This is a genomic window from Pseudomonas sp. BNK-7 (assembly GCF_048072025.1).
GTDB classification, from domain to species: Bacteria; Pseudomonadota; Gammaproteobacteria; order Pseudomonadales; family Pseudomonadaceae; genus Aquipseudomonas; species Aquipseudomonas danubii.
Genome location: NZ_CP182252.1, coordinates 2287641 through 2345311, shown reverse-complemented (window position 1 = coordinate 2345311; position 57671 = coordinate 2287641). Strand labels below are relative to the sequence as shown.

Sequence of the window (57671 nt, the reverse complement as noted above, 5' to 3'; positions counted from 1 at the left end):
CCTGGCCCTGCTGTCCACCAGCCGCCTGGCCCTGGACGACCGAGCCATGGCCCGAGTCCTGGACCTGTACCTGGCGCTGTTGCGCCGCGTGCCCTACTCGCCCCACACCACCTTGCCGGAAGGCGACGGCCAGGCGCTGATCCAGCACGTCAAGGATATGAACCTGCTGGCCGAGCAGAACGACGCCCTGGGCAAGATCCTCTACCTGGACGAGCAGAACGCCGTCCTCATGACCTACTACCGCAACAACGTGCTGCACATCTTCGCCCTGCCGGCACTGCTGGCGAGCTTCTTCCAGAGTTCGTCGCGCATGAGCCGCGAACAGATCCTGCGCTACACCCGCGCGCTGTATCCCTACCTGCAGTCGGAGCTGTTCATTCGCTGGTCCCTGGAAGAACTGGACGGCGTGGTGGATCAATGGCTGGAGGCCTTCGTCGAACAGGGCCTGCTGCGCTTCGAGAAAGACCTGTACCTGCGCCCGGCGCCCAGCTCGCGGCATTTTGTCCTGCTGACCCTGCTGTCCAAGAGCATCGCCCAGACCCTGCAGCGCTTCTACATGGCCATTTCCCTGTTGCTCAACAGCGGCCAGAACAATATCAGCGCCGAAGAACTGGAAGACCTGTGCACGGTCATGGCCCAGCGCCTGTCGATCCTGCATGGCCTCAATGCCCCGGAGTTCTTCGACAAGAGCCTGTTCCGCCACTTCATCCAGACCCTGCTGGATCAAGGCGTGCTGCGCCGCGACGAAGCCGGCAAGCTGAGCTACCACCCACTGCTGGGGGAACTGGCCGAGGGCGCAGCCAAACGGGTGCTGCCGGCGGAGATTCGCCTGTCGATCCGCCAGGTCGCCCTGCACCGCAGCGAAGATGCCGCCGACCAGCTCGCGGCACCGGCGCAAAGCGACTAGATTCTTATCGGCGCCGCAGAACCTGCGGCGCCCTCGATACGGAGATCCGTCATGAAAAAACTCACCCTGCTGGCAGCCACTGCGCTGCTTGGAGCCTGCCAGGCCATGCAACCCGCAGCCAAGGCCAGCCTCGACGGCGAAGTCTTCTATCTGCAACGCATCGCCCTGCCGCCTGCCGCCACCTTGAGCGTGAGCCTGCAGGACGTCTCCCTGGCGGACGCTCCGGCGGTGGTCCTGGCCGAGCAGAGTGGCCCGGTCAAAGGCCAGGTGCCGCTGCCCTTCCACCTCAGCTACGACCCGGCCCAGGTCAAGCCCGGCCACCGCTACGCGGTCAGTGCGCGGATCGAACTGGACGGCAAGCTGATGTTCATCACCACCGAACACAACGGGGTCAACCTCGACGGCAAAGATCCCCAGCCGTTGAAACTCCGTGTCGACGCTGTACGTTAATTTTCATTGCCCAAGGAAGCCGCCATGCTCCGTACCTCGCTCCGTTTCACCAGCCTGTGCGCTGGCCTGCTGATCTCCGCCAGTGCCCTGGCCCTGTCCCTGAGCGACCTGTCCCAGGGTGACGCCAGCGGTGGCCTCAAGGACGCCCTGACCCAAGGCGCACAGATCGCCGTCAAACAGCTGGGAACACCCGGCGGGTTCAGCAACAACCCTGATGTGCGTATCGAACTGCCGGGCAACCTCGGCAAAGTCGCGAAGAAAATGAAACAGTTCGGCATGGGTGATCAGGTCGATCAGCTGGAAACCAGCATGAACAAGGCCGCTGAGGCCGCCGTGCCGCAAGCGCAGGCACTGCTGGTGGACGCGGTGAAGAAGATGACCGTGGCCGACGCCAAGGGCATTCTCGCCGGTGGCAAGGACTCCGCCACCCAGTATCTGGACAAGAGCAGCCGCGAACAGATCCGCGCCAAGTTCCTGCCTATCGTCAAGCAAGCCACCGATCAGGTCGGCCTGGCCAAGCAGTACAACTCCTTCGCCGGCCAGGCCGCGACCCTGGGTGTGCTGGATGCCAAGAGCGCCAACATCGAAAGCTACGTGACCGAGCAAGCCCTCAATGGCCTGTTCGAAATGATCGGCAAGCAGGAAGAAACCATTCGCCAGAACCCGGCCGCTGCGGCCACCAGCCTGGCCAAGAAGGTCTTCGGCACCCTCTGATCCGCCCTACGGCCTTGCCCACTGCTTAGCGGGCAAGGCCGCGAGTGCCGGCAAAAATACAGCAGGTTGCCCTGACGGTGCAGCTCCCATTGACTCTTGGGCAAGCCCCGCAGCTCCTACTGAAGGCAGACTCCCTGGCTAGGGGGCAGCCCCCGGATGAAATGCCAGAGCTGGCGGTCCGGTCATGGCGCCCCCTGCGGCCTGCTGTCCATTGACGACCTTGCGCTCCAGGCCTGCTCCCCCTAAGTCCCAGGCAACAGATGTTCGAAGAGCACGCTGCCCAATTGCTGGAAAACCTGCACTGCTGAAAAACCAGGCCGGGTAATCTCTACCCGGCCCAGGTTGATGCCTTGCGAGTTGCCCGGATCAGTCCTTCCTGACCCGGAACCAGGCCGCATACAGCGCTGGCAGAAACAGCAGGGTCAAGACCGTGGCGATAATCAGGCCGCCCATGATGGCCACCGCCATCGGCCCGAAGAACACACTGCGCGACAGCGGAATCATCGCCAGTACCGCCGCCAGGGCAGTCAGCACGATGGGACGGAAACGCCGCACAGTGGCTTCGATGATCGCATCCCAGGGACGCAGGCCAGCCTTGATGTCCTGTTCGATCTGGTCCACCAGGATCACCGAGTTGCGCATGATCATCCCGGACAGGGCAATGGTGCCGAGCATGGCCACAAAGCCGAAGGGCTGGCGGAACACCAGGAGGAACAGGGTGACCCCGATCAGCCCCAGGGGCGCGGTGAGGAACACCATGGCGGTGCGCGAAAAACTGCGCAGCTGAATCATCAGCAAGGTCAGCACTACCACGATGAACAGCGGCACGCCGGCCTTCACCGAGTTCTGGCCACGGGCCGAATCCTCGACAGTGCCGCCCACCTCCAGCAAGAAGCCGTCCGGCAGTTCGGCACGGATCGGCTCCAGGGTCGGCAGAATCTGCTGCACCAACGTCGCCGGTTGTTCCTTGCCGTAGATATCGGCACGCACGGTGACGTTGGGCAGGCGATTGCGGTGCCAGATCACCCCTTCCTCGAAGCCGTACTCCAGGGTCGCGACCTGGGACAGCGACACGCTCTGGCCGTTGTCGGTGGGCACTGCCAGGCTTGGTAACAAGGCCAGCTCAGTGCGCTCCTGCTGAGTTCCGCGCAGGAGAATCTCGATCAGTTCGTTGTCCTCACGGTACTGGCTGACGGTGGAACCGATCAGCGAGCTCTGCAGGAACTTCGACAGGTTGGCGGTGCTGACACCCAGCGCCCGAGCCCGGTCCTGATCGATATTCAGGTAGACCACCTTGCTCGGCTCCTCCCAGTCCAGGTGAACGTTGACCACATGGGGGTTCTCCCGCACCTTGGCCGCCACCTTGCGCGCCAGGGCGCGAACCTCCTCGATGTGCTCGCCTGTGACCCGGAACTGCACCGGGTAACCCACTGGCGGACCGTTCTCCAGGCGCGTGACCCGAGAGCGCAAGGCCGGGAACTGTTCATTGAGGGTCGCGATCAGCCAACTGCGCAGGCTCTCCCGCTCCTCGATGGTCTTGGCCAGCACCACGAACTGGGCAAAGCTGGTGGCCGGTAGTTGCTGGTCCAGCGGCAGATAGAAACGCGGCGAACCGGTCCCCACGTAAGCCACGTAGTTGTCGATGCCTGGGTGGTCCTTGAGCATCGCCTCCAGGCGCTTGACCTCATCGGCGGTGTTGCTCAGGGAAGCACCTTCGGCCAGTTTCAGGTCGACCATCAATTCCAGGCGGCCCGAGGCCGGGAAGAACTGCTGCGGGACAAAACGGAACAGCATCACCGAACCGACGAACGCCAGGATGGTCAGGACGATCACGGTCTTGCGCCGCTCCACGCACCAGCCCACCACCCGGCGCACGCGCTGGTAGAAAGGCGTGCCGTGGGGATTGGACTCGGCGCCGTGCTTGGCGGCGTGGATCTTGGCCAGGTCCGGCAGGAGCTTTTCCCCCAGGTAGGGAACGAAGACCACGGCGGCAATCCACGACGCCACCAGGGCAATGGTCACCACCTGGAAGATCGAGCGGGTGTACTCGCCGGTGCCGGACTGGGCCGTGGCAATCGGCAAAAAGCCCGCTGCGGTAATCAGGGTGCCGGTGAGCATGGGAAAGGCGGTACTGGTCCAGGCAAAGCTGGCGGCCTTGATCCGGTCGAACCCCTGCTCCATCTTGATCGCCATCATCTCCACCGCAATGATCGCGTCATCCACCAACAGCCCCAACGCCAGCACCAGCGCGCCCAGGGAAATCTTGTGCAGGCCTATCCCCAGGTAGTACATGGTGGCGAACGTGATCGCCAGCACCAAGGGAATCGCCAGGGCCACCACCATGCCGGTGCGCACACCCAGGGAGAAGAAGCTCACCAGCAGGACAATGATCAGGGCCTCGGCCAGCACCCGGACAAACTCGCCGACCCCGGTTTTCACCGCCGCCGGCTGATCGGACACCTTGCGCAACTCCATCCCCGCCGGCAGGCTTTTCTGCAGGCGGGAGAACTCGCCTTCCAGGGCCTTGCCCAACACCAGGATATCGCCGCCGTCCTTCATCGCCACGGCCAGGCCGATGGCGTCTTCCCCCATGAAACGCATGCGCGGTGCCGGTGGATCATTGAAGCCGCGACGCACATCCGCCACATCACCGATGCGGAAGGTGCGATCGGCGACCCGGATCGGGAAATTGCGGATCTGCTCCACCGTCTGGAAGTTGCCGGATACCCGCAATTGCACCCGCTCGCTGGGGGTCTCGAAGAACCCCGCAGTGGACACCGCGTTCTGCTCCTCCAGCGCCTTTTGCACCGCTGCCAGGGGCAGGCCCAGGGTTGCCAGCTTGACGTTGGATAGCTCGATCCAGATCTTTTCGTCCTGCAGGCCCAGCAGATCGACCTTGCCCACGTCCTTGACCCGCTGCAGCTGGATCTGAATACGGTCGGCATAGTCCTTGAGCACGGCGTAGTCGAAGCCCTGCCCTGTCAGCGCATAGATATTGCCGAAGGTCGTACCGAATTCATCGTTGAAGAAGGGTCCCTGGATGCCCGGCGGCAGGGACTGGCGAATGTCACTGATCTTCTTGCGAACCTGATACCAGAGTTCGGGAATCTCGTTGGAGTGCATCGAATCCCGGGCAATGAAGGTCACCTGGGATTCCCCGGGGCGGGAGAAGGAAACGATGCGATCGTACTCGCCGGTTTCCATGAGTTTCTTTTCAATGCGCTCGGTGACCTGGCGCGACACTTCCTGGGCCGTGGCCCCCGGCCAGTTGGTGCGGATCACCATGGCCTTGAAGGTGAAAGGCGGGTCTTCGCTCTGGCCCAGCTTGGTGTAGGACAGCGCACCGACAATGGCCAGCAACAGCATCAGGAACAGGACGATCTGGCGATTGCGCAACGCCCATGCAGAAAGGTTGAAACCCATCGGGGACTACTCCTTGACCGCCAGATTGACCACACGGTTGGAGCGATCCACCGGGCGCACCTGCAAGCCCTCATGGAGCACATGCACCCCGGCTGCCACCACCCAATCGCTGGCGCTCAAACCTTCGAGCACCGGCACTGTCTTCTCACCGAAGGCACCGACCCGTACCGGCGTCTTGTGCAAGGTGTTGTTGGCATCGACTCGCCAAACGTAGGTCGCGCCCCCTTCGGCAGTCAGCGCCGACAACGGCACCGACAGCGACAGCGCATCAGCGCTCTGGATGAACACCCTGGCGCTCTGGCCCAACTCCGCCGGAACCTCGCCGGCACTGAAGGCAATGCGTGCGGCAAAGGTCCGGGACTTGGGATCGGCAGCCGGGGACAGCTCGCGGATGCGCCCGTCGAAACGTTGGCCCGGCTGGGTCCAGAGTTCCACCGAGACTGGCTGGCCGACCTTGAAGCGACCGTAGTTCTGCTCGGGGAAGCTGATCAGCACCTCACGCTCACCGTCAGTGGCCAGGGTAAAGACCGTCTGCCCGGCCGCCACCACTTGCCCCACTTCCACTGCGCGCTTGGCTACCACGCCATCCTGCGGGGCACGCAGCACGGCATAACCGGCCTGGTTGTTGGCCACGTCGAACTCGGCCTTGATCTGCTTCAGGCGTGCTTCACCAGCACGGTAGAGGTTTTCGGCGTTGTCGTATTGGGAATGGCTGACCATCTGCCGCTCCAGCAGGGTCTTGTAGCGATCACGCTCGGCGCGCACCAGATTGAGGTTGGCAGTGGCCGCCGTGACCTGGGCCCGAGTGGCCTCCAGTTGCAGGCGAACATCCTGGGGATCGAGTTCGGCCAGGGGCTGATTGGCCTTGACCCGCTCGCCCTCTTCCACCAGTCGTCGACTGACCTTGCCACCGATACGAAACGCCAGGTCGGGTTCGTAGCGGGCTCGCACCTCGCCCGGATAACTGTCCGAAACCCGCGCCGAAGGCTCTGGCTGGACCACCATGGCCGGTCGGACGCCAATTTGAACGGGCTCTTCGTGCCCACAAGCAGACAGAAAAAAAGCCAGGCTGACTGGCAAGGCATAGCGGAACATGGCGGCGACCTTTCGCTAATGGTGCTTGGAATAATTATACTGGCCGGTATGTTATTAATAGCAAACTCACCAGTCCAGTATTAACAGCGAAAAAATGTCCGACAATCACTCCGCAAACGTTGGGCCAGGCAGGCCCAAGGATCTGGCCAAGCGCCAGGCCATTCTCGAAGCAGCGAAAAACCTGTTTCTGAGCAATGGCTACGCCAGTACCAGCATGGATGCGGTCGCCGCCGAAGCCGGCGTTTCAAAACTCACGGTCTATAGCCATTTCAACGACAAAGAGACCCTGTTCACCGCCGCCGTGGTGGCCAAGTGCGAAGAGCAGCTGCCCACGCTGATCTACGAACTGACGCCCGACACACCGGTGCGAGGCGTCCTGTTGAACATCGCACGAGGCTTTCATCAGCTGATCAACAGCGACGAGTCGGTGAACCTGCATCGCTTGATCATGGCCCTTGGCAATCAGGATCCCAAGCTCTCGCAAATGTTCATTGAGGCCGGCCCCGAACGCGTACTGCAGGGTATGGAACGGCTGCTGGGGCGAATCAATCAGTTGGGCACCTTGCACATCGACAAGCCGCGCAATGCCGCCGAGCATTTCTTCTGCATGCTCAAGGGCGGGGCGAACTTTCGCCTGCTCTATGGTTGCGGCGAGCCCTTGAGAGGCCCCGCTGCGGAAGAGCACGTGCAAGAAGTGGTGGATCTGTTCATGCGCGCCTACCGGCCATAGAAACCGGCATGTGCGGGAGCAGGCTGGTGTAGGAGCTGGCTTGCCAGCGAAGAGGCCTGAGATCGCCTTCGCCGGCAAGCCGGCTCCTCCAACCAGGAGCCCGCCCCTGAAACCGCTTTTGCCAGCAAGCCGGCGCCTACATCGGGTTCAGGCCTTGAGGGCCTTCTTCGGGTAGATATCGTAGCGACTGGATTTGCCTTCCAGTCCATGGCTTGGCTTCGGCCCTTCAATGCACGGTGCCTTGCGCGGGCGCTTGACCACCACTCGATGGCTGGCCAGGGCCAGGGCTGCGGCCAGCAGTGCCGGAGCGTCATTGTCGTCCCCCACCAACGGCCGGAACAGACGCATTTCCTTTTTCACCAAGGCGCTTTTCTCCCGATGGGGAAACATCGGATCGAGGTAGATCACCTGAGGCGGCTCGCCCTCCCAGTTGCGCATCAGCTCGATAGAGTTGCCCTTGAGCAAGTGCATGCGGGCAACGATAGGTGCCACCTCGGCGTCCAGCGCCCCCCGGGCCAACCCGTCCTCCAGCAGCGCACCAATCAATGGCTGGCGCTCGATCAGACTCATCTCACAGCCGAGGGTAGCCAGGACAAACCCGTCCTTGCCCAAGCCTGCCGTGGCATCCAGCACCCGTGGCCGCACGCCCTGAGCAACGCCCACCGCCTTGGCAATCATCTGCCCGCTGCCACCACCGTACAGCCGCCGGTGGGCCGCTCCACCTTCAACAAAGTCCACCCGCACCGGTCCTGGTGCATCGGCGCCCAGCTGCTGCAATTGCAGCCCCTGCTCACCCACCTGCAGGGCAAACTCGGCCTCGTCGATCTGCAACGGCAGTCCCAGGCGTTGTGCCCATTGCTGAGCCTGCGGCGCGAATCCAGCGTCCAGGGCCTCGACTTTGATGCGGCAGGCCGCGGGTTGCTCATTCATCTGAAAACACACTCAAAAAATTAATGATCGGCAAAAACTGCCGATAACAGAACTATCGGCTATTTTGCCAGAGCTCAGCGTCAACCGAGAGCAATGTCAGACATTCAACGCACATCGATAGGTTATATCTCTCGCCACGGCGACTATGGCCTACGCAACTCCCAGGCACTGAGCGGCGTCAGCCATCTGTGGCAGGACTTCTTTGCCCAGGCCCTGGCCGAGCAACAGGGAGAAGGCACGAGCGTTGAAGGGCTGCCCGCCGTGGCCATCGATGGTCCCGTGGAACCGGTTGGCGGCACCGATGTACTGACGCAGATCGTCAACCAGCGCCATTGCGATATTCAGGACACCGAGATTCGTCCACCTGAACCGCTGTTCCTGCCGATCGCCGAATTCGAAATGGAACTGCTGGACAAGCCGGCTCCGCCCTTCCCGCCGGAAGAAATCGTTGCCCAGCAACGTCAGCAGGACTTTGAGAGTGGCTGGGTCCGCCCGATCGTGCTCAATGCCGGTCAGCCGCTGCCGGCCCCCGGCCCGGCGCCGGAACCACGTCCGCTGCACCTGCCCATCGCCGAATTCGAACTGGACCTGCTGGATAAACCGGCCGAACCGTTCCCGCCGCAGGAGCTTATCGAGCAACAGCGGCAGATGGACTTCGACATCGGCTGGGCACGTCCACTGATTCTGCAGAACCTGCGCATCGCCGCCTGAGCCGGCTCCTCAGCGACATATCCACCAAGGCCCTACATCCAGATGAAAATGGTTGCGATGGGCGCTGTTGTAATCCGGCCCCAGTACCACATTGAATGCATCGCAGGCACCGTCCCGGGCCAGCCGCAAAAAACGTCCCGCATCGCTGTCCTTCGGCCAATCCTTGAGCACACTGATGCTGCGCCCGTCCGCCAGTCGAAAACCGGCAATGTCCAGGGCGTTGGCACTGGCGTGCTGACTGCGAGCACCATTCTCACGACTGTACATGTTGCGGCAGGCAAAACTGCCCAGATGATCGACCCGCGCCACGCGCTGCCCATACACCGCCTGTGCCGCGGGCTGCAGCCCGTGGCGCTCATAAAGGGCAAAGGCCACCGCCAGTGGGCAACTGGCAAGGAAGCTGCTGCTCAAGGCGACATCACCACCTTGCACGCGCAAGGTATTGCTCAATGGGCAGGCCACATCACCACGACTGTCGGGCTGGCGACTGGTGCGCAGGCCAGAGCGGCCAAGCACCTCGTCGCACAGCTGCGGATCATCCCGCAGCCGCGCCAGCTTGAAGCGGGTCAACAGATTCGGCTTGGCCCTTACATCCAGCGGCGCCCAAGGGTTCCAGGCATCCGCCAGCGGCACCCAGCCCAGGCGTATACCGATCAACAACAAGGCGCCCAGCAACAACAAGGCGCCCAGAATTCTCACCACCCGCACAGAATGTCCCGCTTTATGGCTGTTTGAACAATTGATTGATCTGCCGAAACGGCATCGCACGATCGGCAAAATCAAAGCGACCATGCTCGCGGATATCCTCCGCAGCCCGGTAGAAAGCACCGTAGGCGGCCCGGGCCAGGGCCGAACCGACACTGATGCGCTTGACCCCCAGCTCCGCCAGTTGCGCCACGCTCAGGTTGAGGCCACCAGACATCAGCACGTTCACCGGCTTGGGCGCCACAGCCCGTACCACCTGCACAATCTCCTCGGCGCTGCGCAGGGCCGGAGCATAGAGTACATCGGCACCGGCTTCGGCAAAGGCCTGCAAGCGGCGAATGGTGTCCGGCAGATCATCACGACCGTGGAGCAGGTTCTCCGCCCGGGCAGTCAGGATGAAGGGGAATGGCAAGCTGCGCACGGCGGCAGCACAAGCCTCGATACGCTCCACCGCCAGGTTGAAGTCATAGATAGGGTCGTCGGCGCGACCGCTGGCGTCCTCGATCGAGCCTCCAACCACCCCACTGGCTGCCGCCAACAACAGGGCTTGGGCGCAACCTTCAGGACTGTCGGAAAAACCGTTTTCCAAGTCCACCGCCACCGGCAGGCTGCTGGCACCGACTATGACCCGCACATTGTCCAGGGTGTCTTCCAGGCTGACGGCGCCCTCGGCATCCGGGCGCCCCAGGGAGAAGGCATAACCGGCGCTGGTGGTGGCCAGGGCCTCGAACCCGAGACCGGCCAGCATCTTCGCGGAACCGGCATCCCAGGGGTTGGGTATGACAAAGGCACCGGCACGTTCATGCAGGGCCTTGAAGGCATTGGCTCGAAGGGTTTGCGCGTCCATTTGCTCGCTCCAGAAGAAGGCAATGAAGACGCCTCAGAGCAAGCCGAGCTGCTCCGCGGCGGGCTCTCTGTATAACTCAGGCAACGCGGGCAAGCCAGGCAAACGTTGCATCAGCTGGCCATGAAAACGGCGAGCCAGTTCAGCGGCCAGTCGGTTGTCCGAGGTATGCAGGAAGACATAAGGGGTACGCCCCTCTTCGATCCAGCCGGCGACCTTGTCGATCCAGGGCACGAGAAATGGATCGTTGGCCTCAAGCTCCGGATGACCGATGAAGCGCACTTGCGGAAACTGGGTGAACGCCGCAGGTCGCGGCGGCACCTTGGGCTTTTTCGACTGGGCGTGCAGCACCGCGGGAGCCGTGGACGTGCAACTGAACAAGGCCCGTGGATCAAGGCAGATACGCTCGACGCCACGCTCACGCAACAGTCGGTTGAGCATGCGCTCCGCATCGCCTTTGGCAAAGAACTCCGGATGCCGGACCTCCACCGCCAGCGGCCGCTCCAGGCCCTCGATAAAGCCCGCCAATTCCCCCAGACGCTGCGGGGCGAAGCTGGCCGGCAATTGCAGCCACAGGGGCGACACACGTTCTCCCAGGGGGCTGAGCAACTGGATAAAGGTCTGGGCAGCGCTCAGTTGTTCGCGCAGGTCACCGCCGTGGCTGATGTCACCGGGAAACTTGGCGGTGAAACGAAAGTGCTCGGGCATGATCTGGGCCCAGCGCTGCACAGTGCCGGGCGCGGGCCGTGCATAGAAGGTGGTGTTGCCTTCAACGGCATTGAAGACCTGGGAGTACAGGCCAAGGAAATCAGTGGGTCGCGCATCCTCCGGGTACAGGTACTCACGCCAGGCGTTTTCGCTCCAGGAAGGACAACCCAGGAAATAAGGCAGCATCAGATGTACAGGTCGAGCCCCACCACTTCCAGATCCCAATCGACAAAGCCGGCGGTGGTCAGGTAGCTGGCCAGGGCATTGGCCACGCTCTTTTTCATCGCGCGCTGAAAGATCATGTCCTGAGGACGGGCGGGGAGATTACCAGTGCGGGGGGCAGATGCCTGGGAACGGCTTTGAGTCGAAGGTTCGGACTGGACTTCAATGGCGTCGTCATCGTCCAGAGACTCGTCTACCAGCGCCGGGCCTTTACGAGGCTTGCGCTTGATGGGGTAGGACTGAGAGGAGATGCCGTCTATGCGCATACTGAAAAGCCCGGGGTCAATGATGGCAATTTAGCGGCACCGCTTCGACTTAGCAAATGCCCAAGTGATAACTAGAACACAGAAAAGCCAAAAGGTTTAAACCCGAGCAGAATCGACTCCGAAAACCAGACGATTGGCTGGTTTACACCGAAAAAATCTGAACCCCCGCAAACACTTGGACAACCCTCAACGGGCTTTGGGCGTGGCCACCTTGTCGCGCAGATAGACCGGTTGTGCGTCGTCGGCAACTATCGCTTCGCCCCGCTCCCAGGCAAATTTCGCCAGGGTCAGCAGGTCTTCGGCGTGGGGCAGCATGCCCGCGTCCTGACCACTGAGAGGGACCGCGATGCGCTCGCCATACCCCCAGCCGGTGCCCGCGCCGAACCAGTCGCCGCTGGCCCCTTCCGGCAAGGTCGCGACTTCCGGCGGCAGCACCGCTTCGGCGCCCACCAGACGCATCTCGCCAGCCGTTTCCCGGTAGCATCCCCAATAGACTTCATCCATGCGCGCATCGATGGCCGAGGCCACCTGGGTCGCACCGTGCTCACGCAAGGCGCGCTGGGCCAGCACCGCCAGGTTGGACACCGGCAGCACCGGACGCTCCAGGGCGAAGGCCAGCCCCTGCACCACGCCAATGGCGATCCGCACGCCGGTGAAAGCGCCGGGGCCACGGCCAAAGGCAATCGCATCCACCGCCTGCAAGGTAGTGCCGGCATTGGCCAGCAGCTCCTGGATCATCGGCAACAGCTTCTGCGCATGCAGGCGGGGAATCACCTCGTAATGGCTCGTAACCTTGCCGTCATGCAGCAAAGCAACGGAGCAAGCTTCAGTCGCGGTGTCCAGGGCCAGCAAGGTGCTCATCGGGGGTTCCATCGGCATTGAAAAAAGTGACGCATTATAAACAGCAACGGCCCGCAAGCGGGCCGTTGAACGATCAAACGATCAGGCAACTCAGCTCAGGGCTTCGAGCACCTTGGCGGTGATCACTTCCACCGAACCCACGCCAGGGATATGGCTGTACTTCGGTTTGCCTTGAGCCGCGGCCAGTTGCTGGTAGAACTCCACCAGCGGCTTGGTCTGGGAGTGATAGACCGACAGGCGATGACGCACGGTTTCTTCGGTGTCGTCCTTGCGCTGCACCAGGTCTTCACCGGTGATGTCGTCCTTGCCGGCAATCTTCGGCGGGTTGTAAACGGTGTGGTAGACCCGGCCCGAAGCTTCGTGCACCCGGCGGCCGGCAATACGCTGGACGATCTCTTCGTCGTCAACAGCGATTTCTACTACGTTGTCCAGCTCAACACCGGCTTTGACCAACGCTTCGGCCTGAGGAATGGTGCGCGGGAAGCCGTCGAACAGGAAGCCATTAACGCAGTCGGCCTGGCTGATGCGTTCCTTGACCAGGTTGATGATCAGGTCATCGGACACCAGGCCACCGCTGTCCATCACGCTCTTGGCCTTCAGGCCCAGCTCGGTGCCGGCCTTGACCGCAGCACGCAGCATGTCGCCGGTGGAGATCTGTGGAATGCCGAACTTTTCGGTGATGAACTTTGCCTGAGTACCTTTACCGGCCCCGGGAGCTCCCAGCAGAATTACGCGCATCGATGTGCTCCTCAATTTTTTATTTAGAAACGCTCGGATTCGCCTCGTGGGGCCAATCTCAAAAATAGGATAGTGGCCGCCCAAACGGCCAAAGGCTGATCAAGATACACAGCCGACACAGCGCACACAAGCAGTCGAAAGTCGGAGGAACCCGGCCCTTTTGTGCCCCATCGGCACGGTAGAACAAGTCGCAACCCCATAACAAAGTGTCGCCAGATGAATCTGAGCGACACCTTGGGATTGTCCCGATCAGGGCCGTGCCAAAGCAGGCCGACAGCCCTCTGCAACCTCAGCCGGTATTGCGCAAACCGGCGGCGATACCCGCTACGGAGACCAGCAGCGCCTGTTCCAGGGGGCTTCCTTGCGGCGCCTCCTGTTTGCGCGAGCGCGCCAGCAACTCCGCCTGCAACAGATGCAGCGGGTCGAGGTAGGTATTGCGCAGGCGGATGAACTCCAGGGTGTCGGGGCTGTGGGCCAGCAGTTGCGACTGCCCGGTCAGGCCCAGGACCACCGCGCAGGCCTGCGACAATAGGTCGCGTAAATGCGCACCCAATGGCAGCAGTTCCGCTTCCACCAGGCGCTCGTCATAAGAACGGGCAATATCGGCATCGGCCTTGGCCAGGACCATCTCCAGCATGTCGATGCGAGTGCGGAAAAACGGCCATTGCTCACGCATCTGCCCCAGCAACTCACCCTCGCCTCGGGCCAGCGCCTTGCTCAAGGCCGCTTCCCAACCGAGCCACGCTGGCAGCATCAGGCGGGTCTGAGTCCAGCCGAAGATCCATGGGATAGCCCGCAGGCTTTCAATCCCACCCGCCCGGCGCTTGGCCGGCCGACTGCCCAGGGGCAGGCGTCCCAGCTCCTGCTCCGGGGTGGACTGGCGGAAGTACTCGACAAACTGCGGGTTGTCCCGCACCACCGCGCGATAGGCCTGGACCCCGTCGCTGGCCAGCTCGTCCATCAGGTGACGCCAGGCTGGCTCCGGAGGCGGCGGCGGCAGCAAGGTGGCTTCCAGTACCGCAGCCAGATAGAGGTTGAGGTTCTGCTCGGCAATGTCCGGCAGGCCGAATTTGAAACGGATCATTTCCCCCTGCTCGGTGGTGCGGAAGCGCCCCGCCACCGAACCCGGAGGCTGCGACAGAATCGCCGCGTGGGCCGGACCGCCGCCGCGACCCACAGTACCGCCGCGACCATGGAACAACAGCAGCTCCACCTGTTGCTCACGGCAGATATCCACCAGCCGTTCCTGCGCCCGATATTGCGCCCAGGCAGCAGCAGTGGTCCCGGCATCCTTGGCCGAGTCGGAATAACCGATCATCACTTCCTGAGGCCCTTGCAGGCGTGAGCGATAGCCCGGCATGTGCAGCAGTTTTTCCATCACCGGCCCGGCGTTGTCCAGGTCCGCCAGGGTTTCGAACAACGGCACCACACGCATCGGCCGCAGCACCCCAGACTCCTTGAGTAGCAACTGCACCGCCAGTACATCGGAGGCCGCGCCCGCCATGGAAATCACGTAGGAACCCAAGGAAGCCGCCGGGGCGACGGCGATCTCGCGACAGGTAGCAAGCACCTCCGCCGTGTCAGCCGAGGGTTTGAAATAACCCGGCAGCAAGGGACGGCGACTGCTCAGCTCGCGCATCAGGAAGCTGATGCGATCTTCCTCGCTCCAGTCCTCATAGCGGCCCAGGCCCAGATAGTCGGTGATCTCGGTCATGGCCGAAGTGTGCCGACTGGAGTCCTGACGCACATCGAGACGCACCAGGAACAGGCCGAACGTCACCGCCCGCCGCAAGCAATCGAGCAATGGGCCATCGGCGATCACCCCCATCCCGCATTCATGCAGCGACTGGTAGCACAGCTGCAGCGGCTCCAGCAGGTCGCGGTTGTTCTGCAATACCTCGGCCCCCGCCGGCACCGGAGCGCCAAGCGCTGCGTGCGCCCAGTTACGGGTGGCCCGCAGACGCTCGCGCAATTGCTTGAGCAACGCCCGATACGGCTCGGCACTGTCCCCGGCCCTGGCCAGCAAGGCCGCATTGGCCTGTTGCATGGACAGTTCGGCGGCCAGGTGATCGACGTCCCGCAAGTACAGGTCGGCAGCCATCCAGCGCGCCAGCAACAGTACCTCCCGGGTCACGCTGGCAGTGACATTGGGGTTGCCGTCCCGGTCGCCGCCCATCCACGAAGCGAAGCGGATCGGTGCCGATTCCAACGGCAGGTGCAGCCCGGTAGCCTCGAACAACGCCTTGTCGGCCTTGCGCAGGTAGTTGGGAATGGCCTGCCACAAGGAGTGCTCGATCACCGCGAAACCCCATTTGGCCTCATCCACCGGCGTCGGCCGAGTACGGCGGATTTCCTCGGTGTGCCAGGCTTCGGCAATCAAGCGCTGCAGGCGTTCCTGGATCTGCCCGCGCTCGGCGCTGGTGAGATCGCGATGGTCCTGGGCCGCCAGTTGCCCGGCGATGGCATCGTATTTCTGAATCAGGGTGCGGCGCGCCACTTCGGTGGGGTGAGCGGTGAGCACCAGCTCGATCTCCAGGCGCCCCAACTGCCGGGCCAGAGCATCGGCAGAATGCCCTGCAGCCCGCAGCCGGGCCAGCAGCTCCGGTAGTACCCGGGCCTCGAATGGCGCCGGCTGCGACTCGTCGCGGCGGTGGATCAACTGATACTGCTCGGCAATGTTCGCCAGGTTGAGGAACTGGTTGAAGGCCCTGGCCACCGGAAGCAGTTCGTCCTCGCTCAACTGGTCGAGGCTGGCACTCAATTCGACCCCGGGCGAGCCCCGTCGATCGGCCTTGGCGCCCTTGCGAATCTGCTCGATCTTGTCGAGGAAAGCCTCCCCGTACTGATCACGGATGGTATTGCCCAACAGTTCTCCCAAGAGGTGAACGTCTTCGCGCAAGCGCGCATCAATATCGGTCATCGAGGTGTTCTCCAGCAGACTCAAGGCGGCACGGAAGGCTCAAGAGTGCCGCTTGCACGCCTGCCTTAGCAAGCGTGCAACCTCACCCCGGGCCAACCCTGGCCGATGGGACTAGTCTCAAGGGTAGGCCGCACAAGGGCCACGCACCGGCTCCGGCCGGTTACTCAACCCAACCTGCCACAAGCAGGCGTTCATCGAGGTCAACATGAAAATCCGTGAACTGGCACAACATTGGGAAGAAAACGCCAAGGGGCGCCTGAGCAAAACCGCCTACCGGATTCACCTGGACGTGGAAGCCGCCGCCCGCCTGGCCGCCCTCTCCGAGATGTACCCCAAACGCCAGACCGAGGAACTGCTCGGCGAACTGATCGGCGCCGCCCTGGAAGAGCTGGAAGCCAGCTTCCCCTACATTCAGGGTCGGCAGGTGGTGGCCACCGACGAGGAAGGCGATCCGCTCTACGAGGATATCGGTCCGACCCCGCGTTTCCTGGCCCTGTCACGCCAGCATCTGCAGCTCATGGCCAGCCAGTCCGACAAGCCCAAACACTGAGTCGGCGCCCTCTCCAACTCCCGTTGAACTTCATCGTCCCCGGCCCTGAACAGGGCCGGGGATACCCCGCTGCACGGCAAAAGTTCCCGATTTAGAGCCTTGTCCGAGTCGTCAGTTTTTTTCCGGCCAATCGCCATCTTTCTCTGAACTATTCAAAAAAGCCTCGGGTCACACCCAGTAGCCATCACTGGAACGGCCGTTTCAAATTTTGCCATCAGCGCCCGTCACTCAGCGTCACGGCGCCAGGACCGGGATGGATATTGATGTTTTTCAGGAGTTACCCAATGGAGTTGAAGACCATGAAGATCAGCACTGCCAAATCCTCGTTCACCTCTCTGCGCGGGCTGAAACTGGCCGCGCTGGCCCTCGGTAGCAGCATGGTACTGGCCGGTTGTGCCGGTAACCCGCCTTCCGAGCAGTACGCGGTTACGCAATCTGCGGTCAACAGCGCAGTGAGCGCAGGCGGCACCGAATTCGCCGCCGTGGAAATGAAGTCGGCCCAGGACAAGCTCAAGCAAGCCGAGATTGCCATGCACGACAAGAAGTACGACGAAGCCCGTCGCCTGGCTGAACAAGCCGAGTGGGATGCCCGTGTCGCCGAACGCAAGGCCCAGGCCGCCAAGGCCGAACAGGCGCTGAAAGATTCGCAGAAAGGCGTTCAGGAACTGCGTCAGGAAGGTATGCGCAGCGTGCAGTAAGCCGCCGCCGATTCCCACGTACTCGTATTTGATTGAAAGGACGAACCATTATGCGCAAACAAGTGATGATCCCTGCCCTGTTGGCCATGAGCGTAGCCCTGGCGGCCTGCTCCACCCCGCCTAACGCCAACCTGGAAAACGCCCGGACCAACTTCTCCGGCCTGCAAGCCAACCCGCAGGCAAGCAAGGTCGCGGCCCTGGAAACCAAGGACGCTGCCGACTGGATGGACAAGGCCGACAAGGCCTACCTGAACAAGGAAGACGAGAAGAAGGTCGATCAACTGGCCTATCTGACCAACCAGCGGGTTGAAGTGGCCAAGGAAACCATTGCCCTGCGCACCGCCGAAGCCAAGCTCAAGGACGCCGGCGACCAGCGTGCCCGCGCCATCCTCGAAGCCCGTGACGCGCAGATCAAGCAACTGCAGGACAGCCTCAACGCCAAGCAGACCGATCGCGGCACCCTGGTGACCTTTGGTGACGTGCTGTTCGCCACCAACAAGTCCGACCTGAAGTCCAGCGGCCTGGTGAACATCAACAAGCTGGCGCAATTCCTCCAGCAGAACCCGGACCGCAAGGTGATCGTCGAAGGCTACACCGACAGCACCGGCAGCGACTCCTACAACCAGTCCTTGTCCGAGCGCCGTGCCGGCTCGGTGCAGATGGCCCTGATCCGCATGGGCGTCGATCCGGCGCGTATCGTCAGCCAGGGTTACGGCAAGGAGTATCCGGTGGCCGATAACGGCAGCGTTTCCGGTCGTGCCATGAACCGTCGTGTGGAAGTGACCATTTCCAACGACAACCAGCCGGTAGCGCCACGTTCGGCCATCAGCCGCAACTGATGGAGCGCCCTGCTTATATAGGCAGGTAAAACCAAACGCCGCCGACCTCTTCAGGTCGGCGGCGTTTTTTTATGCGGTTATCCAGATGGGAACCGGCTGGCCGGCAAACCGATCACTGCTGCAGTTGCGGCGTCTCTTGCCCCATGCAGCGCACGGCTTGCTTCTTCTTGTTCACCAGCACCCCGGTCAAGCCCTTCTGCTGAGTGTCGAACAACACCAGCACGCCATCGATGCACTGGGCCACTTCATCGGCCGGTTGCAGGGAGATCTTGTAGTCCTCGCCGGGCACGGTCTTGAGCATGGTGAAGTCGCTGAGCAGCAGCGCGTCCTCCGGTTTGGCGAAGTGCAGGTAGCCGTAGTACCACAGGCTGCCCACGGTAACGATGATGCTGCAGATACCGGTGATGATCATGGGAATGGCGTTGCGTTCTTCACTCATTGCGGACTCTCTGGAGGTTCAACTGCTGAATTCGGCGTCGCCGGGTAGTTGGGGATTTCCCCCAGGCGGCGCAACCCGTCGAAATGCTGCGGATCGTCGAGGTAGCGCAGCATCACGCGGCGCCAGGTCGGATCGGCAAAGGTTTGCACATGGCCGCCGCGGGTCAGTTGCAGGACCCGCGGCGGCGGCGCAGCTTGATACACCCGGATGCCGTTGGAAAGAGGCACGATCGGATCATCGATGCTGTGGTAGATGAGTTTCGGCACCCCGGTCAGGCGCGGCAGCAGGTGAACCGCGCTGTCGGCGTCTGGCACCAGCCACGACAAAGGCACCTGCAAGGGCCAGGTCAGCCAGGACGTGCTCAGGGCATAACGCCCGACATCGCGATAACTGGCCGGCACGCCGTCGAGGACGATGGCCTTGAGTTGGGCCTGACGCTCGGGGTGCTCCACCAGATAATGAATGGCCAGGGCACCGCCAAGGCTTTGTCCGAGGACGATCAAGGGTTTGCCTTGAACCTCCGGGGCCTGGTCCAGCCACTTGAACGCGGCATCGACGTCCTGGTAGATCGCCGGCAGGCTCGGCGCACCTTCGGACAAGCCATAGCCGCGATAGTCCACCAGCAGCACCTGATAGCCCTGCTCCGGCAACCACCAACTGCCCCCCAGGTGCCAGGCCAGGTTGCCGCCGTTGCCGTGCAGGTGCAGCACCGTGCCCTTGACGGTCACCCCCGGTTTGGCCGGCAGCCACCAGCCGTGCAGCTTGAGGCCGTCGGCGGTGGTCAGGGTAATGTCACGGTATTCGAGCTTGGCCCGTTCGGGGGTAAAGGGCAGCCCGGGCTCGGGATAGAACAGCAACGAGCTGCAGCCGGTGAGGCACAGCAGCAACGTCAGGGCGGCCAACAAACGCATCATCGGCCCATCCGTGTATCTATGAATACGTCCATGTGCACCCCCGGAAAAATTCAAAGGATATTGGAGTAATCCGCCTCGATCCGATCCAGGCTCAGGTGGTTGAGGAAGTTGGAGAAACACATCCACGCCGACAGCGCATTCATGTCGCGGAACTGGTCGGGCAGGTACTTGGGTGGCACCACCAGGCCTTCATCCACCAGTTGGCGCAAGGTTCGCATGTCTTCCAGGGTGGTCTTGCCGCAGAACAGCAAGGGGATCTGTTCCAGCTTGCCCTTGCGCACAGCCAGCTGAATGTAGTTGTAAACCATGATGAAGCCCTTGAGATAGGACAAGTCTTTGGTAAACGGCAGCCCGTTGGGCACCGAACCGCGGAACACCCGGCTGGCGTTGCCGTAGCTCTCGGCCATCTCGAAACCCTGCTCACGGAAGAACTCGAACACCTGCAGAAAGTCCGCGCCCTCCTCCACCATGTGGATGGCTCGGGTGCGGTTGGTCAGCTTGCGCAGGCGGCTGGGGTAGGAGGCAAAGGTGATGATCTCCATCAGGATCGCCAGGCCTTCCTGGGTCACCGTGGACGACGGCGGGCCCTTGGCCAGGAAGGTGCAGATCGGCTGGTTCAACCCGTTGAGGGTGGTGCCCACATGCACCAACCCCTCATGGACTTCCAGCGCCCGCACGTCCCGGTTGTTGAACATCGCATCGCTGCGGATCTTGATGTAGTCGGCGCCCGCTGCCGCGTCGGCGACAATGCCATCGGACTCGAATACGCGGATGGTTTCCTCGGCCTCGCCGAACACTTTGTTCAACCGGCTTTGCAGCAGGCTCACCGCTTCCTTGGCACTGAGAGTCTTGGGTTCGTCCTTGAGATCGCCACGCCCGTCGATGTTGTTCAGGTAGTCGGACATCATCAGCCCGAGGTCCGCCAGAGTCGGATCACCGGCGTGGAAGGCGTCGGACGCGGCACCGTAAAGCTCCTGGGAAATCAGCCCGAAATCAGCGGTCCCCCGGGCTTCGAGCATGCGCACCACCATGCGGTATTCCTTGCACATGCGGCGCATGATCTGCCCCACCGGGTTGAACTGGCCCAACTGGCGGGTGATGTCACGCTCAATGTTCTGGAACTCCAGTTTCACCGCGCCAGAGTCAAAGGACAGCGGTCGCCCTTCGTAATAGGCGCGGTCCACCGCCGGCATTTCCTTGCCCTTGGCCTTGAGAAAGCCCTTGCGGATGTTCTCGTCCCACTTCACCGCATCCAGCACCCGGATCGGTGTCTGGGCCAGCACTATGCGATCGGACAAAGTGCGTATCGTCTGCTGGTAATCGTCCACCCGAAACTCCTATTGAATGGGTCTGTAGCGCGGGGTCACTTGCCCAGCAATTGGGCAGGCGCCGTCTGTTCAGCCGGCAGCGGGTCCTTGAAGAGCATCTGGCAACCGCTGAGCAGCAGGAACGACGGGGCAATCAGAATGCGCCAGGCTTGCATGCAACTCTCCTTTGAACACCAGAATGACTGTAGCCCCTGGCGTGGGCCCCGGCCGACAGGCCGCAGCCAGTCAGCCGTGTGGGGCGCGTCAGACCGAAGCCAGAACCAGATGCATGTAGCGGGTGAGAATGCCGAGCATCTCTTCCTCCGCCAGCGGCTCAGCGCCGTTGAGCAGGCCCTGATACTCCATCCGGCCGATTATAGACGTCAACACCTTGGCATCCTGCTGCGGCTCCCGCGAGCCCAAGACCTCAAAGAACTGACAGGTGCCGTGGAGCAGGATCTGCTGGTGCGAACGCACCAGCTGCGCCAGGCGCGGGTTGAGCAAGGCTTCCTGGCGGAAGGCCTGCTCGGCCATCAGGTGCTCACGGCGGGTGCTCAACTGGCGCTGCACATAGTCGGCGGTCAGCAGTGCGATGTCGTCGGCCAGCTGCGAGCGAGACGCCGGACTGCCATCACCGTAGGCGACCATTTCCCGCAGCAACCCTTCGTTGTTGGCCCACAGCTTGCCCATGAACGCCGCGCTGCGTTCCACATACTGAGCGAAGGTATCGGTGAGCAGGTCATCGATATCCTTGAAGTAATAGGTGGTGGCCGACAAGGGCACACCGGCTTCGGCGGCCACCGCGCGATGGCGCACGGCCCGCACGCCGTCACGCACCACAATGCGCATGGCGGCATCAAGAATGTCCTGTCTACGCTGCTCACTGCCCTGCCGGCTGGCCTTGCGCCCCTGGTACTGAACACTTTCAGCCACCGCAGTGGCTATGCCGGCTGCACCTTCTTGAGCAATTGCGCGGTTCACGACAGATATTCCCTCTTGAAAATCACACAGAATTAGAAGCGGTACGTCAGTTCCAACCAGACAATAAAAAGCCGCCTGTTAAAGGCGGCTTCTTATTCACAACACTTAAGCTTGCGGCCGCATGTGCGGGAACAGGATCACGTCGCGAATCGACGGCGAGTTGGTCAACAGCATCACCAGACGGTCGATACCGATGCCTTCACCGGCGGTGGGCGGCATGCCGTATTCCAGGGCACGGACGAAGTCGGCGTCGTAGTGCATGGCTTCGTCGTCACCGGCGTCCTTGTCGGCCACCTGGGCCATGAAGCGCTCGGCCTGATCTTCCGCGTCATTGAGCTCGGAGTAGGCATTGGCGATCTCGCGGCCGCCGATGAACAGCTCGAAACGGTCGGTGACGTTGGGGTTCTCGTCGTTGCGACGGGCCAGCGGCGACACCTCGAACGGGTACTGGGTGATGAAGTGCGGCTGTTCCAGCTTGTGCTCCACCAGCTCTTCGAAAATCATCACCTGCAACTTGCCCAGACCTTCGAAGCCCAACACCTTGGCGCCGGCCTTCTTGGCGATGGCGCGAGCCTTGTCGATGTCATTCAGGTCATCGGCCGTCAGTTCAGGGTTGTACTTGAGGATCGAATCGAACACCGAGAGACGGGCGAACGGCTCGCCGAAGTGGAACACCTTGTCGCCGTAAGGCACGTCGGTGCTGCCCAGCACCAGCTGCGCCAGTTCACGGAACAGCTCTTCGGTCAGGTCCATGTTGTCTTCGTAGTCGGCGTAGGCCTGGTAGAACTCCAACATGGTGAATTCAGGGTTGTGACGAGTCGAAACGCCTTCGTTACGGAAGTTGCGGTTGATCTCGAACACTTTTTCAAACCCGCCAACCACCAGCCGCTTCAGGTACAGCTCAGGCGCGATGCGCAGGAACATTTCCATGTCCAGGGCGTTGTGGTGAGTCTCGAACGGCTTGGCCGCGGCGCCGCCAGGAATGGTTTGCAGCATCGGCGTTTCGACTTCGAGGAAGTCGCGCTTCATCAGGAAGCTGCGGATGTGGGCAATGACTTGCGAACGCACGCGGAAAGTCTGGCGCACGTCTTCGTTGACGATCAGGTCAACGTAGCGCTGGCGGTAGCGCTGCTCGGTGTCGGTCAGACCGTGGTGCTTGTCCGGCAGCGGACGCAGCGATTTGGTCAGCAGGCGCACGTGGGTCATTTCAACGTACAGGTCACCCTTGCCGGAACGGGCCAGGGTGCCTTCGGCGGCAATGATGTCGCCCATGTCCCAGGTTTTCACCGCGGCCAGGGTCTCTTCGGACAGGGTCTTGCGGTTGACGTAGACCTGGATGCGCCCGGTCATGTCCTGGATCACCATGAACGAGCCACGGTTGAGCATGATGCGACCGGCAACCTTGACCGGGATTGCAGCCTCCGCCAGCTCTTCCTTGGTCTTGTCGGCGTACTGCTTCTGCAGGTCCTGGCAGTAGTTTTCGCGGCGGAAGTCGTTCGGGAAGGCATTGCCCTTGGCGCGCTCGGCAGCAAGCTTTTCCTTGCGCAGGGCGATCAGGGAGTTCTCTTCCTGTTGCAGGGCTTGCGGGTCGAGTTGTTGGTCGCTCATGTCTTTAGATTTTCCATCAGGTTCGTTGCCCCCGGCCTGCGGCCGGGGGGCGCCGGGGAAGGACTCTTCGTCCCCCCGGCTCCTACAGGGTTTTACAGGCCGGACTTCAGGCTGGCTTCCAGGTACTCGTCGATGTCGCCGTCGAGCACCTTGTCGCAGTCGCTGCGTTCGATGTTGGTGCGCAGGTCCTTGATCCGCGACGCGTCGAGCACGTACGAGCGAATCTGATGACCCCAGCCGATATCCGACTTGGTGTCTTCCAGGGCCTGGGAAGCCGCGTTGCGCTTCTGCATTTCCTGCTCGTACAACTTGGCCCGCAGCATTTTCATGGCGGTGTCCTTGTTGGCGTGCTGGGAGCGTTCGTTCTGGCAGCTGACCACGGTGTTGGTCGGTACGTGGGTAATACGCACAGCCGAGTCGGTGGTGTTTACGTGCTGACCACCGGCACCGGAGGAGCGATAGGTATCGATCCGCAGGTCGGCCGGGTTGATTTCGATTTCCACCTTGTCATCGATCTCGGGCGAGACGAACACTGCCGAGAACGAAGTGTGGCGACGGTTGCCGGAGTCGAACGGGCTCTTGCGCACCAGGCGGTGCACGCCGATCTCGGTGCGCAGCCAGCCGAAAGCGTATTCGCCCTTGATGTGCACGGTCGCGCCCTTGATCCCGGCGACTTCACCGGCCGACAGCTCCATGATGGTCGCTTCGAAACCGCGCTTGTCGGCCCAGCGCAAGTACATGCGCAGCAGGATGTTGGCCCAGTCCTGGGCCTCGGTACCGCCGGAACCGGCCTGGATGTCCAGGTAGGCGTTGTTCGGGTCCATTTCGTGGCTGAACATGCGGCGGAATTCTAGTTTGGCGAGGTTTTCCTCGAGACGGGCCAGTTCGGCGACCACATCGCCCACCGCACCTTCGTCGTTTTCTTCGACCGCCATATCCAGCAGGTCGCGGCAATCGGCCAGACCGCCGTTCAGCTCGTCCAGGGTCTCGACGATCTGTGCCAGCGCAGCGCGCTCGCGGCCCAGTTCCTGGGCGTATTCGGGTTTGTTCCAGACACTCGGATCTTCAAGCTCGCGATTGACCTCGGTCAGACGCTCATGCTTTTGATCGTAGTCAAAGATACCCCCGAATAGTTTCGGAGCGCTCGGACAGGTCCTTGATGGTGTTCAGGATCGGGTTGATTTCCATGGGGGGCGGCACTCGTTGGCGAACTTTTGAAAGCCGGAGATTATAACGGAATCACCGAATCACGGCAGCCCGCTTAGCGGCTTTAGAGGCCAATCGACCATCTAATTTCAGTGAGCGAACCACTGAGATTCGCGCGCAGGCGCCATTTTACCACCCTGATCCACCTGCGCCCGGGTCCGAAAGGCAGCCGGGGCCAGCCCGCTACCCGCAGGCCATGAGCCGCCCCCCCCAGAGCCGCTACTCGATCCCTACCTGGTTGCGACCGTTGTTCTTCGCCAGGTACAGCCCCTTGTCCGCCGCCGAAATCAACTGTCGACAATGGCTGTTGGGCTGCGGCGTTACCGTGGAAAGACCGATGCTGATGGTCAGACTGGCGCCCTCCACCGGCACGATATGAGGGATTTTCAGGGCTTCCACGGTCTGGCGCAGCTTCTCCGCCACCAGTCGCGCCCCGCCCGGCGAGGTATTGGGCAGCACCAGCACGAACTCTTCGCCGCCGTAGCGCGCCGGCAGGTCCGAGGGCCGGCTGCTGGCTTCACGAATCGCCGTGGCCACCTTGCGCAGGGCTTCATCCCCCTCCAGGTGGCCGAAGGTATCGTTGTAGGTCTTGAAGTAATCGACGTCGATCATCAACAACGACAGCTGGCTCTGCTCACGCATTGCCCGACGCCATTCCAGTTCCAGGTATTCGTCGAAGTGCCGACGGTTGGACAGCCCGGTCAGGCCGTCGGAGTTCATCAGTCGCTGCAGCACCAGGTTGGTGTCCAGCAATTGCTGCTGGCTGACCCGCAACGCACGGTAGGCCGCATCGCGCTGCAACAGGGTCATGTAGGAGCGCGAGTGATAGCGAATGCGCGCCACCAACTCGATGTTGTCCGGCAGCTTGACCAGGTAGTCGTTGGCCCCGGCGGCAAAGGCCGCACTCTTGATCAGCGGGTCTTCCTTGGTCGAGAGGACAATGATCGGGATGTTCTGGGTCGCCGGATGATTACGGTACTCGCGCACCAGGGTCAGGCCATCCAGCCCTGGCATCACCAGGTCCTGGAGGATCACCGTGGGCTTGATGCGGATGGCCTGGGCGATGGCCTGGTGAGGATCGGCGCAGAAGTGGAAGTCGATGTTTTCCTCATTCGCCAACCCACGCCGAACGGCCTCGCCGATCATGGCCTGGTCATCCACCAGCAACACCATCGCGGCGTTTTCGTCGGTCTTGAATTCGTCGAGCTGTAAATCATTCATGGGTTGTCACCTGAGTTGCTACCTGGCCAGGACAGCTGCGTTTTTCAGTCATTTGGCAAATATCTCCAGCAAACGTGGAGCAATCTTGTCCAGTGGGCGAATCTCTGCGGCGGCACCGATGGCAGCGGCCGCCTTGGGCATGCCATACACCGCGCTACTGTTCTGGTCCTGAGCGATGGTCAAATAACCCTGATCGCGCATCAACTTCAAGCCCTGGGCACCATCGCGACCCATGCCGGTCAGCAGCACCCCCACCGCATCGCCATTCCAATAGCTGGCGACACTCTCGAAAAACACGTCGATGGAGGGCCGGTAGATTTCATTCACCGGTTCGGCGGTGTAGGCCAGGGTGCCGTTCTTCAACAAGCGGATATGGTGGTTGGTGCCTGCCAGCAATACGGTGCCGCTTTGCGGCGGCTCGCCCTCCCGGGCCAGCCGTACCTGCAGGCCGGAGGCGCTGCTGAGCCACTCGGCCATGCCGGCGGCAAACACCTGATCAACGTGCTGGACCAGCACGATGGCGGCGGGAAAGTCCTTTGGCAAGCCCTTGAGCAACACTTCCAGGGCCGCCGGACCACCAGCGGAGGAGCCAATGGCCACCAGGCTCTGGCGTGGCGCACCACTGCGCAGCGGCACCGGCGCCGAGCGCACCCGACTGCCACGCTGGCCGATCAGCCAGCCGATATTGAGGATCTTGCGCAGCAGCGGCGCCGCCGCCTCCTGGGCATTGCCCGCACCCAGGGCCGGGGTATCCACCACGTCCAGGGCGCCATGGCCCATGGCCTCGAACACTCGGTGCACATTCTGCTGGCGGTCGACCGTGACGATCACGATGGCGCAAGGCGACTCGGCCATGATCCGCCGCGTGGCCTCGACACCATCCATGACCGGCATGATCAGGTCCATGAGAATCAGGTCCGGCGTCAGTTCGGCGCAGTATTTCACCGCCTCGGCGCCATTGGTGGCCACCCACACCACCTCGTGGCTGGGGTCGAAGGCCAGGGCCCGGCGCAACGCCTCCACGGCCATGGGCATGTCGTTGACTATCGCTATCTTCATGCCCGCGCTCCTCCAATCAGCTCAACCACTGCGTCGAGCAGGGCGTCGTCATGGAAACTGGCTTTGGCTAGATAGTAGTCGGCACCGGCATCCAGTCCACGGCGCCGGTCTTCCTCACGATCCTTGTAGGACACCACCATCACCGGCAGGGACTGCAGGCGATTGTCGCGACGCAAGAGTGTGACCAATTCAATTCCATCCATTCGCGGCATATCGATATCGGTGATCAGCAAGTCGAAGCTTTCCGAACGCAAGGCATTCCAGCCATCCATGCCGTCCACTGCAACGGCCACATCGTAGCCGCGATTGATCAATAGCTTGCGCTGCAACTCTCGCACCGTCAGTGAGTCGTCCACCACCAGAATACGCTTGCGCGCAGCCTGTGCATGCTGCTGGTGATGACGTGCGATGCGCTCCAGGCGGCCGGTATTGAGCAGTTTGTCCACCGAACGCAGCATGTCCTCGACATCCACGATCAGCGCCACCCGACCATCATCGAGCAGGGCCCCGGCGGAAATATCCTGGATCTTGCCCAGGCGGTCATCCAGCGGCAGCACCACCAGGGTGCGCTCGCCGATAAAGCGTTCCACGGCGATCCCGTACACCGCATCGCGCTCGCGAATCACCACCACCTTGAGAGTCGGCGCGTTGGTCTCGGTCGCCGGCCGCTGCAACAGTTGACTGGCGGCCACCAGCCCTACATGCCGCCCCTCGTGCCAGAAATGCTGGCGCCCTTCCACCTGGACGATGGACTCGGGCTCCAGGTCGCACATGCGTTCGATATGGGCCAGCGGAAAGGCGTAGGCCTCGTCGCCGACCTCCACCACCAGGCTGCGCACCACCGACAGGGTCAAGGGCACTTCCAGGTGGAAACGGCTGCCCTGGCCGCTGGTCTGCTCCAGCTCCACCGCGCCACGCAGCTGCCGCACCATATGCTGCACTGCATCCAGGCCGACGCCGCGTCCGGAAACCTCGGTGACCTTGTCCCGCAGGCTGAAGCCCGGCAGGAACAGGAACGTCAGCAATTCTTCCTCGCTGAGCTGGGCGGCGGTCGGGGCCGGCGACAGCTGACGCTCGACAATGCTCTGGCGCAAGCGCTCAAGATCCACGCCGTTACCGTCATCACTGAGTTCCAGCACCAGAAGACCGGCCTGGTGCGAGGCCCGCAGACGAATCACCCCTTCGGCCGGCTTGCCCGCCAGCAGGCGCTGCTCGGGCAGCTCGATGCCGTGGTCGACGGCATTGCGCAGCAGGTGAGTCAGCGGTGCTTCGAGTTTCTCCAACACATCGCGGTCGACCTGGGTTTTCTCGCCTTCAACTTCCAGGCGTACCTGTTTACCCAGGCTGCGCCCCAGATCGCGGACCATGCGCACCTGACCGGTGAGGACATCGGCAAAGGGCCGCATGCGACAGGCCAGGGCCGTGTCATAAAGCACCTGGGCCCGTTGACTGGCCTGCCAGCCGAACTCATCGAGCTCGGCGGTCTGCAGCGCCAACAGTTGCTGGGACTCGGCCAGCAAGCGCCGCGCGTCGGCCAGTGCCTCCTGGGCCTCCAGGCTCAGCGCATGCTCCTTAAGGTGCAGGTTGAGGTTTTCCAGGGCGGTCAGGCTGTTGCTCTGAATCCGTTTGAGGCGCTGCATCGTGACCAGGTAGGGCTTGAGCCGCTGGGTTTCCACCAGGGATTTGCTCGACAGGTCCAGCAAGCTGTTGAGGCGCTCGGCGGTCACCCGCAGCACCCGCTCGCCGCCTTCGGTCATGCGCTTGCCTGGGCGCCCGCTGCTCACTGCCGGCTCCAGGGCCGGATCGCTAGGTGGCGGCAAGGGCTCCAGTTCCCTCGGCAACTGCGCCATGGGCGCCACTGGTGCTTCCAACTGTGGCTCTGGCGCGGCGCTGGCCTGGGCCGGCACGCTTGGCGCCCCCGGTCCATGAGCCAGCAACTGCTCCATCAACGCCACATAGCCCGGAACATCCGGCGCCACGGTCTCGGTGCCCCCGGGACTGGCAATCCGCATCAACAGGTCAGTGCCCTGCAACAGGGCGTCGATATGCTCGGGCTGCAGGTACAGTCGCCCTTCCTGGGCACTGACCAGGCAATCCTCCATCACATGGGCAACGCTGACCCCGGCATCGACCCCGACAATCCGCGCCGCGCCCTTGAGCGAGTGGGCGGCACGCATGCAGGCTTCCAACTGGTCGGCCTGGGTCGGATTGCGCTCCAGGGCCAGCAGCCCGGTACTGAGTACCTGGGTCTGGGCCTCGGCTTCCAGGCTGAACAGTTCCAGCAACGAGGCATCGCGCATTTGATCGGGGGTCATGTCAGGCTCCGGGTCACGGCCAAGAGCAGTTGCTCTTCATCCAGCAAGCGCAGGCTACGTCCCTGCCATTGCAGCACGCCACGGGTGTACTTGGCATTGGCCTGTTCTCCGGAGAGCGAGGCAGCGTTGAGAAGGCGTTCATCGAGGGCATGGATACCATGCACCTCATCCACCGGCACCACCACCGGGCCGCCCTCGGCCCCAATGATCAGCATCCGCGGCATGACCCGCCCGGCAGCAGCGACCACCGGTGTGCCATCCAGGCCCAGCAGTTCGGTCAACGACAGACAGGCCACCAGGGCCCCGCGCACGTTGGCCACCCCCAGCAACGCCCGGGAACGCTGGTGAGGCAAGGAATGGATTTCCTGCAGCGGTGCCACCTCCAGCAGGCACCGGGTCGCCAGTCCCAGCCACTCCTCGCCGAGACGGAACATCAGCAGCGAACGGGTGACCACATCGCTGTCGGCCTCCAGGTTCAGCGCGTGTTCCCGGTCCTCCTGACGCAACGAATAGCGGTCCAGCAGGCGCGTAGCAGCGGCGGAGTAGACCGCGCAGTTACGACAATGGATATGCTCGGCGAGCAGGGGGCAGGACTTGTCGCCGTGGATGCCGATGCGGTTCCAGCAATCGTCGATGGCCTGCGCATCTTCACGGGTCACGTCCAATGAGTAGGAATGGCTCATCGTTTCAACTCACTGTCGGCAGAGCGAGTGCTGCGGGCAGCGCGCTCCTGCAATCGTTGGGCTCCGGCGACATCGCCCTGGGATGCCAGCAGCGCCGCCAGGTGCGCCAGGGCTTCAGGGTGCTGGGGAGCCAGGTACAGGGCCTTGCGGTAGAAACCCTGGGCTTCCATGGCGTTGCCGGCCACATCGCTGAGCAGCCCCAGCCAATAGAACACCTGGGCCACAGGTTCATGCTGCTGCAGATAGCGCTCGCAGGCGGCACGGGCTTGCGCACTCTTGCCCTCATTGGCCAAGGCGGCAATGTTGGCCAGCAGGCTCGCGGCATCGCTGTCCGGCGGCGTGCTCTCGGCCACCGGGGCCGGGGCTGCACGGACGGCAAAGGGGCGCTGGCGCGGCACCGCAGGCACCGAGCTGCGAGGCGGCAGGGGCAAGGACAAGGGCTGAGGCAAGGCCACGGGAGCCGGTGCAGGCTCGGGCTCGCTGTGCCGGCTGAAGGCAAAGGACTGGGGAATGCCAATCGAACGCATGCCCAGCCGCCCCAGCAGGCTGCCCTCTGCAGGCCCGATGAACAGCACCCCCTCTTCATGGGTCAGGCGCTTGAGCACCTCGAACACCTGACGCTGGGTCGGCTGGTCGAAATAGATCAGCAGGTTGCGACAGAAGACAAAGTCGAAAGGCGGCTCGCTGGCCAGCAAGCCCGGATCCAGGACATTGCCCACCTGCAGCCGTACTTGCTCGCGAACCCGCTCGCTCAAGCGATAACGATCACCCTCGGCACAAAAGTGCAGCTCGCGAAACTCGGTGTTCTGGCCACGAAAGGAATTCTTGCCATAGACCGCCCCCCGGGCCCGCTCCACTGACAACGGGCTGACGTCCAGGCCGTCGACCTTGAACTGATGGGGAGCCAGGCCGCCATCCAGCAGAGCCATGGCAATCGAGTAAGGCTCCTCACCGGTGGAACAGGGCAGGCTCAACAGGCGCAAGGCGCGCATGCCCTTGATCTGTGACAGACGTTCCTTGGCCAGCTTGACCAGGGTGGCGAAGGATTCCGGATAACGGAAAAACCAGGTTTCCGGAACGATCACCGCCTCGATCAGGGCCTGCTGTTCGTCCCGCGAGCCTTGCAGCTTTTGCCAGTACTCATCGCTGCTGCGGGCATACAGGGCATTGCTGCGCTGGCGCACCGCGCGTTCGATGATCGCCGGGCCCACCGAGGCGACGTCCAGGCCGATTCGCTCTTTGAGAAAGTCGAAAAACCGTTGTTCGTCGCTCATCGAGGCTCCTCAAGCGACGCCGGGTCCAGAGGCTCGGCCGGAAACAGCAACTCCCGCACCTGCGCGCTCAGCAAGTCATCGACCCGCACCCATTGCAAAAGCCCCTGGGCGTCTTCACGCACCGGCCCCAGATACGGCGCCTGGCGGTTGTCCAGGCCATAGGGCTGGAATTCCTGGGGGTCGCAGCGCAACGTGTCGTTGGCCTGCTCCAGCAACAAACCCAGCACTCGGGGTGGCTGGGAGCCGTCGCCACGGTAGTGCACCAGCACCAAACGGGTACTGGTACGCAACTGCGCCGCACGCCCGAACGTCAGCTCGCACAGGTCGATGACCGGCACCACCACCCCGCGATAGGCAAAGACCCCGGCGACCCAGGACGGTGCCTGGGCAATGGGCTTGAGCTGCAGGCGCGGCAACACCTCCACCACGTCAACGGCCTGTAGTGCATAGCGCTCCTGACCGATGCGGAACACCAGGAACAGAGCACTGCGCGCCCCGGCTGCGGCGCTGCGCTTGTGCGCGAACTCATCCATCAGACTTTGAAACGCGAGACGCCGCTGCGCAGGCCCACGGCCACCTGGCTCAGCTCATCAATGGCAAAGCTGGCCTGGCGCAGGGACTCGACAGTCTGGCTGCTGGCATCCCCCAGTTGCACCAGGGCATGGTTGATCTGCTCGGCGCCGGTGGCCTGGGCCTGCATCCCTTCATTGACCATCAGCACCCGAGGCGCCAGCGCCTGGACCTGATGGATGATCTGCGACAGTTGCTCACCCACCTGCTGCACCTCGGCCATGCCGCGACGCACCTCTTCGGAAAACTTGTCCATGCCCATGACCCCCGCCGACACCGCCGACTGGATCTCACGGACCATCTGTTCAATGTCGTAGGTGGCGACGGCGGTCTGATCCGCCAGACGTCGCACTTCAGTGGCCACCACGGCAAAGCCGCGACCGTACTCGCCGGCTTTCTCCGCCTCGATGGCGGCGTTCAACGACAGCAGGTTGGTCTGGTCGGCAACCTTGACGATGGTCACCACCACCTGATTGATGTTGCCGGCCTTCTCATTGAGGATCGCCAGCTTGGCGTTCACCAGGTCCGCGGCGCCCATCACCGAATGCATGGTGTCTTCCATGCGCGCCAGGCCTTGCTGGCCGGAACCGGCAAGCACCGAAGCCTGATCGGCGGCGCTGGATACTTCAGTCATGGTGCGCACCAGATCCCGGGATGTTGCGGCGATTTCCCGCGAAGTGGCACCAATTTCCGTGGTGGTGGCGGCGGTCTCGGTGGCGGTGGCCTGTTGCTGCTTGGAGGTGGCGGCAATCTCAGTCACCGACGTGGTGACCTGCACCGACGAACGCTGGGCCTGCGATACCAGGGCGGTGAGCTCGGTCATCATGTCGTTGAAGCCGGTTTCCACCGCGCCGAACTCGTCCTTGCGCTCCAGGTTCAAACGGCCGCTGAGGTCACCGGTGCGCATGATTTCGAGAATGCTCACGATGCGATTCATCGGCGCCATGATCGCCCGCATCAACAGCAGGCCACATAGACCAGCGACGAAAATCGCCACCAGCAACGACACGCCCATCCCAACCTTGGCTGCGGCCACGGCATCGTCGATGGCATGGGTGGCAGAATCAGCTATGCGCTTGTTGAAACTGATGAGCTCGTTGAGCTTGATGCGGCCCTTGATCCAGAGCGGGGTCAGTTGCTCGTTGAACAAGCGGATCGCCTCAGCACTCTGGTTCCGCAGGTGCAGGTCCAGCACCTGGGCCATGACGCGATTGAACTCTTGATGGTCTTTCTCGAAGGCCGCGAACGCAATCCGATCCTCCTCAGTGGTGATGGACTTCTGGTAACCGGCCATCTGAGTCTGCAGGTTTTCTTCATATTTCTTGAAGTTTTCCTGGTCTTGGGCGCTGATGCCCTGGTCCCGCTTGAGCCCGATGATTTCCATCGTCTGTCGGTAGCTGTCGACCCAGGCTCCGCGAATCATCGAACTGAAATAAACCCCGGGCACTGCGTCATTGCGCATGCGCTCTTCACCGGCTTCGATCTTCAACAGGCGCGAGTACGAGACGACGACCATCAACAACATGATGGCAATAATCACCGCAAAGCTCGCCAAAATGCGTTGGCGCAACGTCCAGTTCTTCACAGTCAGTCCTCGAAGCCATTCAAAAATGGGAGGAGTATAGCCGAGGACGATGCAGGTTTTATGGGTGGTTTAAGAACCCGAATGGCACTTTCGGCATCTTTGTGCACCCGCTCTGGATGGTGGCTTAGCGGGCACTTTCAGGCTTGCAGAAGGTATTTCGGCAATACCTTCCGGCAGAACCGCCATCCTTGGCAAACGACAAGTCCCAGGTGCTTCAGAGAACGCTCTGGCGCACCTGGCTTTCCAGTTCGGCCTTGAGCCCCGGCGCCAGTTTCAACTGACGCGCCAGTTCGTCCAGGTAGGCCTTTTCCATGAAGTGTTCTTCATCCACCAACATCACGCTGGCCAGGTACATCTCGGCCGCCATCTCCGGGGTGCTGGCAGCACGGGCCACGTCCGCCGGGTCCAGGGGTTTGTTCAACTCGCTGTGCAGCCAGTTCTGCAATTGCGGATCGTTGTCCAGCTTGCGGAACTCGCCTTCGATCAGTGCCCGCTCACGTTCGTCCACGTGACCATCGGCCTTGGCTGCCGCCACCAGGGCCTTGAGGATCGCCTGGCTGTGCTGCTCCACCTGCTGCGCCGGCAGCCGGTCAAGGGTCTGCGGCTCGTTGCGAGGAGCAGTGCCCTGTTGCGCTTGCCAGTTGCCGTAGGCTTTGTAGGCCAGCACTCCGAGAGCCGCCAGGCCGCCATAGGTCAGGGCCTTGCCGCCAAACTTGCGGGCCTTCTTGTTGCCCAGCAGCAAGCCCATGGCGCCAGCTGCCAGGGCCCCGCCGCCCGCTCCGGACAGCAGTCCACCCAGCCCGCCGGCCTTGCCGCCGAGCAAGCCGCCAAGGCCACTGGAATCGGGCCGGGCCTTGTCCGTTGGCGCCGCGCCTGCCTTGTTCTGCAGCAACTCCTGACCGGACCTGAGTAATTGATCGAGCAATCCACGGGTGTTCATCTGCCGCCTCCGGAAAATTGGGTGTCACATCGACACATAAGGCCGTAAGCCTAGAGAGAAGTGCCCAGGTTCAGGGGGACGATAGTGCTTCTGAATGTTGCTTTCCCAGGAACCGGACACAGGACCGGACAACAGGCCAGACACATGACCTGCACCACGACCAAGATCCCCTTGCAGGAGCCGGCTTGCCAACGAAGCCCCCCACGCGCGCGAAATGCCTGCATCAAGGGGCCTCGATCAGTACCCACCCAGGCTGCCTGACTGGATTAGCGCCCCGAGTTACGGCACTATCGCCCGCCTGAAAAAACCCGGCGCCACCGACCGGAATCGCTGAAGACCTTCCGGCAGCAAGGATGCGCCCATGCCCCGACAGAACTGCGCCACCGCCCACGAGTGCCGCCCATGAGCCTGGACGCCGTAGGCCGTTATCACCTGATACGCATCATCACCGGCCTCGTGCCCCTTTCGCTGCCGGCGCCGCTGTTCTATCTGGCACATGTCTGGGGCATATCGGTGTATCGCAGCCACTTCGGTTCCATCGCCAAGGGCTTCGGCCTGGGAGTGATGGTGGAACTCCTGCTCCAATTGCTGATCCTCGTCAGCGTGCTGGTGGCCCTGGTGCCCAACCTGAAGGCCAAGCTGGGCCTGGTCGGCGCCCTGGTGCTGTTCACCGCCTGGGCGATGTTTCCCGACCATCCGATACGTGGCTACGTCTATTGCTTCCTGATGAGCGTGCCGCTGCTGCTGGCAATCTGGCTGGCGCAGTGGCTGTGCCGCTGCTGCGTGCCGACACCCCCGCCGGACACGCCATGAACCGCGCTCCGCCTCCAACCTTGATGAGTTCGCCGATGCCCGCCCTTCGTCATCTCTTGCGCCCGTTGCTCGCCGCCCTGTTGCTCGGCGCCGCCACCCAGGCGGCACAGGCCGCTGCGCCCGCCTGCCCGTCCAGCGACCTGCCGACCTTCCTCAAGGCCTTTGCCAGCAGCCCGCAGCTGCAGCAGGCGTTCACCGACTCGCCGTTGATCGAACAGCGACCGACCCATGACGAGTACGGCCGCGAGATCACCACCCGGCACAAGCTGACGGGAGATACCCGCCACCTGCTGACCCTGCTCGATCCACAGGCCCAGGCTCGGGCCGGACTGCAAGCCTTCTGGGAGAGCCAGACCCTGGTGGTGCATGATCCGCTGGGTGACGTGGTCCAGGCCTTCGTCTTTCAACAGGGCGCCTGCTGGCAACTGGTGCGGGTGGAGCAGTGGTCCATGGACGGCCTGCTCAACCAGGACGCCCCGGCCAATGAAACCGCCCTGCAGCGGCAGATGCGCAAGGCCGATCTGTTCCTGGGCTACGGCGGTCGCGAGCAGTACCTGTTGACCCAGTACTTCTTCGAGCTGGGCCAACAGCTTCTGCTGGACGCCGCCCGGCATGGCTCGGCCACGGCGGCGGTGCGGGCCGTGAGCCTGGGTTACTCGGGCATGGCACCAGAGCTCAAGCCCGGGGAGCCGGAAGAACTGCTGCTGCCTTACGCCCAGACCGATGCCGAGGCGGCGTTGATGCTGTCGATGTACTACTGCGACCCCCGCGGCGATGGCTCCGTCAATGAATGCCAGCAACCGCGCAAGTCCGAAGAGCTGGTGCAGCGCACCGCCCGGGAACTGGACTCGGCCGACGCCTACTACTACCTGGGCAGCGGCTACGCCGAGGGCAAGTGGGGCACCACCGATGGCCCCCGGGCCCTGGCCTGCTACCAAGAAGCGATCAAGCGCGGCGACCTGAACAGCATCCGGCCCCTGACCTGGTGGACGAAAAAAGGCCAAACACCCGCCGGTGGAGCCCAGTGCCTGCCAGCCACGGCGCCGGCGGGGAGCTGACCCCAGAGCGGCGTGCGGGCCCCGGGGCGGACACGGCGCCTCAGGTTTGTTGACTTTTTTTCACAAGAGTTTGATTGCCCGCACACCGCCTGATCGCGTTAATTGAGCCTTCACTCCGTTCACCGACAGGCCCGCCCATGCACCTCGCCGCTCTGGAACACGCCCCGCAGCCCAGGTCCCGGAAATGAACGCGCCATTACCGCGCCAGGCCGCGCGCCTGCAGCAGGTCGATGCCCTGCGCGGCTTCGCGCTGCTGGGCATCCTGGCGGTGAACATCTGGTCTTTCGCCGACCCCTACTACGCCTCGCCGGTCAGCAACCCGGCCTACGCCAGCGACCTCGACCACCTGATCCGCTGGCTGGTGTCGGTGCTATTCGAGGCCAAGTTCTACCTGCTGTTCTCCTTCCTGTTCGGCTACAGCTTCACCCTGCAGATGGCCTCCGCCGAGCGAGCGGGCGAACGCTTCGTGCCGCGCATGCTGCGGCGGCAACTGGCCTTGCTGGCCATCGGCCTGGTGCACGGTGCCCTGCTGTTCTACGGCGAGATCCTCACCCTGTACGCGCTGCTGGGCCTGGTGCTGCTGGCGTTGCGCGGGTTGTCGGCAAGGTGGGCCGCGACCCTGGCGCTGGTGCTGATCACGGGAACCGCCGTGCTGATCCTGCTGTTGGGTGTCCAACTGCTGAGCGCCGGTCTCTACACCGGCGCCACCGACGGCGCAGCGGTGCTCAAGGACATGGCCCTGGGGGGCGATGCCCTGGATACCCTGGCCTACAACGCCTCTCACCTGCTGGAGACCGCTTCTGCCCTGTGGCTACTGCAGGGCCCCAGCACCCTGGCGATGTTCCTGCTGGGCTATGTCGCCGGGCGCAAAGGCCTGCTGGCGGCGCCTTACCGCTTTGAACGCAGGCTGCCAGGGCTGCTGGCCCTGACCCTGCCCCTGGGTCTGGGCGGCGCCCTGCTTTACGGATACTGGGCAGCCTACGCCCCCGGTGGTGGTCTGGAAGTCATCGGCTACAGCATCAGCCAACTGACCGCGCCGCTGCTCTCGGCCAGTTACGCCATGCTGCTGCTCAGGGCCTTTCATTCCCCTCTGGGCCAGCGTCTGTGCCAACGCCTGGCCCCTCTGGGCCGGATGTCCCTGAGCAACTACCTGCTGCAATCACTGATCCTCTGCCTGCTGTTCACCGGCTACGGACTGGGGCTGATCAACCATCTGTCGCCGCTGTGGATGCCCGTCCTGGTCATCGCCATCTACTGGCTGCAGATGCAACTCAGCGCCCTGTGGCTGCGTACTCATCAGTACGGCCCTTGCGAGTGGCTGCTGCGAGCGCTGACCATCGGTGCCTGGCCGAACTGGCGCAAGCCCCTCCAGGCTTAAACCAGACGCAGATAGAGGTGGATATCCTCGGGCTCCAGGCGCAGCAGCTCCGGGTCCGGGATGGCCAGCAGCTCACAGCCCAGGCCGGTGTAAAAATCCACGGTGTGCCGCGACGGCGTGGCCGACACATACAAGCCCTGGGCGCCCATGATCAGGGCCTGCTCCCGAGCCAGGGCGAAGAGTTGCCGGCCCAGGCCAAGGCCGCGATAAGCCCGGCTCACATGCAGGAACTTCAACTGCCGCAAATCCAGCCCGGCAGCCTCGATGGGCAGGCAATCCACCACCGCCGCGGCCACCAGAGCCGGGCCATCGAACACCCCGTACAACCAGCCGCCGCGCTGGTAACACTGCTGCAAGATCAGCGCGTCATGCTCGGCCTCGCCCTCCGGCCAGCCCTCCACCACTTCATGCTGGGCATAACGCAGCAGAACGCCCTCCTGCAGGCGGTAGAACTCATCAATGACCTCGGCGCGGTCGATCAATTTGAGCCGTTGGATATCGTCGTCGGTGAGCAGGCGCGGGTGCAGCATGGGACAGGTTCCTGGAGCTGATCAGTGGTTACCAATGGACACAAGCTAATCATTTTTCTGCCCCTGGCGAACCGTTTATTCTATCCGCCGTCTGTTTACATTCAGTTGCGTTTGGCCGATGGCATGACCGAACCTCACCTCGCGATCCCCTCATACAGCCAGGAACGGCTGGGGATCTTTCCCCGTATAAGGTTCACCTATGCACCGCAGGAATCTCCTCAAAGCCTCCATGGCCCTGGCGGCCTACACCGGCCTCTCGGCCAGCGGTCTGCTGGCAGCCAGGGCCTGGGCAGGCGCCGCTGATGGCCAAGCCCAGGCATTCGACTTCGAGCGTCTCAAGGCCCAGGCCAAGCAACTGGCCAGCCAGCAATACGTGGACACCAAGCAGGTGCTGCCACCGACCCTGGCGCAGATGACGCCGCAGAACTTCAACGCCATCCAGTACGACAGCCAGCACTCGCTGTGGAATGACCTGAACGGCCAGCTGGATGTGCAGTTCTTCCATGTGGGCATGGGCTTCAAGCAACCGGTGCGCATGCACAGCGTCGACCCCAAGACCCGCCAGGCGCGGGAAGTGCACTTCCGTCCCGCGCTGTTCAACTACCAGAACACCAGCGTCGACACCGCCCAGCTCAAGGGCGACCTGGGCTTTGCCGGCTTCAAGCTGTTCAAGGCACCGGAACTGGACAGGCATGACGTGGTGTCCTTCCTCGGCGCCAGCTATTTCCGTGCGGTGGACGCCACCGGCCAGTACGGCCTGTCGGCCCGGGGCCTGGCCATCGACACCTACGCCAAACGTCGCGAGGAATTCCCCGACTTCACCCAGTTCTGGTTCGAGACCCCGGACAAGGACAGCACCCGCTTCGTGGTCTACGCCCTGCTGGACTCGCCAAGCGCCACCGGTGCCTACCGCTTCGACATCGACTGCCAGGCCGAGCGCGTGGTGATGGAGATCGACGCCCACATCAATGCCCGTACCGCCATCGAGCAGTTGGGCATCGCCCCCATGACCAGCATGTTCAGCTGCGGCACCCATGAACGGCGCATGTGCGACACCATCCACCCGCAGATCCACGACTCCGACCGCCTGGCCATGTGGCGCGGCAATGGCGAATGGATCTGCCGCCCGTTGAACAACCCGGCCAACCTGCAGTTCAACGCTTTCGCCGACAAGGACCCGAAGGGCTTCGGCCTGGTGCAGACCGACCACGAGTTCGCCAGCTACCAGGACACCGTGGACTGGTACAGTCGTCGTCCGAGCCTGTGGGTCGAGCCCACCACCGCCTGGGGCGAAGGCAGCATCGACCTGCTGGAAATCCCCACCACCGGCGAAACCATGGACAACATCGTGGCCTTCTGGACCCCGAAAAAACCCGTGGCCGCCGGCGACTCCCTGAACTACGGCTACAAGCTCTACTGGAGCGCCCTGCCGCCGGTCGGCACGCCACTGGCCCGGGTCCACGCCACCCGTTCCGGCATGGGCGGCTTCGTCGAAGGCTGGGCCCCGGGCGAGCACTACCCGCCAGTCTGGGCCCGACGCTTTGCCGTGGACTTCACTGGCGGCGGCCTCGATCGTCTGCCCGCTGGCACTGGCATCGAACCGGTGGTCACCGCCTCCAACGGCGAGGTCAAGGACTTCAGCATCCTGGTGCTGGACGAGATCAAGGGCTACCGCATCCTCTTCGACTGGTACCCGACCAACGACAGCGTCGATCCGGTGGAACTGCGGCTGTTCATCCGCACCCACGACCGCACCCTGAGCGAAACCTGGCTGTACCAGTACTTCCCCCCGGCGCCGGACAAGCGCAAATACCCCTGATCGGCTGACAGCCCCCGGCACACCCCAGGGGCCTCTTCGCCGGCAAGCCGGCTCCTACAGATCGCACCGCCTCCGCAGGAGCGGGCTTGCCCGCGAAGGCGGCCAGCAGTCAGACACAAAAAAACCGGCCCACACGGGCCGGTTTTTTTACATCGACACAACCTTAATCGCGCAAGTCCGACTCATGAATCGGCTGGTCCCTGTGGGTCGCCCGCTGATACTGCGCCGGCCAGATTGCCTTGCGCCCGCCCAGGTCATCATCGGCATGCAGTGGCCAGTAAGGATCGCGCAGCAGCTCCCGGGCCAGGAAGATGATGTCCGCCTGACAGGTGCGCAGAATGTGCTCGGCCTGGGCCGGTTCCGTGATCAGTCCCACGGTGCCGGTGGCCATGCCCGACTCCTTGCGCACTCGCTCGGCAAAGCGCGTCTGATAACCCGGCCCGGTGGGAATCTCGGCATTGGCCGCGGTGCCGCCGGACGACACATCGATCAAATCCACCCCCAGATCCTTGAGGCGCCGCGCCAACTCCACGGTCTCGTCCGGGTTCCAGCCGTCCTCCACCCAATCGGTAGCCGACACCCGCACAAACAGCGGTAGCTCTTCGGGCCAGACTTTTCGTACCGCCTCGGTCACTTGCAACACCAGGCGAATGCGATTTTCGAACGAACCGCCGTACAGGTCCTGACGCTGATTGCTCAAGGGCGAGAGGAACTGGTGCAGCAGGTAGCCGTGGGCGGCATGCACCTCCACCACCTTGAAGCCGGCCACCAGGGCCCGCTTGGCGGCCGCGACGAAGGCCTGGATGATCTCGTCGATCTGCCCTTGGTCCAGTTGTGTGGGCGGCGTGTGCTGCGGATCGAAGGCAATCCGCGATGGCCCCACCGGCACCCAGCCGCCGTCCTCGGGCTTGACGCTGCCGGACTTGCCCAGCCAGGGCCGATGGGTACTGGCCTTGCGCCCGGCATGGGCCAACTGGATACCCGCCACCGCGCCCTGGGCGGTGATGAAGCGGGTGATGCGCTGCAAGGGTTCGATCTGGGCGTCGTTCCACAGGCCCAGGTCCTGGGCGGTGATCCGGCCCTCGGCGGTGACCGCCGTGGCTTCGGTGAAGATCAAACCGGCGCCGCCGACGGCACGGCTGCCCAGGTGCACCAGATGCCAGTCATTGGCCAGCCCGTCCACCGACGAGTACTGGCACATGGGCGACACGGCGATGCGGTTGAGCAGGGTCAGTTGACGCACGGTATAGGGTTCAAGCAGCAGACTCATGGGGCACCTCTCGATCAATGGTCAGGCTCCAGGGTTCTGTTTGAACGGTCGACGAGTGACTGCGAAGTGAAGCGCCCGCCCCCGCGGGTAGAAGAATGACAAAAGGTCACAAGGCCAATCAGACAGTGCTTAGAGACTAGTCGACAACACTGCCGCTGACAGGGTTCCTGATGGGTGCCGGGCAAAAAACTGTTGCCCTGGCCGCTGCCAGCGGCAGCGGCCAGGGCACTATCAGCCAAGCGGAGCTCGGCGATTGCCATCGAGCAGGGCATCCACCACGCAGCGGGCCATTTCCACCGAATGCACCAGGGACCAGATCAGGCCGCGCTCCACGCCACTGGCCTGCTCGGTGATCTCGTCGGACACCTCCTCGGCGGCCTTGAGCAGCATGGACACATGAATCAACGCTTCTTCGGCACTGATACCGGGGCGCACAGTGAAGGGATTATCGGGGCCCGCAGAACCCGCGGCGGTGGGTTGCAGCGTCGCGATCAGCGAGCCCTCTACGCCGATATTGGCCAGGGCATGGCGAACCCTTTCATTGGCCAGATCGTGGGCAGGATTACGACGGGAAGAAGGAGGGGAAACAGGCGGATCGGGGACGATCTTTTTCATGGTGTAGCTCCTCGACGATGAAGCCTCCACACCTAACGCTGCTAGACGTTTAAACAGGGTGGCGGCTGTACGCGGGCTAGCAGACCGGGTCGAGGAACCGGTGCGCCCGAAAGCGCCCCCACGCACAGCCGCCATAACAGCACACTGCAAATCTGAATTGCAGTGCTGATGGCATCGCTTGCGTTCGACCCGGGCTGCTATTCCCGATCACTGATAGGCAGTGATGAACCGAGACTAGTCAGCTGAGTAGATCGCCACAAGCGCCCGGGAGTGTCTCGGAAACCCCTTACAAAAGAAAGAGACCTACCGCCATCCCGCTTTCCAAAAGTCTGGCGAAACCAGCCACAGCGTCCCTTAACGCGGTTCGATATGGGCAATCATCAACTGCACGGTTTCCTGGCCACGGAACTCGTTGAGGTCGAGCTTGTAGGCCAGTTCCACCCAGCGGATGGTCGGGTTGGGCCAGACTTCGCGGTCGATGCCGAAGGCGATGCCGTCCAGCTTCAGCGAGCCGCATTCGCTGCGCAGCACCGCTTTCAGGTGACGCTCGCCAACGATGCGTTGCTCCACCAGTTCGAACACCCCGTGGAACATCGGCTCGGGGAAGTGCTGGCCCCAGGGGCCGGCATGGCGCAGGGCGCGGGCCAGTTCCAGGTGGAACTCTTCCACCGCCAGGGTGCCGTCCGACAGCAGGCGCCCGGTGAGGTCTTCTTCGCGCAGCTGGCGCCGCACTTCTGCGTCGAAGGCCTCGGCAAAGGCCGGGAAGTTCTGCTCCGGCAGGGACAGGCCGGCGGCCATGGCGTGGCCGCCGAACTTGCTGATCAGTTGCGGATGGCGCGCGGCCACGGCGTCCAGGGCGTCGCGGATATGAAAGCCCGGCACCGAACGGGCCGAGCCCTTGAGCATGCGCTCGCCGGCATCGGCAAAGGCGATGGTCGGCCGGTGATAACGCTCTTTCAGGCGCGAAGCGAGAATCCCGATCACCCCCTGGTGCCAGTCGGCATCGAACAGGCACAGGCCGAACGGCATGGACTCCACCGGCAGTTCCTTGAGCTGGGCCAGGGCCTCGCGCTGCATGCCCTGCTCGATGGATTTGCGGTCCTGGTTCAGCTCGTCGAGCTGGGCGGCCATGGCCCGGGCCGCCGAGACGTCGTCGCTGAGCAGGCACTCGATGCCCAGGCTCATGTCGTCCAGGCGCCCGGCGGCGTTGAGCCGCGGGCCGAGAATAAAGCCCAGGTCGGTGGAGGTGATGCGCGAGTGATCGCGCTTGGCCACTTCGAGAATCGCCTTGAGCCCCGGCCGCGCGCGACCGGCGCGAATCCGCTCCAGGCCCTGATGCACCAGGATGCGGTTGTTGGCGTCCAGGGGCACCACGTCCGCCACGCTGCCCAGGGCCACCAGGTCCAGCAGCTCGCCAATGTTCGGCTGCGGCCGGGTTTCATAGCGACCCAGGCTGCGCAGGCGCGCACGCAGGGCCATCAGCACATAGAAGATCACCCCGACCCCGGCCAGGGCCTTGCTGGGGAATTCGCAGCCCGGCTGGTTGGGGTTGACGATGGCGTCCGCCGCCGGCAGTTCATGGCCGGGCAAGTGGTGGTCGGTGACCAGCACTTGCAAGCCTGCGGCCTTGGCTGCGGCCACGCCTTCGACGCTGGAGATGCCGTTGTCCACGGTGATCAGCAGCTGCGGCTCACGCTGCAGGGCCACGGCGACGATTTCCGGGGTCAGGCCGTAGCCGTATTCGAAGCGGTTGGGCACCAGGTAATCGACGTGGGCCGCGCCCAGCAGGCGCAGGCCCAGCACGCCCACGGTGCTGGCGGTGGCGCCGTCGGCGTCGAAGTCGCCGACGATGAGGATGCGCTGGCGCTGGTCCAGAGCGGTCACCAGCAGGTCCACCGCGGCGTCGATGCCCTTGAGTTGCTGATACGGGATCAGCCGCGCCAGGCTCTTGTCCAGCTCCTCCACCGATTGCACGCCACGGGCGGCATAAAGGCGGGTCAGCAGTGGCGGCAGATCGCCAAGAAAGGGCAGGACGGCGGGCAACTCACGGGGTTCGATACGCATGGGCTAACAGCAACTTCTCTGGGGGGACGGTGGATCGTTCAGGGGCAGAGCGGGCGATCAGCCGCGCTCGCCCAGCAGCCATTCCAGCTGCACTTCGTGCTGGCCGCGATCGTCGGTGACGAAGATCGTGCCTTCGCTGATCATCACGTCCCACTTGATGACCCGCGGCATGTCCTTGGCCAGGGTCTCAAGGACGTCCTGGGGCACGCCGGCGATATTGAGGTTCTTCAGGTTCTTCACCGCGTCCAGCACCCGGGTCTGCCAGACCCGCAGGCTGCCGTAGGCCAGCAGGCTGGTGCGCTCGGTGCGGCGCGAGCACCAGGTCAGGCGATCGGCGTCCGGCTGGCCGACTTCGATCCAGTGCAGGACGCGGTCGTCCAGGCTCTTTTCCCACAGGGCGGGCTCGTCCACATCCGACAGACCCCGACCGAACGACAGGTGCTCGTTGTACCAGAAGGCGTAGGCCAGCAGCCGCACTGTCATGCGCTCTTCGGTTTCCGAAGGGTGACGGGCGATGGTCTGCTTGACGCTTTCATAGACCCCGCGGTCGAGGTCGGTCAGGTTCAGTTCGAATTTGTAAGTGGTGGACGGCTGGGCCATGTGCGGGCTTCTTGAGTGTGCGAAAAGGCGGCAAGTCTAACCCGAAACCTGCCGCCCTGCCCGACCACTGACCGGCCGGAGGCCCTTGCGCTGAAATCCGCAGAAATGCATTGCCTCGGTAAAGTTGGTTGCCAGCCTGCCACCAGGGTTTTATAACCCCGCGCGAATCGGCCGGCGCGCACCGCGCCAACGCCGCAGTTCAATAGAAAAGGACGTCCATGACTCTCTTTGTCACCCTGCTTGTCATCGTGCTGCTGTTCATCGCGCTGATTTTGTATGCCCGCCAGAAAACCGCCGATCGCAACGAGAGCCTGGAGCTGACCGGCAACCTCACCGCCCAGATCAACCAGACCCTGCTGCTGAGCAAGGCCGAACCGCTGCTGGCGCTGAAACTGGCAGAGCAACTGCCCGGCGAAGCCCGGGAACTGGCCTCGCAGCTGGTGGCCAGCGAGCTCTACCTGGCGGGCCACAAGGCCCAGGCCCGGGAGCTGTACCAACAACTGCCGCCCCACGCCCGGGACTACGTGCTCAATACCCTGATCGAAACCCTGCTCGATTCCGACGATACCCAAGCCTGCCTGGAACTCCTGGATAACTGGGGGGAATCCCTGCCCAGCTGGCCGCTGCTGCAAGTGCGTATCCTTCAGGCCCGCGGCGAACAGGAGCGGGCCCTGGCCGTGCTCGGCGAACTGAGCGACCCGCGCCAAGCGGCCGCCCATGAGCGCCAGAGCATCGGCAACCTGCTGACCCTGGCGCGCCTGCAGCATCAGGCCGGGATGCAGGACGCGGCGCTGGTCAGCGTCGAGCAGGCATGGTCGGTGTTCGAGGGGCCCGAGGAGGGCCATCGCCAGTCGATTCTGCGCCAACTGTTCGAGGCCAGCGCGACCCTGGGCCAGTTCGACTCGATCCTCACCCGCGCCGCGTCGCTGCCGGCCGAAGAGCAGGCCCAGGCGGTCGCCGCCCTGATCAAGGCCGGTCAACTGGACTCTGCCCTCAGCCTGCTGGCCCCCATCAGCGACGATCTCTACTCCACCACGCACAGCGAACTGATGGACCTGGCCCTGGCCCTGCCGCCCATCGACAACGCCCTGCGCCTGTTGGAGAAGGCCCCCGACCTGCATCGCTACAGCCTGCTGCTGAGCCTGCTGAACCACATGGCGACACAAGGCCAGACCGCAGAAGCCGAAGAATTGCTGCCGACGCTGGAAACTGAACCGAGCCAGCATCCCGGCCTGATGCTCAGCCTCTGTGAACAGCACCACGCCACGCAGCCGCAATGGGCCGAGGCACTGCTGGCCAAGGCGCTGCAACAGATCGACGGTTACAAGCATGACCATGAGTTCTGGAGCGGCATGCGCATGCAGGCCCTGCGCACCCAGCTCCAGCTGCAAAGCCATCTGCCGGCCCATCGCCGGGACAGCTGGCTGGTACGCAGCGGCCTTGAGGAGTTGCACCGCCTGCACCAGCAGCAAGACGGCGAACAGCAATTGCTGTGCATTCGCGAGCAGACCAAGCTGCTGCACGACCTGGGTCAGACCGCCCAGGCCAGGACCCTGCTGGAGCAAGCCTTGGCATTGCTGGACAGCGATAACCTGCCGGAGGTCGATGAGATGGACACAACCTTCTACCTGGAGGACATCGCCAGCGCCTACCTGAGCATCGACGAAGCAGAGCAGGCCCAGGCCCTGCAGGATCGATTGCACAGCCTGGAGGCCGGTAGTCGCGACCTGGAAGAGGACCTGCTGCTCAATCACATCGAGCACCAGCGTTACGCCCAGGCCATCGAGGCCCTGACCCTGAGCGTCTTGCTCAGCGACAAGAAGCCTCTGTCACGCCTGTATCAGGCCCTTGAGGAGCTGCAGCAACGGGCCCCCGAGCGGGCCAGCGAACTCCAGCAACAGCTGCTGGAGCGGTTCAGCAGCGGGATGGCCTGGCGCGCCTTCCAGGCGAACTGACCCAGCAGCCTTTTGCGCGCCCCCAACGGGGCGCCATTGGCGTCCAAGGGCTTGACCATCGGCTCCAGCCGTTTCAATGCCGGCAGCACATTGCCGCGGTCCGCCAGGCTCAGTTCTCGCCCCCAAGGAAAACCGAATCATGGAAGTGTTTATCATCCTGCTGCTCATCACCGGCGTGATCTCGCTGCTGGTGGTCTATGCCCACAAGGGCAGCAGCAATGACCAGGGCACCAGCCTGGGCATCAACCTGGGCGAGGAGGCGCAGATCTATCGCGCGGCGTACCTGAGCGCCGTCGAACCGCAGGTGGCCCTGCAACTGGCCCAGCGCCTGACGGGCAAAGCCCGACAACAGGGGCTGCTGCAGATACCCGCCACACTGTACCGGCAAGGCAACCAGGCCCAGGCCCTGGAAGTCCTGGCCGAGCTCGATGAAACCTACCAGCCCATGGCGCTGTACCGACTGCTCGAAACCCTGCTCGACAAGGACGGCCCACAGGCGGTGCTGAGCCTGTTGGAGCGCCTGCATCAGCCCCTGCCGTCAGCGCCCCTGCTGCGCATCCCGCTGTTGCTGGCCAGCGGTGAACTTGAGCAGGCCCGCGCCTTGCTGGTGACCTTCGGTGTCGAGCAGTTGAACCAGGGCTCTGCCAGTGAGCACCGAAAGTTGGCGACCCTGCAACGCAGTGTGGGCCTGCCCGAGCAGGCCGCCATCAGCCTCGGCCTGGCCTGGCAACTGCTGCTCAAACAACCGGCCGACGAACTGGACCCGTATGAAGTGGAACAGACCCTGCGCGAGTACCGTGCCCAGGGGCAGGACGCGCAGTTCCCGGCCATGGCCGCGCAATTGCCCGCGTCGGCCCAGATCATCGTCGTGGTCTTGCTGATACAAGCCGGGGAATTCGACGCCGGATTCGAACTGCTGGCGCAGAACCCCGAGCCCGAGGACTACTGCGGCTACCCACCGCTGCTCAAGCTGATCCTGGACGCCAGCCGCCCGGATCTGGCGGCACAGCTGATCGCCCAGGTGCCGGTGAGACACGCCAGCGAGATGCTGCTGAGCCTGTTGCACTGGCATGTCGCGCGCCATGAGCTGGCCGAGGCCGAGGCGGCCTTGCAGGCCTGCGCGGTCGCGCCCTCGCAGCGTCTGTGGTGCCTGCTCTCTGTGTGGCGCACCTACTTCGAGGAGCACCCGCATTGGTGCGCCCACCTGCTGGAGCAGGCCCTGCTGACACTGGAGACCTGGCGTGGCGCTGAGCAATGGCCGTGGCATCGCCTGCTGATCGTGGAAACCCAGTTGTGGGTGCAGGCTGCCCTGGCGCCCGAGCGCCGCGACAGCGAGCTGATCCGCAACGGCCTTGAGGAAGTGGCGCACCTCAACACCCAGCTCGAATACGCCGATCGCCCGGTGAAACAGGCAGCACAGGCCAAATTGCTGCACGACCTGGAACAGACCCGGCCAGCCATCGAACTGCTGGACCAGACCGTGCAAGCGCTCGACGACGAAGCTCAGAATGCGGCGCTGGACCCAGCGGAAAAAAACTACCACCTGGCACAGCTGGCACTGGTCTACCTCTACATCGACGAGCAGGCAAAGGCCGCCGAGCTCAAGAGCCGCCTGGAACAGAACCTGTCCTATGCCAACCAGTTGAGCCACGCCACGCTGCTGAACCATATCCGCCAGCAACGTTTCGAAGAAGCCATTGCCGGCCTGGAACTGGGCAGCCTGTTTAACAGCGAAAACCCGCTGCAGCAGTTGCACCTGGCCCTGGAAACCCTGAGCCAGAGCGCCCCCGAACAGGCCCATAAGTTGCGCCAGAAACTCCTCGACAGGCTGGCCGAGAACAGCCTCTGGAGTCAGCCGAGCGCCGCCTGAGGCCGAGTACTGGCCCGCCGTGGCACGCCTTAACGCGGTGCGTAGCGGGCCCAGAGTTCGTTGAACTCCTTGAGGTAACTGGCCACCAGTTGCGGATGGTCGATCACCAGCAGGTTTTCCTCGTTGCCGGTGGTGGCGCTGCGGGTCCAGTTGAAGCTGCCGTTGAGCAGGGTCCGGCCATCGAACACGGCGAACTTGTGGTGCATGTGGAACGGCGTGTCGTCGATCCGCACCGGCACCCCGGCCTCGCGTAGCCCGGCGATATCGCTGCCGACATCGAACTGCTTTTCACTGTCGCTGATCACCCGCACGGCCAGGCCGCGCTGGTGGCAGGCGCGGATTTCGTCGCTCAGTTGATCGTCAGAAATGGTGAACACGCAGATATCCACCGAGATCCGGGCCTGGCGGCACAGGTCGCGGATCTTGCGCCGGCAGTCTTCACCGGGGCTGAAGTGGGCGCTGGCCATGTCGCGCACCGGGGTGCTGTTGGCGTCCAGGGTCTTGACCACCTGCTCCAGCCATTTCAACGCCGGCAGCACATTGGCGCTGTCCGCCAGGCTCAGTTCCCGTACCAGATCGAAAGCTCGATTGCGCAGGTAACGCACCTGATCGGCACTGAGTTCGCTGCCCAGTTGGCGCAGTTCGTCCCGCTCTTCGTTGCTCAATTTCAGGTCCTGCAGGCTGTCGCGCAGCTGCTGGTCCAGGTGGGCAAAATCCATGTCGTGATCCTTGGCTGTTCGCCGGCAAGCCGGCTCCTACTATTGGGAGTCCTTGAGGGTGGGCACATCACCGTGGCTGAGCATGCGGCTCAATTCGTCCACCCGCGTGGCGATGTCGCCAATGCGCTGGTGGCTGTGCAGGTCGACGTCGATCTTCTTGTGCATGACCTTGATCAGCGGCAGGAAGCTGTTCTCCAGGTGCTCGGAGAGGTTTTCCAGCACCGCGCGCAGGTCATGCTGCTGCGCGGGCCGGGCCAGGCCGCGTACGCCTTCCACCAGATCGTTGAGCTGGGCCACCATCCGGGTGCCGACATCGCTGTCGCTGCCGCCCATGGAGCGGTTGCGCACGAAGTCGCGCTTGATCTGGGTCCAGCGTTCGCGCTGCTCCGGGGTCTGGTTACCGCGCAGTTCGGCGAGCTTGAGCAGGTTTTCCTCGGCGCCGGTGGTCAGCAACTGGGATTCGCCCTGGTAGTGGTCGGCCAAGAGTTGCAGCAGCTCGGCGTCGTTCATCACCGCCGAGATCTTCTCCGCCATCTTGTTCATGTTGCGGTAGCTGCCCTGCAGCTTGAACGGCGGCTCGCTGCGGTACTGGTCGGCCTGGGCGGCGCTGGCGATGTACTGCTGGTTGACCCGCAGCACCACGTCGCGCACCTGCATCAGGCGTTGCAGAGTGGTGGTGATTTCGTTGATCTCGGCGCCGCTGTAGCTATGGCTCAGTTCGTTGCTGGAGAAGGCCTTGCCTTCGGCCTTGGCGACGAAGCGGTAGACGTCCGCCATGTCGCGGGTGGCCAGGGGCGCCAGCACCGGGTTGGAGGTCAGGCCGTTCTCGATGTAACTCAGGGCGAAGGCTTCCTGCATGCCGCCCAGGGTGTCGCCGAGGTTATAGATGTCGGCCCGGTTGGCCAGCATGTCAGGGATCTTGAACACCTCGCCGGACTCGGTGTACGGGTTGCCCGACATCACCACGCAGAACTTCTTGCCGCGCATGTCGTAGGTCTTGGTGCGGCCTTTCCACACGCCTTCGATGCGCCGGGTGCCGTCGCACAGCGAGATGAATTTCTGCAGGAATTCCGGGTGGGTGTGCTGGATGTCGTCGACATAGAGCATCACGTTGTTGCCCATCTCCAGGGCCAGGTTGAGTTTCTCCAGTTCCTGGCGCGAAGTAGCGTCCGGCGCCTGGGCCGGGTCCAGGGAACGCACCTGGTGACCCAGGGCCGGGCCGTTGATCTTCATGAAGATCAGGCCCAGGCGGTGCGCCACGTATTCCATCAGGGTGGTCTTGCCGTAGCCCGGTGGCGAAATCAGCATCAACAGGCCCATCAGGTCGGTGCGCTTGTTCTCGCCCACGGTGCCCATCTGCTTGGCCAGGTTGTCGCCGATAAAGCCCAGGTACACATCGTTGATCAGCTTGTTGCGCACGAACGAGCTCAGCGGCCGCGGCTTGAATTCGCTCAGGCGCAGGGCCGAGCGCTCACGACTGATGATGCCCTGGCGCAGCGCCTGGTAGCGCTGCAGGCCGGGCAGGAACTGTTCGCGGTGGGCCCGCAGGCGAGCGAAGAAACCATCCACGGTGAGAGACAGGCTGCGCTCGTGAATGCGCGGGTGTTCGCCCATCAGGTTGCCGACGCTGAACCGCAGGTCGACTTCAGTGATGCGCTTGGCAAAGTCTTCCCGCAGCAGCGACAGGGCCACCGCCTCGGGTACGTAGTCGCTCCACTCGGCGAACTCGCCCTCGGCGCACAGGGCCGAGAGCCAGTTCTCGGTCAATGCCCACTGTGCAGCAGGCCGCTCCACCAGCCGCGCCAGGGCCTGCTGGTAGTCGTCCCACATCCGCGCGCCCTGCAGACGCAAGGTCAGGGCTTCCTGCAGTTGCTTGGCGTATTTGCTGAAGGTGAATTCGATGCGTTCTGCGGCCAGTTCCTGAACCAGGTACTCGGCAGCCTCGGGCAACAGCTCGGCGGCCAGGGTGAAGGCGTGCTGCTGATGCCAGTCACTCAGTGCCGCGAGGATTTCCTCCTGCAACTGCAGCAAGCCTTCTCGACGCCCGAACAGCTGCTGAATATGCCGGCTGGTGCGGGCCCGCTCGACCCATTGCTGCGGTTGCGGCTGGTGCTGCTGGCGGCCCCAGAACAGCGTGGCAAAGGCCCGCGCCGCCGCGCCGAAGCGCAGCAGGCCGGCGCTGTCGCGCAGCGGTAGCAGCTGCAACAGAATCGCCGCCGCATCGTGGTCGTGAATGCCCTTTTCGTAGCCTTCCTTGTAGCGCGGCGCGGCGAAGTCGCGGATCACCCGCGCCAATTCCTCAGGCTGCGCCAGCAAGGGTTTCAGGCTTTCCAGGCTCAGCCCTTCCACGCCCCGGTCGGCAGCGTCCAGCACTTGCCCGGCCAGGTACTCAGCGCGGTACAGCTGGGCCGATTCCGACTCCAGGGCCACCTGCCAGAAGTCGCGCAGGGCTTCCAGCTCGGGGTCGCGCAGAGGTTCGAGGAAATCCGTGCCGGTGAGGTGCAGGTGCAGTTCGTCGCCCCGGGGCATCAGGGTCAGGTCCAGCTCCTGGGTGTTGACGCTGAAGCGATGACGCGGCCCCAGCTTGATGACGTTGCCGCCCTCTTCGAACAGCTCGGTCTTGTCACGCAGGGCCCGAACGGCCTGATCCCGGGCGCCCTTGAGGCGCGACTCGACGTCGTCAGCCTTGACGCTGTCCTTGAGCTCGCGCAGGCGCTCGGCCAGCTCCCGCAGCTTGAGGATCAGCGGGTCGGCGGCGAAGAACGCATTGAGCTCCTCGGCCTGGGTGAACTTGGCGGTGCGCCGGCCGAGGCTGTCGAGAATCCGCCGCGCCGCATCCAGCAGGCCCTGGGCCTTGCGCTGGCGCTCGTCGAGCAGCGATTGCTTGTGGGCCTCGAAGGTTTCCAGCAACTCCTCACGCTTGCCGAGGATGTCGCCGAGAAACTGTTCGTGATCGCCGAAGCGGCTCTCCAACTCCTCCAACTGCACCAACAAGCGCGACAGTTGCTCATCGCAGCGCTCGGGGTCCTGGGCCTGGGCCAGGGCATTGGTGATGCCCTGGCTGAAGAGTTTGAACTGGGCCCCGAACTGGGCCACGGTCTCGGTCGAGCCCAGGCCCTTGCGCCGCTGTTCGGCGCGGGCCTTGGCCTGGTTCAGGCGGGCGTAGATCTGCGAGATGGATTCGATGATCCGGGTGCGCTGGGTGGCGTCTTCGATCTGCAACGAGGCCATCAGGCTCGACAGCATGTCCAGATCGCCAGCCATGGCTTGCAAGGCCCCCAAGGGCTCGCTGAGCTGAGCCACGGTCTCGGCTTTCTGCGCCTGGGCGTCGAGGGTTTCCAGCTGGGTGACGAAGGGCTGCAGAGCCTGATCGCTGGCCAGGAAGGTCGCGGTGCCGGCGGCGGTGCGCTCCTGGGCCTTGAGCAAATCGGCTTCCATGGCGTCGATGCGCGCCACGTCGATGTAGCGGTAGTCGCGAATGGTCAGCAGCAGGCCGCGCTGGGCAGTGATGCCGTTGAGCGCATCGACGAAGCTCTGCACCTGGTCCCAGCTGTCCACCAGCAGGCTGTCGAGCAGGGCTTTCTGCTTGGCCTCGGCGGCCACCATGGCCTGGTCCGACTGGCGGCGGATGCTTTCGACTTTCTCGTATTCATCCAGCACCAGCTCCGAGGTCGAGGCCACCTCGCGCAGCAATGGGGCCAGGCCTTCGAGCTCGGCGCTGCCCAGCCAGTGATACACATCGAACAGGCGCCGGGTGTTCTGGCACAGCAGCGAATAGCGCTGCACCGACACCGCTGGGGTGTCGATCTCGCGGCACAAGTCGTAGAGATCGGAAACGCTGCGCACCAGTTCGGCATTGCCAATGCGCCCGAGGAAACCGCTGCGGGTCGGTTGCCGCGCGGCGTATTCCTCGGTGAAGAACGGGGTCTGCCAGACCTGCATCGGGTGGACCCGGGTCGGCTCGTCGCCTTCGGCGGCGAAGATCACCATGCGCCCGTCTTCCAGGCGCGCGTAACCGTGGCCGAACAACGGGTTCTGCAACTGGCGGTTGATCATGTTGTAGGTCAGCAGCACCGAGCGGCCCTGCTCTGGGTGGTAGAAGATGTACTGCACATCTTCACCGTTGGGCGAGCGTACCGAACGCTTGAAGCGCATGCCGTCCATGGACTGTTCGAAGGTCTTGTACTCGCCGCTCTGCAGGTAATAGCCACCGGGGAAGATGATCCCGTGGTCTTCCGGCAGTTGCACGCAGGCCAGGCCGATGGCGTCGATGCGCTCCACCTGGCGAGTCAGGCTGTTGAACACCAGGTAGCGCCACTGCTCTTCGCGGTACGGTAGGACCTTGAGCAGGATCAGGCTGCCCAGGCGGGCGAATTCGATCTGCGAGTCGTCCAGGGACTGGGTCTTGTCCAGCACCTCTTCGCGGTAGATGCCCAGGCCCGACTCGGTGTTGTTCTCGACCTTGATGGTCAGGTCGCCGCCGATGGTTTCGACGAACACCGTGTCGAGGATGTTCAGGTGCGGGAAGCGGCCTTCGACCACCATCTCGCGGGTGGCCTTCTTCCATTCGAAATCGAAGGGCGCCGGCAGGGCGATATCCCGCTCGCCGCGGTTGTCGATGTACCGGACATCCCGTCCGTCCACCGAGATCGACCAGCGGAACACCCGCACATCGGTGACGCGCTCGCCAATCTGGAAACTCGCCAGCAGCTTGCCGTCACGGATCGCCAGTTGCAGCAGGCGGGTGTTCTTGTAATAGGTGTAGAGCTCGTTGAAATCGTTGAGGAAGCCCTGGGCCGCCAGGAAGCTGCCTTCCAGGGGCACGGGCTCGGCTTCGTAGCCTTCGCCCTCTTCCACCAGCCGATAGAGGGAAAACACGTCGGCGACGCTGGTTTCCTTCTTCAGGCCGATGAACACGTTGTAGCCGAACAACAGGCAGTCGCCGACCTGGACGATGTCCCGGGCGATGCAGTTGTTCTCGGTGCGGATGCGCACCCGCCCGACCACTTCCATGCGGCTGTTGCCGAACTCGTCGAGACGCCTCTGGTTGAGGTCGTCGGTGGTGGCCCGCAGGCGCTGGCCCTGGTCCAGCAGGCGCTTGTGCAGCACCTCATAGGCGCCGCCTTCGGCGACGGCCTTGTCCAATACGTCCTGCGGGGGAGTTGCGACTTGAGCGTCCGACATCGTGGCCTTCCTGGATCTACGGCGGTGTGCAAAAAAAGCGGGCTCCTCAAACCTGGAGCCCGGTACCCGACACAAGGCCGGTAGCCGCTGCCGCGGGCTGCGTGCTTGAGGGCCCGAAGGCCCTCAAGGGCTGCGCCTCCTACGGAGTCGGTCGCAGCCTTCGGCAGCGGCTACAGGTGTGTCAGGTGTGGGTCAGGCTTCGGCAGACGGCGCCTCGGCCTTGCGCGAGACGGCAGCAGCGGCCAGTTCAGCGGCAACGGCCGGTGCGCCCTTGCCGTTGAGCAGGCGTGCCAGGACGTCCTGGACCACCGGGCTCTTGCCCACCACGCCCTCGATGGCCTTGCCCACCGACAGCGATTTGGCGAAGGAATTGAAGAAGTCGCCTTCGCCGCCGACGATCTCGATCTTGGCCTTGCTGAGGGCGGCGGACAGCACTTCGGCCTGGTCCTTGGCGATGTCCTTGTTGGCGGCGATGGCGGCCATCGCTTCCTCGAAGTTCTTCTCCAGTTGCATGCGGAACTCTTCGTGCTGGCGAGCGCTGTCGCTGAGGGAATCCAGGGCACCGAACTTCTTGCCCAGGCCTTCGGCTTCGGCGTTCAGACGCTGCAGCAGCACTTCGGCTTCGGCCGAACCCAGGTCCTTGGTGGCCTTGGCCTTGGCCGCGCCCAGTTGCTCTTCGCCACGGGCTTGAGCACCGAGCTTCTCTTCCATGACCTTGGCTTCGGCCAGGCCGTCCTTCTCTTTGGCAGCCGCCTGGGCTTCCATGACGCGGGCGTCGGCCAGGCCTTTTTCCTGCTCGCCGCGAGCTTCGGCAATCAACTGCTCGGTGCGGACGCGGGCTTGCGCCAGGCCTTCTTTTTCCTGTGCCGCTGCGGTGATTTCCAGCACGCGGGCATCGGCCAGACCAGGCGCGGCGCGCTCGGCTTCCAGGCCTTCGGCCAGGCGCTTCTTGGCTTCGGCCTGTTTGGCCGCCGCTTCCAGTTCGGCCTGGGCCAGGTTGTTGATCTCCACGGCCTTGTGCTTGGAGCGAGTCTCGTCGGCTTCGGCCTGTTTGACCTGACGCACCAGATCCTGCTCGGCTTCGGCCTGGGCCTGGATCACCACCACTTGCTTGGCGCGTTCGGCTTCGGAAATTTCGCGTACTTCCTTGATCCGCTCTTCTTCCTGGGCCACGGTCTTCTCGACCGCTACCCGCTCACGGATCACGGTGGCGATGTTCTTGCGCTGCTCTTCCAGAGCCTTTTCTTTCTCGATGCGCTGCAGTTCCACTTCACGCTCGCGGGCCACTACTTCCAGGTCCTTGGCGCGGGTGACTTTCTCCACTTCGATGACCACCGCACGCTGACGGTTCTGCTGGGCCACTTCGACTTCGCGCTGATGGTTCTCGGTGCGCACGTCGATTTCCTGCTGCGACTGAATGCGTGCTTGCTCGGCCTTCAGGCGCTCTTCTTCCTTGACCTTGGCGGTCTCGGCTTCCTCGCGGGCGCGGATGGTTTCGATCTCGCGCTTCTGCCGCGCTTCGGCGTCGGCCTGCTGGCGTTCCAGCGACAGCGAGGCTTCGCGGGTCTCGACGTTTTTCTTCTGGATCGCCAGTTCCTGGTTGCGCTCCAGTTCGTTGGTGATGACGTTCTGCGCCGCGGTCAGCTCGGTGATCTTGCGGATACCTTCGGCGTCGAGGATGTTGCTCGGGTCCAGGGAGTGCTTGGCGGTCTGCTCCAGGTAGTCGATGGCCACGTCTTCCAGCACATAGCCGTTGAGGTCGTTGCCGATGATCTCGATGATGCGGTCGCGGAAGTCCTGGCGGTTCTCGAACAGCTGGACGAAGTCGAACTGCTTGCCCACGGTCTTCAGCGCTTCGGAGAACTTGGCGTTGAACAGCTCGTTGACCGCAGCGCGGTCGGAGGCACGGTCGACACCGATGGCCTTGGCCACCTTGAGCACGTCTTCCTGGGTTTCATTGACCCGCAGGTAGAAAGCCACGGTGATGTCGGCGCGCATGTTGTCGCGGCAGATCAGACCATCCTTGGCCCGACGGTCGACTTCCAGGGTGATCAGCGAGATCCGCATGAACTCCTTGAGGTGGATGACCGGGTACACCAGGGCGCCGGTGAAGTGCACCTTGGGCGTCGAGGACATGTCGTTGACGATCAGCGCCGTGCCTTGGGGGACCTTGATATAGAAGGCCTTGAACAGGGCCAGCAGGCCGAAGACCACCAGGACGACGAGGCCGATCCCGAGCAGGATGGGCAGCAGCGACGGTAAATTCATGCAATCAATCTCCTTTGATTCTGAGGAAGCCCGGGCTCAGAGGCCGCGAAACTCGTCCTCGGTAATGACCCGATAGGCGTGTTGCGCCTCCAGATACTCCAGTAACACGACGCGATCGCCGCGTTTGAAAGCTCGCGCCTCATCGGCACGCACACGCAGGATCAGGCCCGCGCCGCCGTTCTCGAGCACGGCTTCGCCGTGTTCCAGGGTGACTCTGCCGCTGCGTACCACGGCGGTCTGCCCCAGCACCGACTGGCTGCTGGTGGCTTCCATCTTGTGAAACAGCGGACGCAGCGGACGGCAGATGGCCGCGCTGATGGGGGCCGCCAGAAACAGCGCAACCACAGCCAGCAACAGGCCCAGGGGATAACGCAGCCAACCCAGGGGCAGGTGGCTGAGGACGTAGAGTTCGGCGAAATAGGTCAAAAACCAGCTGAAGAACATCAGCAGGGTCAGCACCAGGGTGACCGGCACCCCGTTGAGCTTGAACTTGATCAGCAGCCCGGCCAGGCCTTCAGTGGCATGGGCGCCTTCGAGCAGCGAATCAGCCTCGAAGTCCAGCAGATCGACCTCGAGCATGCCCATGGCCACCACGGCCCAGTAGATTACCGCCAGGCAGAGCATGAAGCTGAACAGCACTGTGGGGAACGACAACACTGTCTGCAGGAAGATTTCCATTGCTTTCCTATCCCTGAAAAAGCCGGGCAAGGCCCATCGGCCCCGCCCCTACAACACAACGATGAATCAGGACTTGTTGCGATCCTTGAGGCGCGCCAGCACGCTGTCGGCGCTGGTGCTGCCGGCGACGATCCCGGCCTCGCGCAACTTGGCGTCCAGGGCATCGTCGGGGTTGCTGGTGCTGGCCAGCTCCGCTGCGGCTTCCATCTTCGCCGCACGCTCGGCCTGCTTCTGCTTGATCCGCTCCAGGGACTCCACCGCGGTGTGCAGCTTGCTCTGCGAGCCACCGTAGCGCTGGGCCACGGCCTGCTGAGCCTTCTGCACGCTCTCGGTGGCCTTGACGGTATCCACCTGTTGTTTCAGATGTTTGATATTGCCTTCGGCCTGGGTCACAGCCTTGCGCAATTGGGCCACGCTGGCGGCAAAGCCATCGGCCT

The 57671-nt window shown here is 63.4% G+C and carries 48 protein-coding genes (2 of these 48 cut by a window edge); 14 read left to right on the top strand and 34 right to left on the bottom strand.

What is annotated here, in order from left to right:
- The 3 genes in view from plsB to ACMGF8_RS10785 are tightly spaced (at most 51 nt apart) and all read left to right on the top strand, a layout consistent with a single transcriptional unit that may run on beyond the window.
- On the top strand, positions 1 to 907 hold the 3' end of the coding sequence (gene plsB / locus ACMGF8_RS10795; RefSeq protein ID WP_416759549.1) for a glycerol-3-phosphate 1-O-acyltransferase PlsB. Its footprint begins 1598 nt before the window's first position; the window shows 907 of its 2505 coding nt (coding positions 1599-2505); the start codon falls outside the window, past its left edge; its stop codon occupies positions 905 to 907.
- A gap of 51 nt (positions 908 to 958) precedes the next feature.
- Entirely contained in the window at positions 959 to 1357 is a 399-nt protein-coding gene (locus ACMGF8_RS10790) for a YbaY family lipoprotein (protein WP_102861350.1), read from the top strand.
- A gap of 24 nt (positions 1358 to 1381) precedes the next feature.
- Positions 1382 to 2071 (top strand): DUF4197 domain-containing protein, encoded by a 690-nt coding sequence (locus ACMGF8_RS10785; protein WP_025127623.1) that lies wholly within the window; start codon positions 1382 to 1384, stop codon positions 2069 to 2071.
- Positions 2072 to 2437: 366 nt separating this feature from the next.
- Here ACMGF8_RS10785 and ACMGF8_RS10780 read toward each other — a convergent pair whose 3' ends face one another.
- Together ACMGF8_RS10780 and ACMGF8_RS10775 are read right to left on the bottom strand one after the other, a co-directional pair.
- Entirely contained in the window at positions 2438 to 5494 is a 3057-nt protein-coding gene (locus tag ACMGF8_RS10780; protein ID WP_110596471.1) for an efflux RND transporter permease subunit, read from the bottom strand.
- Positions 5495 to 5500: 6 nt separating this feature from the next.
- Positions 5501 to 6589: an efflux RND transporter periplasmic adaptor subunit gene (locus tag ACMGF8_RS10775; RefSeq protein ID WP_102861348.1), complete on the bottom strand. Its 1089-nt coding sequence runs from the start codon at positions 6587 to 6589 to the stop codon at positions 5501 to 5503.
- A 94-nt stretch (positions 6590 to 6683) separates the two neighbouring features.
- Here ACMGF8_RS10775 and ACMGF8_RS10770 point away from each other — a divergent pair, with 94 nt between their 5' ends.
- Positions 6684 to 7319 (top strand): TetR/AcrR family transcriptional regulator, encoded by a 636-nt coding sequence (locus tag ACMGF8_RS10770; protein WP_102861347.1) that lies wholly within the window; start codon positions 6684 to 6686, stop codon positions 7317 to 7319.
- A gap of 147 nt (positions 7320 to 7466) precedes the next feature.
- Here the strand turns inward: ACMGF8_RS10770 and ACMGF8_RS10765 are convergent, their stop codons facing one another.
- The gene (locus ACMGF8_RS10765) at positions 7467 to 8249 is read right to left on the bottom strand and encodes a class I SAM-dependent methyltransferase (protein ID WP_102861346.1); all 783 of its coding nucleotides are present in this window, start codon (positions 8247 to 8249) and stop codon (positions 7467 to 7469) included.
- A 93-nt stretch (positions 8250 to 8342) separates the two neighbouring features.
- On the opposite strand from ACMGF8_RS10765, the gene ACMGF8_RS10760 reads away from it, so the two are divergent.
- A complete protein-coding gene (locus ACMGF8_RS10760; protein ID WP_102861345.1) occupies positions 8343 to 8960 on the top strand; it encodes an energy transducer TonB in 618 nt (205 codons plus the stop codon).
- A gap of 9 nt (positions 8961 to 8969) precedes the next feature.
- Here the strand turns inward: ACMGF8_RS10760 and ACMGF8_RS10755 are convergent, their stop codons facing one another.
- From ACMGF8_RS10755 to ppc, 7 genes are all read right to left on the bottom strand, one after another.
- A complete protein-coding gene (locus ACMGF8_RS10755; RefSeq protein ID WP_416759544.1) occupies positions 8970 to 9668 on the bottom strand; it encodes an extensin family protein in 699 nt (232 codons plus the stop codon).
- Between the two features lie 13 nt (positions 9669 to 9681).
- The gene (locus tag ACMGF8_RS10750; protein ID WP_102878533.1) at positions 9682 to 10512 is read right to left on the bottom strand and encodes an isocitrate lyase/PEP mutase family protein; all 831 of its coding nucleotides are present in this window, start codon (positions 10510 to 10512) and stop codon (positions 9682 to 9684) included.
- Positions 10513 to 10545: 33 nt separating this feature from the next.
- On the bottom strand, positions 10546 to 11406 hold the full coding sequence (locus tag ACMGF8_RS10745) for a DUF72 domain-containing protein (RefSeq protein WP_102861716.1): 861 nt from the start codon (positions 11404 to 11406) through the stop codon (positions 10546 to 10548).
- Positions 11403 to 11705 (bottom strand): hypothetical protein, encoded by a 303-nt coding sequence (locus tag ACMGF8_RS10740; protein ID WP_102861342.1) that lies wholly within the window; start codon positions 11703 to 11705, stop codon positions 11403 to 11405. Before ACMGF8_RS10740 ends, ACMGF8_RS10745 begins: the two co-directional genes overlap by 4 nt.
- A gap of 186 nt (positions 11706 to 11891) precedes the next feature.
- Positions 11892 to 12566, bottom strand: coding sequence for a tRNA (adenosine(37)-N6)-threonylcarbamoyltransferase complex dimerization subunit type 1 TsaB (gene tsaB, locus ACMGF8_RS10735; RefSeq protein ID WP_102861341.1), 675 nt, complete (start codon positions 12564 to 12566; stop codon positions 11892 to 11894).
- A 90-nt stretch (positions 12567 to 12656) separates the two neighbouring features.
- On the bottom strand, positions 12657 to 13304 hold the full coding sequence (gene adk, locus ACMGF8_RS10730; RefSeq protein ID WP_102861340.1) for an adenylate kinase: 648 nt from the start codon (positions 13302 to 13304) through the stop codon (positions 12657 to 12659).
- A gap of 289 nt (positions 13305 to 13593) precedes the next feature.
- Entirely contained in the window at positions 13594 to 16224 is a 2631-nt protein-coding gene (ppc, locus tag ACMGF8_RS10725; RefSeq protein ID WP_102861339.1) for a phosphoenolpyruvate carboxylase, read from the bottom strand.
- Positions 16225 to 16429: 205 nt separating this feature from the next.
- Between ppc and ACMGF8_RS10720 the strand changes: the two genes are divergently transcribed.
- The 3 genes from ACMGF8_RS10720 to ACMGF8_RS10710 all read left to right on the top strand — a co-directional run bounded on the left by ACMGF8_RS10720 (position 16430) and on the right by ACMGF8_RS10710 (position 18311).
- Positions 16430 to 16774, top strand: coding sequence for a hypothetical protein (locus ACMGF8_RS10720; protein ID WP_060837735.1), 345 nt, complete (start codon positions 16430 to 16432; stop codon positions 16772 to 16774).
- Between the two features lie 284 nt (positions 16775 to 17058).
- The gene (locus ACMGF8_RS10715; protein ID WP_016967758.1) at positions 17059 to 17472 is read left to right on the top strand and encodes a DUF4398 domain-containing protein; all 414 of its coding nucleotides are present in this window, start codon (positions 17059 to 17061) and stop codon (positions 17470 to 17472) included.
- Positions 17473 to 17522: 50 nt separating this feature from the next.
- Positions 17523 to 18311, top strand: a complete 789-nt coding sequence (locus ACMGF8_RS10710; RefSeq protein ID WP_102861338.1) for an OmpA family protein — start codon at positions 17523 to 17525, stop codon at positions 18309 to 18311.
- 112 nt (positions 18312 to 18423) lie between these two features.
- Here ACMGF8_RS10710 and ACMGF8_RS10705 read toward each other — a convergent pair whose 3' ends face one another.
- The 14 genes from ACMGF8_RS10705 to ACMGF8_RS10640 all read right to left on the bottom strand — a co-directional run bounded on the left by ACMGF8_RS10705 (position 18424) and on the right by ACMGF8_RS10640 (position 34413).
- Positions 18424 to 18750 carry a hypothetical protein gene (locus tag ACMGF8_RS10705; protein ID WP_016967760.1) on the bottom strand — a complete coding sequence of 109 codons (327 nt, stop codon included), beginning with the start codon at positions 18748 to 18750 and terminating at the stop codon, positions 18424 to 18426.
- Positions 18747 to 19661, bottom strand: a complete 915-nt coding sequence (locus ACMGF8_RS10700) for an alpha/beta hydrolase (protein ID WP_115582471.1) — start codon at positions 19659 to 19661, stop codon at positions 18747 to 18749. Before ACMGF8_RS10700 ends, ACMGF8_RS10705 begins: the two co-directional genes overlap by 4 nt.
- Positions 19662 to 19714: 53 nt before the next feature.
- The gene (locus ACMGF8_RS10695; protein ID WP_102861337.1) at positions 19715 to 20992 is read right to left on the bottom strand and encodes a flavohemoglobin expression-modulating QEGLA motif protein; all 1278 of its coding nucleotides are present in this window, start codon (positions 20990 to 20992) and stop codon (positions 19715 to 19717) included.
- 243 nt (positions 20993 to 21235) lie between these two features.
- Complete coding sequence (locus ACMGF8_RS10690; RefSeq protein ID WP_416759538.1) at positions 21236 to 21952, bottom strand: TetR/AcrR family transcriptional regulator; 717 nt, start codon at positions 21950 to 21952, stop codon at positions 21236 to 21238.
- 105 nt (positions 21953 to 22057) lie between these two features.
- Entirely contained in the window at positions 22058 to 23560 is a 1503-nt protein-coding gene (lysS, locus tag ACMGF8_RS10685) for a lysine--tRNA ligase (protein WP_207167126.1), read from the bottom strand.
- A 92-nt stretch (positions 23561 to 23652) separates the two neighbouring features.
- Positions 23653 to 24748 (bottom strand): peptide chain release factor 2 gene (prfB, locus tag ACMGF8_RS10680; protein ID WP_102861334.1). Its coding sequence is split into 2 segments (ribosomal slippage): positions 23653 to 24675 and positions 24677 to 24748, totalling 1095 coding nucleotides; the frame shifts between segments, so codons are not numbered across the junction.
- Between the two features lie 237 nt (positions 24749 to 24985).
- Positions 24986 to 25987 (bottom strand): response regulator, encoded by a 1002-nt coding sequence (locus ACMGF8_RS10675; RefSeq protein ID WP_102861333.1) that lies wholly within the window; start codon positions 25985 to 25987, stop codon positions 24986 to 24988.
- A gap of 48 nt (positions 25988 to 26035) precedes the next feature.
- A complete protein-coding gene (locus ACMGF8_RS10670) occupies positions 26036 to 27046 on the bottom strand; it encodes a chemotaxis response regulator protein-glutamate methylesterase (RefSeq protein ID WP_110652336.1) in 1011 nt (336 codons plus the stop codon).
- Positions 27043 to 29361: a hybrid sensor histidine kinase/response regulator gene (locus ACMGF8_RS10665; protein WP_416759535.1), complete on the bottom strand. Its 2319-nt coding sequence runs from the start codon at positions 29359 to 29361 to the stop codon at positions 27043 to 27045. The genes ACMGF8_RS10670 and ACMGF8_RS10665 overlap by 4 nt, the downstream gene beginning before the upstream one ends.
- On the bottom strand, positions 29358 to 30044 hold the full coding sequence (locus ACMGF8_RS10660; RefSeq protein ID WP_102861330.1) for a chemotaxis protein CheW: 687 nt from the start codon (positions 30042 to 30044) through the stop codon (positions 29358 to 29360). Before ACMGF8_RS10660 ends, ACMGF8_RS10665 begins: the two co-directional genes overlap by 4 nt.
- Positions 30041 to 31318, bottom strand: a complete 1278-nt coding sequence (locus tag ACMGF8_RS10655) for a CheR family methyltransferase (RefSeq protein ID WP_416759533.1) — start codon at positions 31316 to 31318, stop codon at positions 30041 to 30043. Before ACMGF8_RS10655 ends, ACMGF8_RS10660 begins: the two co-directional genes overlap by 4 nt.
- Positions 31315 to 31851 (bottom strand): chemotaxis protein CheW, encoded by a 537-nt coding sequence (locus ACMGF8_RS10650; protein ID WP_110596464.1) that lies wholly within the window; start codon positions 31849 to 31851, stop codon positions 31315 to 31317. The genes ACMGF8_RS10655 and ACMGF8_RS10650 overlap by 4 nt, the downstream gene beginning before the upstream one ends.
- Positions 31851 to 33473, bottom strand: a complete 1623-nt coding sequence (locus tag ACMGF8_RS10645) for a methyl-accepting chemotaxis protein (RefSeq protein ID WP_110596463.1) — start codon at positions 33471 to 33473, stop codon at positions 31851 to 31853. Before ACMGF8_RS10645 ends, ACMGF8_RS10650 begins: the two co-directional genes overlap by 1 nt.
- A 214-nt stretch (positions 33474 to 33687) precedes the next feature.
- Positions 33688 to 34413 carry a tellurite resistance TerB family protein gene (locus ACMGF8_RS10640; RefSeq protein WP_102861326.1) on the bottom strand — a complete coding sequence of 242 codons (726 nt, stop codon included), beginning with the start codon at positions 34411 to 34413 and terminating at the stop codon, positions 33688 to 33690.
- A gap of 402 nt (positions 34414 to 34815) precedes the next feature.
- Between ACMGF8_RS10640 and ACMGF8_RS10635 the strand changes: the two genes are divergently transcribed.
- From ACMGF8_RS10635 to ACMGF8_RS10625, 3 genes are all read left to right on the top strand, one after another.
- Complete coding sequence (locus ACMGF8_RS10635; protein WP_102861325.1) at positions 34816 to 35226, top strand: hypothetical protein; 411 nt, start codon at positions 34816 to 34818, stop codon at positions 35224 to 35226.
- Positions 35227 to 35261: 35 nt separating this feature from the next.
- A complete protein-coding gene (locus ACMGF8_RS10630) occupies positions 35262 to 36284 on the top strand; it encodes a hypothetical protein (protein WP_416759530.1) in 1023 nt (340 codons plus the stop codon).
- Positions 36285 to 36468: 184 nt separating this feature from the next.
- Positions 36469 to 37662: a DUF418 domain-containing protein gene (locus ACMGF8_RS10625; RefSeq protein ID WP_102861324.1), complete on the top strand. Its 1194-nt coding sequence runs from the start codon at positions 36469 to 36471 to the stop codon at positions 37660 to 37662.
- Here the strand turns inward: ACMGF8_RS10625 and ACMGF8_RS10620 are convergent.
- Positions 37659 to 38192 (bottom strand): GNAT family N-acetyltransferase, encoded by a 534-nt coding sequence (locus tag ACMGF8_RS10620; protein WP_207167122.1) that lies wholly within the window; start codon positions 38190 to 38192, stop codon positions 37659 to 37661. The two genes, ACMGF8_RS10625 and ACMGF8_RS10620, sit on opposite strands and share 4 nt — an antisense overlap.
- A 199-nt stretch (positions 38193 to 38391) precedes the next feature.
- Between ACMGF8_RS10620 and ACMGF8_RS10615 the strand changes: the two genes are divergently transcribed.
- The gene (locus ACMGF8_RS10615) at positions 38392 to 40011 is read left to right on the top strand and encodes a glucan biosynthesis protein D (RefSeq protein ID WP_115581682.1); all 1620 of its coding nucleotides are present in this window, start codon (positions 38392 to 38394) and stop codon (positions 40009 to 40011) included.
- Between the two features lie 163 nt (positions 40012 to 40174).
- Here the strand turns inward: ACMGF8_RS10615 and ACMGF8_RS10610 are convergent, their stop codons facing one another.
- The 4 genes from ACMGF8_RS10610 to ACMGF8_RS10595 form a co-directional block, all read right to left on the bottom strand.
- Positions 40175 to 41281, bottom strand: coding sequence for an NADH:flavin oxidoreductase/NADH oxidase (locus ACMGF8_RS10610; RefSeq protein ID WP_102861321.1), 1107 nt, complete (start codon positions 41279 to 41281; stop codon positions 40175 to 40177).
- A gap of 231 nt (positions 41282 to 41512) precedes the next feature.
- The gene (locus tag ACMGF8_RS10605) at positions 41513 to 41896 is read right to left on the bottom strand and encodes a DUF6124 family protein (RefSeq protein WP_053156515.1); all 384 of its coding nucleotides are present in this window, start codon (positions 41894 to 41896) and stop codon (positions 41513 to 41515) included.
- Between the two features lie 354 nt (positions 41897 to 42250).
- On the bottom strand, positions 42251 to 43960 hold the full coding sequence (gene recJ, locus ACMGF8_RS10600) for a single-stranded-DNA-specific exonuclease RecJ (protein ID WP_416759526.1): 1710 nt from the start codon (positions 43958 to 43960) through the stop codon (positions 42251 to 42253).
- 57 nt (positions 43961 to 44017) lie between these two features.
- Positions 44018 to 44560 carry a YaeQ family protein gene (locus tag ACMGF8_RS10595; RefSeq protein ID WP_041116152.1) on the bottom strand — a complete coding sequence of 181 codons (543 nt, stop codon included), beginning with the start codon at positions 44558 to 44560 and terminating at the stop codon, positions 44018 to 44020.
- A 218-nt stretch (positions 44561 to 44778) separates the two neighbouring features.
- Between ACMGF8_RS10595 and ACMGF8_RS10590 the strand changes: the two genes are divergently transcribed.
- Together ACMGF8_RS10590 and ACMGF8_RS10585 are read left to right on the top strand one after the other, a co-directional pair.
- Positions 44779 to 46515, top strand: a complete 1737-nt coding sequence (locus ACMGF8_RS10590; RefSeq protein WP_416759524.1) for a hypothetical protein — start codon at positions 44779 to 44781, stop codon at positions 46513 to 46515.
- Between the two features lie 139 nt (positions 46516 to 46654).
- Positions 46655 to 48385 carry a hypothetical protein gene (locus ACMGF8_RS10585; RefSeq protein ID WP_416759522.1) on the top strand — a complete coding sequence of 577 codons (1731 nt, stop codon included), beginning with the start codon at positions 46655 to 46657 and terminating at the stop codon, positions 48383 to 48385.
- Positions 48386 to 48414: 29 nt separating this feature from the next.
- Here the strand turns inward: ACMGF8_RS10585 and ACMGF8_RS10580 are convergent, their stop codons facing one another.
- From ACMGF8_RS10580 to ACMGF8_RS10560, 5 genes are all read right to left on the bottom strand, one after another.
- The gene (locus tag ACMGF8_RS10580) at positions 48415 to 49104 is read right to left on the bottom strand and encodes a phospholipase D-like domain-containing protein (protein WP_416759520.1); all 690 of its coding nucleotides are present in this window, start codon (positions 49102 to 49104) and stop codon (positions 48415 to 48417) included.
- A 39-nt stretch (positions 49105 to 49143) separates the two neighbouring features.
- On the bottom strand, positions 49144 to 54288 hold the full coding sequence (locus ACMGF8_RS10575; RefSeq protein WP_115581676.1) for a DNA repair ATPase: 5145 nt from the start codon (positions 54286 to 54288) through the stop codon (positions 49144 to 49146).
- A 192-nt stretch (positions 54289 to 54480) separates the two neighbouring features.
- On the bottom strand, positions 54481 to 56556 hold the full coding sequence (locus ACMGF8_RS10570) for a flotillin family protein (protein ID WP_102861315.1): 2076 nt from the start codon (positions 56554 to 56556) through the stop codon (positions 54481 to 54483).
- 36 nt (positions 56557 to 56592) lie between these two features.
- Positions 56593 to 57234 carry an OB-fold-containig protein gene (locus tag ACMGF8_RS10565; protein ID WP_207167116.1) on the bottom strand — a complete coding sequence of 214 codons (642 nt, stop codon included), beginning with the start codon at positions 57232 to 57234 and terminating at the stop codon, positions 56593 to 56595.
- Between the two features lie 66 nt (positions 57235 to 57300).
- Positions 57301 to 57671, bottom strand: partial view of a PspA/IM30 family protein gene (locus ACMGF8_RS10560; RefSeq protein WP_102861313.1) — the 3' portion only. Its footprint extends 325 nt past the window's final position; 371 of the gene's 696 nt are visible here — the last part of the coding sequence; its start codon lies off the right edge, out of view; it ends in the stop codon at positions 57301 to 57303.

Bases quoted from the DNA above. Each gene is read 5' to 3' on its own strand.
- ACMGF8_RS10790 (WP_102861350.1), top strand. From the start codon at position 959: ATGAAAAAACTCACCCTGCTGGCAGCCACTGCGCTGCTTGGAGCCTGC.
- ACMGF8_RS10785 (WP_025127623.1), top strand. From the start codon at position 1,382: ATGCTCCGTACCTCGCTCCGTTTCACCAGCCTGTGCGCTGGCCTGCTG.
- ACMGF8_RS10780 (WP_110596471.1), bottom strand. From the start codon at position 5,494: ATGGGTTTCAACCTTTCTGCATGGGCGTTGCGCAATCGCCAGATCGTC.
- ACMGF8_RS10775 (WP_102861348.1), bottom strand. From the start codon at position 6,589: ATGTTCCGCTATGCCTTGCCAGTCAGCCTGGCTTTTTTTCTGTCTGCT.
- ACMGF8_RS10770 (WP_102861347.1), top strand. From the start codon at position 6,684: ATGTCCGACAATCACTCCGCAAACGTTGGGCCAGGCAGGCCCAAGGAT.
- ACMGF8_RS10765 (WP_102861346.1), bottom strand. From the start codon at position 8,249: ATGAATGAGCAACCCGCGGCCTGCCGCATCAAAGTCGAGGCCCTGGAC.
- ACMGF8_RS10760 (WP_102861345.1), top strand. From the start codon at position 8,343: ATGTCAGACATTCAACGCACATCGATAGGTTATATCTCTCGCCACGGC.
- ACMGF8_RS10750 (WP_102878533.1), bottom strand. From the start codon at position 10,512: ATGGACGCGCAAACCCTTCGAGCCAATGCCTTCAAGGCCCTGCATGAA.
- ACMGF8_RS10740 (WP_102861342.1), bottom strand. From the start codon at position 11,705: ATGCGCATAGACGGCATCTCCTCTCAGTCCTACCCCATCAAGCGCAAG.
- tsaB (WP_102861341.1), bottom strand. From the start codon at position 12,566: ATGAGCACCTTGCTGGCCCTGGACACCGCGACTGAAGCTTGCTCCGTT.
- adk (WP_102861340.1), bottom strand. From the start codon at position 13,304: ATGCGCGTAATTCTGCTGGGAGCTCCCGGGGCCGGTAAAGGTACTCAG.
- ppc (WP_102861339.1), bottom strand. From the start codon at position 16,224: ATGACCGATATTGATGCGCGCTTGCGCGAAGACGTTCACCTCTTGGGA.
- ACMGF8_RS10720 (WP_060837735.1), top strand. From the start codon at position 16,430: ATGAAAATCCGTGAACTGGCACAACATTGGGAAGAAAACGCCAAGGGG.
- ACMGF8_RS10715 (WP_016967758.1), top strand. From the start codon at position 17,059: ATGGAGTTGAAGACCATGAAGATCAGCACTGCCAAATCCTCGTTCACC.
- ACMGF8_RS10710 (WP_102861338.1), top strand. From the start codon at position 17,523: ATGCGCAAACAAGTGATGATCCCTGCCCTGTTGGCCATGAGCGTAGCC.
- ACMGF8_RS10705 (WP_016967760.1), bottom strand. From the start codon at position 18,750: ATGAGTGAAGAACGCAACGCCATTCCCATGATCATCACCGGTATCTGC.
- ACMGF8_RS10700 (WP_115582471.1), bottom strand. From the start codon at position 19,661: ATGCGTTTGTTGGCCGCCCTGACGTTGCTGCTGTGCCTCACCGGCTGC.
- lysS (WP_207167126.1), bottom strand. From the start codon at position 23,560: ATGAGCGACCAACAACTCGACCCGCAAGCCCTGCAACAGGAAGAGAAC.
- ACMGF8_RS10675 (WP_102861333.1), bottom strand. From the start codon at position 25,987: ATGAATGATTTACAGCTCGACGAATTCAAGACCGACGAAAACGCCGCG.
- ACMGF8_RS10670 (WP_110652336.1), bottom strand. From the start codon at position 27,046: ATGAAGATAGCGATAGTCAACGACATGCCCATGGCCGTGGAGGCGTTG.
- ACMGF8_RS10665 (WP_416759535.1), bottom strand. From the start codon at position 29,361: ATGACCCCCGATCAAATGCGCGATGCCTCGTTGCTGGAACTGTTCAGC.
- ACMGF8_RS10660 (WP_102861330.1), bottom strand. From the start codon at position 30,044: ATGAGCCATTCCTACTCATTGGACGTGACCCGTGAAGATGCGCAGGCC.
- ACMGF8_RS10655 (WP_416759533.1), bottom strand. From the start codon at position 31,318: ATGAGCGACGAACAACGGTTTTTCGACTTTCTCAAAGAGCGAATCGGC.
- ACMGF8_RS10650 (WP_110596464.1), bottom strand. From the start codon at position 31,851: ATGGATGAGTTCGCGCACAAGCGCAGCGCCGCAGCCGGGGCGCGCAGT.
- ACMGF8_RS10640 (WP_102861326.1), bottom strand. From the start codon at position 34,413: ATGAACACCCGTGGATTGCTCGATCAATTACTCAGGTCCGGTCAGGAG.
- ACMGF8_RS10635 (WP_102861325.1), top strand. From the start codon at position 34,816: ATGAGCCTGGACGCCGTAGGCCGTTATCACCTGATACGCATCATCACC.
- ACMGF8_RS10630 (WP_416759530.1), top strand. From the start codon at position 35,262: ATGCCCGCCCTTCGTCATCTCTTGCGCCCGTTGCTCGCCGCCCTGTTG.
- ACMGF8_RS10625 (WP_102861324.1), top strand. From the start codon at position 36,469: ATGAACGCGCCATTACCGCGCCAGGCCGCGCGCCTGCAGCAGGTCGAT.
- ACMGF8_RS10620 (WP_207167122.1), bottom strand. From the start codon at position 38,192: ATGCTGCACCCGCGCCTGCTCACCGACGACGATATCCAACGGCTCAAA.
- ACMGF8_RS10615 (WP_115581682.1), top strand. From the start codon at position 38,392: ATGCACCGCAGGAATCTCCTCAAAGCCTCCATGGCCCTGGCGGCCTAC.
- ACMGF8_RS10610 (WP_102861321.1), bottom strand. From the start codon at position 41,281: ATGAGTCTGCTGCTTGAACCCTATACCGTGCGTCAACTGACCCTGCTC.
- ACMGF8_RS10605 (WP_053156515.1), bottom strand. From the start codon at position 41,896: ATGAAAAAGATCGTCCCCGATCCGCCTGTTTCCCCTCCTTCTTCCCGT.
- recJ (WP_416759526.1), bottom strand. From the start codon at position 43,960: ATGCGTATCGAACCCCGTGAGTTGCCCGCCGTCCTGCCCTTTCTTGGC.
- ACMGF8_RS10595 (WP_041116152.1), bottom strand. From the start codon at position 44,560: ATGGCCCAGCCGTCCACCACTTACAAATTCGAACTGAACCTGACCGAC.
- ACMGF8_RS10590 (WP_416759524.1), top strand. From the start codon at position 44,779: ATGACTCTCTTTGTCACCCTGCTTGTCATCGTGCTGCTGTTCATCGCG.
- ACMGF8_RS10585 (WP_416759522.1), top strand. From the start codon at position 46,655: ATGGAAGTGTTTATCATCCTGCTGCTCATCACCGGCGTGATCTCGCTG.
- ACMGF8_RS10580 (WP_416759520.1), bottom strand. From the start codon at position 49,104: ATGGATTTTGCCCACCTGGACCAGCAGCTGCGCGACAGCCTGCAGGAC.
- ACMGF8_RS10575 (WP_115581676.1), bottom strand. From the start codon at position 54,288: ATGTCGGACGCTCAAGTCGCAACTCCCCCGCAGGACGTATTGGACAAG.
- ACMGF8_RS10570 (WP_102861315.1), bottom strand. From the start codon at position 56,556: ATGAATTTACCGTCGCTGCTGCCCATCCTGCTCGGGATCGGCCTCGTC.
- ACMGF8_RS10565 (WP_207167116.1), bottom strand. From the start codon at position 57,234: ATGGAAATCTTCCTGCAGACAGTGTTGTCGTTCCCCACAGTGCTGTTC.